We start from the raw sequence: 55,637 nt of genomic DNA, 5'->3' as shown, positions 1-55,637 counted from the left end.
ACACGTACGCGACCGCGGCGGGCCGCAGGTGGTCGAAGCGGGTGTTGTACAGCTGCCGGGCCGCGGGCCAGTCGGCGTCGCCGGGGCGGACGAGGGGGCCGTCGAGGCCGCGGGCCAGGGCGGACCAGTCGGCGGCGGTGGACCTCGAGGTCGTGGTGGTGCGCGAGGCCTTGGTGACCGTGGCCCCGGAGCGGGCGCCCGACGCTGTGCAGGCGGTGGTGAAGGGGGTTGCGGCCGCGGCGAACGCCGCCGTGCCGGCTGTGAGGATCGTGCGCCGTTCCATGGGGCCTCCCGGTGGTTCCGTCCTCGGAGACGAGGGGACGGGGGCGGGGGTTCCATGGTTCGGGTGCGGCCGGGGGCGGCGCCCGCCACGGGGGTCAGCCCGTCGTGTGCCTCTCCGCGTCCGTGCGCGCCTGGCTTCTCGCTCTCCGTGCCGGGCCGCGCCAGCCGCAGACGCAGTGGGCCATGCAGAAGGGGCCCTTCTCCATGGTCGTCGTGCGGTGTTCCGGGATGTTGGGGGGAGGTTCCGGCCCGTCCTGCTGCGCCACGCCGACAACGTTACCCACCCCGGGTAAAGGATTCGTTCGGCGGCCGGCGCGGGCTCGCGTGACGGGGGCACATAGCCGTCGTTAACCGGAACAACGAGGGGGCCCGTGACGGACGTACCGGCTGGGGGTAGGCAGGCGATGACTGGGCGGCAGCGGGAACGGCGGCACAGGCGGACGGGCGCGGCGGTCGTCGCGGCCGGGGTCCTGGCCGGGGCGGGGCTGGGGACCGCGGGGTGCTCCGGGGGCGACGCGGTCGCCGGTGACTCCCGTGCCGGGGAAGCGGTCGCCGTGCTGCGGCAGGCCGCCGGCCGGCTCGTCGAGGCGGGCAGTTCCAAGGCCCGTACGTCGATGGAGATGGCCGCCGGCGGGACCCGGGTGACCATCCGGGGCGGCGGGGTGTACGACTACCGCAAGCGGATGGGGCAGCTGAAGGTGCTGCTGCCGCAGGATCCCGCGGGGGCCGCGGAGCGCCGGCCGATCACCGAACTGCTCGTGCCGGGTGCGCTGTTCATGAAGAACCGGGGCGCCGGTGTGCCTGCGGACAAGTGGGTGCGGGTGGACACGCGGACCCTGTCCGACGGGAACCTCGTCACCGGCGGGGCCACCGATCCGTTCACGGCGGCCGAGGTGCTGCTCGGGACGCGGACCGCGACGTATGTGGGCACGACGGAGGTCGCGGGAACCGGCGTGCGGCACTACCGGGGGACGGCGGACCTCGGTGACGCGGCCCGGCGTGCCTCGGAGGGGAACAAGGGGCCCCTGAAGGCGGCGGCCGAAGGGTTCGCCACCGCCGAGGTGCCCTTCGACGCCTACCTCGACGACGAGGGACGCATCCGCAAGGTCAGGCACCGCTTCAGTTTCCTGAACGGGCAGCAGAAGAGCCCCGTGGCCGTCGCCTCGACGACGCTGCTCTACGATTTCGGGGCTCCGGCGCGCGTACGGTTGCCCCGAGCCGACGACATCTACGCGGGCGAGATCGCCGAGGAGTGACCGGCGTGAACTAGCCCGTCCGTGCCATGCGCGGGGTGTAGGCCGCTCCCTACTCTAGGAAGCCGGTAACGGCAGAGACGAGGTGATGCACGTGGCTCCGGTCGGCGGTACGGCAGTTCAGGACCACGTGGCCCTCGCCGAGATCGAGCTGTGCGGGGAGCTGATCATCGCGGCCTCGGCCGCTCGGGAGCGGCTCAGCCTGGAGAGCATCGACGAGGTGCTGAAAGTGGCCGAGGAGCGGGACTCGGCCAGGCGCTGAATCCGGGCGTGCTCCGAGCCCCGGACCCGGTTCACGTCCGCAGCATGCGGGCGATCGCCTGGGTCGCCTCCTTCACCTTCGCGTCGATCTCGTCACCGCCCTTGAGGGCCGCGTCGGCGACGCAGTGCCGCAGGTGCTCCTCCAGCAGTTGCAGGGCGAAGGACTGCAGGGCCTTGGTGGAGGCGGAGACCTGCGTGAGTATGTCGATGCAGTAGACGTCCTCGTCGACCATGCGCTGCAGGCCGCGGATCTGGCCCTCGATGCGGCGCAGGCGCTTGAGGTGTTCGTCCTTCTGCTTGTGGTACCCGTGCACGCCGTGGTCGTGGTCCGTCGCCACGTCCGCATCCGCGGTGCCGGTGGTGACATGTGCGACATCTGTCGTCTTGGTCACGTCCGTCATCGCGTCCTCCTGGTGGGCGGCGGGCCGACATATACCCCTGGTGGGTATATGGTACCGAACTTCCTGGGTATACGGCCCCTGGAACCGCCCCCGTGCTCAGCACTGTGTCTGATGGGCGACACTGGTGGGCGGCCCGATAGCCGTGGCCGGATGATGCGCCTAGCATCAGCCTGACCGAAACCGAAGCACCCCGAGGACCCCACGTGCGCTTTCGTCTGACCCCCAGGGAGACGAGCTTCTACGACATGTTCGCCGCCTCCGCGGACAACATCGTCACGGGCTCGAAGCTCCTGATGGAACTGCTCGGGGCGGACACACCCGCCCGGGCCGAGATCGCAGAGCGTATGCGGGCAGCGGAACACGCAGGTGACGATGCCACGCACGCGATCTTCCACCAGCTGAACTCCTCCTTCATCACGCCGTTCGACCGCGAGGACATCTATACCCTGGCCTCGTCCCTCGACGACATCATGGACTTCATGGAGGAGGCCGTCGACCTGGTCGTCCTCTACAACGTCGAGGAACTGCCCAAGGGTGTCGACCAGCAGATCGAGGTGCTGGCGCGCGCGGCCGAGCTCACGGCCGAGGCGATGCCGCATCTGCGGACGATGGACAACCTCACCGAGTACTGGATCGAGGTCAACCGGCTGGAGAACCAGGCCGACCAGATCCACCGCAAGCTGCTGGCGCACCTCTTCAACGGCAAGTACGACGCCATGGACGTGCTGAAGCTCAAGCAGATCGTGGACGTGCTGGAGGAAGCGGCGGACGCGTTCGAGCACGTGGCGAACACGGTGGAGACCATCGCCGTCAAGGAGTCCTGAGCCCTTCATGGACACCTTCGCTCTGGTCGCGACCATCGGGGTCGCGCTCTTCTTCACGTACACCAACGGCTTTCACGATTCGGCGAACGCGATCGCCACGTCCGTCTCGACGAGGGCGCTGACGCCGAAGGCCGCGCTGGCCATGGCGGCGGTGATGAACCTCGCCGGTGCCTTCATGGGCTCCGGGGTCGCCAAGACCGTCAGCGAGGGGCTGATCCAGACGCCGACCGGGTCGAAGGGGATGGGCATCCTCTTCGCCGCGCTGGTGGGCGCGATCGTCTGGAACCTGATCACCTGGTACTTCGGGCTGCCCTCCTCCTCCTCGCACGCGCTGTTCGGCGGGATGGTCGGGGCGGCGCTGGCCGGCGGGACGACGGTCTACTGGCACGGAGTGCTGGAGAAGGTCGTCATCCCGATGTTCGTGTCTCCGGTGGTCGGCATTCTGGCCGGCTATCTGGTGATGACCGCGATCCTGTGGATATTCAGGAAGGCGAACCCGCACAAGGCCAAGCGCGGGTTCCGCATCGCGCAGACCGTCTCGGCGGCCGGCATGGCGCTGGGGCACGGTCTGCAGGACGCGCAGAAGACCATGGGCATCGTGGTGATGGCGCTCGTCATCGCCGATGTCGAGGACTACGGCGATCCGATCCCGGTGTGGGTCAAGATCGCCTGCGCGGTGATGCTGTCGCTGGGGACGTACGCCGGTGGGTGGCGGATCATGCGGACGCTGGGGCGGAAGATCATCGAGCTGGACCCGCCGCAGGGCTTCGCGGCGGAGGCGACGGGGGCGACGATCATGTTCACCTCGGCGTTCCTGTTCAAGGCGCCGATCTCCACGACCCACGTCATCACGTCCGCGATCATGGGCGTAGGGGCGACGAAGCGCGTGAACGCCGTGCGGTGGGGTGTCGCCAAGAACATCATCCTCGGCTGGTTCATCACGATGCCGGCCGCGGCGATCGTGGCCGCGGCGTCCTACGGGATTGTGAATCTGGCGTTTCTGTAGGTGCTGCTCGGCGTGGGTGCTGCGCCCACCCGTGCCGCCCTTGGCGGCACGCATGCCCGCAGTTGGTGAAAGGCCCGCCCCCGGGAGCCGGGGGCGGGCCCTTTTCGGCCTCGCGGTGGCACCGCCATGCAGCACCGCGAGGAGACTCGGCAGGCCGGATCAGCCGAAGCGGCCGGAGATGTAGTCCTCCGTGGCCTGGACCGACGGGTTGGAGAAGATGCGCTCCGTGTCGTCGATCTCGATGAGCTTGCCGGGCTGGCCGACCGCCGCGAGGTTGAAGAACGCCGTGCGGTCGGAGACACGGGCCGCCTGCTGCATGTTGTGCGTCACGATGACGATCGTGAAGCGCTCCTTGAGCTCGCCGATCAGATCCTCGATCGCGAGCGTGGAGATCGGGTCGAGCGCCGAGCAGGGCTCGTCCATGAGCAGGACGTTCGGCTCGACCGCGATCGCCCGCGCGATGCACAGACGCTGCTGCTGGCCGCCGGACAGGCCCGAGCCGGGCTTGTTCAGCCGGTCCTTGACCTCGTTCCAGAGGTTCGCGCCCTTGAGCGAGCGCTCGACGATCTCGGCGAGCTCGCTCTTCCTGTAGCTGCCGTTCAGCCGCAGTCCCGCCGCGACGTTGTCGAAGATCGACATCGTCGGGAACGGGTTCGGCCGCTGGAACACCATGCCGACCTCACGGCGCACGGACACCGGGTCGATGCCCGTGCCGTAGAGGTCCTCGTCGTCGAGGAGCACCTTGCCCTCGACCCGGCCGCCCGAGGTCACCTCGTGCATCCGGTTCAGCGTGCGCAGGAACGTCGACTTGCCGCAGCCGGACGGGCCGATGAACGCCGTCACCGAACGCGGCTCGACGGTCATCGAGATGTCCTCGATCGCCTTGTGGGAGCCGTAGTAGGCGGTGAGTCCGCTTACGTCGATTCGCTTGGCCATGTCTCTACTTCACTTCCGAAAGTCTGGGGGTCGCGGTGGGGCCCCGCGCGGCGGTAGCCGCAGATTGACGCTTCAGCGACCGGTCTTCGGGGCCTTCCAGCGGGCGATCCCGCGGGCCACCAGGTTCAGGAGCATCACGAAGGCGATCAGGGTGAGTGACGCCGCCCAGGCACGGTCGTACGCCGCACCGGAGCCCGCGCTGTTCGCGTACTGCTGGTAGATGTACAGCGGCAGCGAGGCCTGCGCCCCCTCGAAGGGGTTGGCGTTGATGAACGCGTTGCCCCACACCAGCAGCAGGACCGGGGCGGTCTCACCGGTGATGCGGGCGATCGAGAGCATGATGCCCGTGGTGATGCCGCCGATGGAGGTCGGCAGGACCACCTTCAGGATGGTGCGCCACTTCGGGACGCCGAGCGCCAGGGAGGCCTCGCGCAGCTCGTTCGGGACGAGCTTGAGCATCTCCTCCGTGGAGCGCACGACGACCGGCATCATCAGGATGGCCAGGGCCAGCGAGCCGGCGAAGCCGAAGGGCTCCATGTCGAACATCAGCATGAGGCTGAGGATGAACAGGCCCGCGACGATCGACGGGATGCCGGTCATGACGTCGACGAAGAACGTGATGGCCCTGGAGAGGTTGCCCCGGCCGTACTCGACGAGGTAGATCGCGGTGAGCACGCCGATCGGCGCGGCGATCACCGTGGCGAGTCCGACCTGCTCCAGGGTGCCGAGGATGGCGTGGTAGATACCGCCGCCGGGCTCGGTGTCGGCTACGACGCCCATGGAGTGCGTCAGGAAGTAGACGTCGAGGACCTTCACACCGCGCACGACGGTCGACCAGACCAGCGAGGCCAGCGGGATGACGGCGAGCAGGAAGGCGACCCAGACGAGGGAGGTCGCGATGCGGTCCTTGGCCTGCCGCTTGCCCTCGACGCCCGCGGCGATGGCGTACGTGCCGACGACGTACAGGATCGCGGCGATCAGGCCCCACTGGACGCGGCTGTGCAGGCCGCCGGCGAGGCCGATGCCGACCGCGAGAGCGATCGAGCCGGCGGCGATGGCGTACGGCGACCACTTGGGCAGACGGGCACCGCGCAGGCTGCTGGGGCCCTTCGGGGTCAGTGTTGCGGTGCTCATGCGTTGGCCCCCGAGTACTCCTTGCGGCGGGCGATGATCGCGCGGGCCGCGCCGTTGACCAGCAGGGTGATGACGAACAGGACCAGACCGGAGGCGATCAGCGCGTCCCGGCCGAACTCGGTGGCCTCACCGAACTTGCTGGCGATGTTCTGGGCGAACGTGCCGCCGCCCGGGTCGAGCAGGCTGGCCTGGATGTCGAAGGTCGGGGAGAGCACCGTGGCGACGGCCATGGTCTCGCCCAGGGCGCGGCCGAGGCCCAGCATCGAGGCGGAGATGACGCCGGAGCGGCCGAAGGGGATGACCGCCATGCGGATCACCTCCCAGCGGGTGGCGCCGAGCGCCAGGGCCGCCTCCTCGTGCATCTGCGGGACCTGGCGGAAGACCTCGCGGCTCACGTTGGTGATGATCGGCAGGATCATGATCGCGAGCAGGATGCCGACGGTCAGCATCGAGCGGGGGGCGCCGCCCTCCCACGAGAAGATGCCGGTCCAGCCGAGGTAGTCGTTCAGCCAGCCGAAGAGGCCGTTCATGTGCGGCACGAGGACGAGGGCGCCCCAGAGGCCGTAGACGATGGACGGCACGGCGGCGAGCAGGTCGATCACGTACGCGATGGGGCCGCGCATCCGGCGCGGGGCGTAGTGCGTGAGGAACAGCGCGATGGCGACGGCGACCGGGACCGCGATGACCATGGCGACGATCGAGGAGACGACCGTGCCGAAGGCCAGGACGGCGATGCCGAAGTCCGGCGGGACGAGGTTGGTGTCCCACTGGAAGGTCGTGAGGAAGTTGCCCTGGTCCTTGCTGATCGCGAGGGAGGCGCGGTAGGTGAGGAAGACCGCGATCGCGGCCATGATCACCAGCAGCAGGATGCCCGAGCCGCGGGAGAAGGCGAGGAAGATCCGGTCTCCGGGCCGGGTGGCCCCGCGCACGGCGCGCTTGTCGACGGTCGGCTGCGGAGCGGGGGGAGGTGTCTCGGTTGTCTGTGTGGGTGTGCCCATCAGGTTCTCCGGTCTGCGGAGCCGTAGGTGAGATACGGCCACTGGCGGCGGTGCACCGGACGGTGCGGTCCGGTCCCGGGGAGGGGACCGGACCGCACTCGGGTCAGCTCAGGCCCTCGATGGTGGTGCGGACCTGGGAGATGATGTCGGCGGGGATCGGCGCGTAGTCGTTCTCGGCGAGGATCTTCTGGCCGTCCTCGGAGGCGATGTAGCGCAGGAACGCCTTGGTGCCGGGCAGGGTGTCGGCCTTGTTGCCCTTGTCGCAGACGATCTCGTACGTGACGAGGACCATCGGGTAGGCGCCCTCGGCCTTGGTGCCGTAGTTCAGCTCCAGGGCGAGGTCCTTGCCCGTGCCGACGACCTTGGCCTCGGAGATCGCCTTGGTGGCGTTCTCGACGGTGGCCTTGACCGGCTGGGCGGCGCCCGTGTCGAGGTCGACCGTCTTCAGGCCGTCCTTGGCGTACGACAGCTCGAAGTAGCCGATGGCGCCGTTGGTCTGCTTCACCTGCTGGGCGACACCGGAGGAGCCGGAGGCGGACTGGCCGCCCTTGGCCTGCCAGGTCTTGCCGCCGTCGTAGGGCCAGTCGCTCTTGGCGGTGGCCATCAGGTACTTGGTGAAGTTGTCCGTGGTGCCGGAGTCGTCCGAGCGGTGGAACGCCTGGATCTTGAGGTTCGGAAGCTTCGCGTCGGGGTTCAGCTTCTGGATCTGCTTGTCGTTCCAGTTGGTGATCTGGTTGTTGAAGATCTTCGCCAGGGTCGGGGCGTCCAGGACGAGGCTGTCCACGCCGTCGACGTTGAAGCCGACCGCGATCGGGCCGCCGACCATCGGCAGGTCGATGCCCTGGCCGCCGGAGCAGACCTTCTTGGAGGCGGTGACCTCGTCGGGCTTCAGTGCGGAGTCGGAGCCGGCGAAGGCGACCTGGCCCTGGGTGAACGCGGTGACACCGGCGCCGGAGCCGCCGCCCTTGTAGTTGATCTGCACGCCCTGGCAGGCGGCGGTGAACTGCTTCACCCAGGCGTCGATCGCGTTCTTCTGCGCGGACGAGCCGTCGGCCAGCAGCTGGCCCTTGGCGTCGTCGCACTTGACGTTGCTCGGCGCGGCGGCGTTGGAGGAACCGCCGCCGCTGTTGCCGCCGGTGTCGTCGGAGCCGCACGCCGTGAGGGCCAGGGCGCCGGAGACGGCGAGAGCACCGAGAGCGAGGGCCCGCCGGTTCATGCGCTGAAGCTTCACTTGAGTTCCTTCCAGGAGCCGCCGTCCTGATCGGCGGCGTGCGAAGTCTGAGTGACACGGACGCGGTCGCACTCGGCAGGCGCGGCTCGCGTCGGTAAGGCTGAAATTAGGCAGATCAGATGAAGGCGCCGATGGCCGCACATGAACGAGGGGTGAACCCCTGCCTAAGGCCTGGTGAGGTCACGGAATGCTTACGGGGAGAGCATGTCGGCATTCCGCTTTTGCGGGCGAAACGGGACCGTCCGGTCAGCCGGCCGTTCGGGGCAGGCGCAGAACGGCGAGCAGTTCGTCGACCAGGGGCCGGTCCTGGGACTGTGTGAGACGGTCGCGGGCGGCGGCGGGCGCCAGCCACAGGACCCGGTCCACCTCGTCCGTGGGGGAGAACGCGCAGGACACGGCCTCGGCCGCCCAGTAGCGGACCTGCTTGGGGCGGCCGTTCGCCGGGTAGCGCAGAGTGGACAGCTCGACACCCGGCACGGCCCGGCAGCCCGTCTCCTCCGCCACCTCGCGCAGTGCGCCCGCGAGTGCCTCCTCGCCGCGCTTCAGTTTCCCCTTGGGCCACGACCAGTCGTCGTATTTCGGCCGGTGGACGAGGCAGAGCTCCGGCTCGCCGGTGGTGGGGGAGCGGCGCCACAGGACGCAGCCCGCCGCTTGAACGGTGGTGTCCTTGGGGGTGCTCACCGGTTTCACCGCCTCCTGGTGCCGGACCTGGTCATGACGCGCCGACGGTCTCCTTCTGCCAGGCCTGCTGGAACGCGAAACGCGCCGCCTCCACCTCGTGCCGCTGGTCGGCGTGGAGCACGCCGAGGGCGTACGCGGTGGCCGGCGCGATGCGGGGGGTACGGGCCGCCTGGGCCGCCGCTGCCGCCGCCTCCGAGGCGTCGCGGTGCCGGTTCAGGGCCTGGCCCGCGGAGAGCAGGCGCAGGTCGACGACGGCGTTGCCCTTGGGGCCGCTGACGGCCTCGCGGGCGTAGCGGTGCAGGCGCAGCAGCAGGCGGACCTGGTGCCACGGGGCGTCCTGCGGATGCGGCACCGTGTCCGGGGACAGGCCGTGGATGAGGGCCGCGGCGTTGTACGGGCTGCCCGCGGTGACCAGGGGAAGGGTGGTGACCGCGTCCCTGAGGCGGTCCTCGGCCGCCGTGGCGAGGGGGCGCAGGTCCGTTCCGGTGGCGGTCCCGGTCAGGGGGACCTCGCTGGCCAGGACGGCGACCTTGTCCGCGATGGCGTGGAAGCGGCTGGAGCCCAGGGCCTGCAGGGCCGTGGAGTGGGCCCGGGTGCGGGCGAGGGTCAGCTGGCGGTCCAGCAGGGCCCCCGCTTTCGCCGCTCCCACCGTCAGGTTTCCGCGTTCCTGGGTGGGGGTGCCGGCCTTGGACGGTGGTGCCCCCGCGCCCACCCCCGCACTCGTCCGGGCCGGGAACGCCGTCGAGCCCGACAGCCGGTGCAGGGCCGTCAGCAGGCGTTCCAGCCGGGCCGTGTACGCGTGTTCCATCGCCAACGTGCCCGACACCCACGCCAGTTCGGGGCGCATGGCCTCACACCAGTCCGTGTCGAGGAGGGACTGGAACGTGTGCAGGCTGGCGCTGACGCGGCGGGCCGAGCGGCGCAGGGCGCGGGCCGCCTCGGCGGACCCCTCCGTGCCGTGCGCACCCGCCCCCGTCTCCCGGTGCAGGCGCAGCGCTCGGAGGAACTCCGTGGCCTGGGTCCGCAGATAGCCCGCGAGGGCGTCACCGGTGGGGCCGGGCCCGACGTGCCCGGGCCGGGGATCCGTCGGGTCAAGGTGTTGCTGTGCCACGCCGGCGCCTCCGGGCGTCTATGAGCATCTCCTGGACGTTGCGCAGGGGCTGTCCGTCCGCGTCGGTCGCATGCCGGGTCCAGTCGCCGTCCGGGCTGAGGTGCCAGGAGGCGGTGGAGTCGGACATGCCGGTCTCCAGCAGCCGGTTCAGGGCTGCCCGGTGGGCCGGGTCGGTGACCCGGACCAGGGCCTCTATCCGGCGGTCGAGGTTGCGGTGCATCATGTCGGCGCTGCCGAACCACACCTCGGGCTCGCCGCCGTTGCCGAAGGCGAACACCCGGGAGTGCTCCAGGAAGCGGCCGAGGATCGAGCGGACCCGGATGTTCTCCGACAGGCCCGCCACGCCCGGGCGCAGCGCGCAGATGCCGCGCACCCAGATGTCCACCGGAACGCCCGCCTGGGCCGCGCGGTAGCAGGCGTCGATGAGGGCCTCGTCGACCATCGAGTTGACCTTGATGCGGACGTAGGCGGGGCGCCCCGCACGGTGGTGCTGGACTTCCTTGGTGATCCGCGAGACCAGGCCGTCGCGCAGTGACTTGGGGGCGACGAGCAGCCGGCGGTAGGTCTCCCGGCGCGAGTAGCCGGACAGGCGGTTGAAGAGGTCCGACAGGTCGGCGCCGACCTGCGGGTCGGCCGTGAGCAGGCCGAGGTCCTCGTAGAGGCGGGCCGTCTTCGGGTGGTAGTTGCCGGTGCCGACGTGGCTGTAACGGCGGAGCGTCTCGCCCTCCTGGCGGACCACCAGCGACAGCTTGCAGTGGGTCTTCAACCCGACCAGGCCGTAGACCACGTGGCAGCCCGCCTCCTCCAGCTTGCGCGCCCACTTGATGTTGGCGTGCTCGTCGAAGCGGGCCTTGATCTCGACCAGGACCAGGACCTGCTTGCCGGACTCGGCGGCCTCGATGAGCGCGTCGACTATCGGGGAGTCGCCGGAGGTCCGGTACAGGGTCTGCTTGATCGCGAGGACGTCCGGGTCGCCGGCCGCCTGCTCCAGGAAGGCCTGGACGGAGGTGGAGAAGGAGTCGTACGGGTGGTGCAGCAGGACGTCCCGCTCGCGCAGCGCGGCGAAGATGTCCGGCGGGGACGCCGACTCGACCTCGGCGAGATCGCGGTGGGTGCCGGCGACGAACTTGCGGTACTTCAGCTCCGGCCGGTCCAGGGAGGCGATCCGGAACAGGCCCGTGAGGTCCAGCGGGCCCGGCAGCGGGTACACCTCGGCCTCGCTGATCTTCAGCTCGCGCACCAGCAGGTCCAGGACCTCCCGGTCGATGGACTCCTCCACCTCCAGGCGCACCGGCGGGCCGAAGCGGCGCCGCATGAGCTCCTTCTCCAGGGCCTGGAGGAGGTTCTCGGCGTCGTCCTCCTCGACCTCCAGGTCCTCGTTGCGGGTGAGGCGGAAGGCGTGGTGCTCCAGGACCTCCATGCCCGGGAACAGCTCCTCCAGGTGGGCGGCGATGACGTCCTCGATGGGGACGTAGCGGCCCGGGGAGCTCTCCAGGAAGCGGGACAGCAGCGGCGGCACCTTCACCCGGGCGAAGTGCTTGTGGCCCGTGACCGGGTTCCGTACGACGACGGCCAGGTTCAGGGACAGGCCGGAGATGTACGGGAAGGGGTGGGCCGGGTCGACCGCCAGCGGGGTCAGCACGGGGAAGATCTGGTGCCGGAACAGGGTGAACAGGCGGGCCTGCTCCTTCTCGTGCAGCTCGTTCCAGCGGACCAGGTGGACGCCCTCCTCCGCGAGTGCGGGGGCGACGTCCTCGTGGTAGCAGGCGGCGTGCCGGGCCATGAGCTCGCGGGAGCGGGCCCAGATCATCTCCAGCACCTCGCGGGGCTGGAGGCCGGAGGCGGAGCGGGTGGCCACGCCGGTGGCGATACGGCGCTTCAGTCCGGCGACCCGGACCATGAAGAACTCGTCCAGGTTGCTGGCGAAGATCGCGAGGAAGTTGGCCCGCTCCAGCAGGGGTGTGTTCGGGTCCTCGGCGAGTTCGAGCACGCGCTCGTTGAACGCGAGCCAGCTGCGCTCCCGGTCGAGGAAGCGGCCCTGCGGCAGCTGGGGCCCGTCGTACGGCGACTCCTCGTACGCGTCGAGGTCGGCGTCGATGTCGGGTTCCAGATCGGAGACCGCCGCCGCCACCGTGTGCGGGCGGTGGGCTGCTATGGAGCCCACGGAGGGCTGCGCGTGCTGGACCTGTGCCTGGGTGTTCGGCTGGCTCATGGCCCCATTCTTCCGCGCCGCGAGCATCACGGGCGCGTCGGACAGCGCGGGCGGGAGCGGAGGTGTCACATGAGTGCTCCCGTTCCCCTCGGGACCCTCGCGGGGCGGGGGAGGCTCGGGCACGGCGGGATTCATTGGCCGAGCTTCGCAAGCTCGTCTGAATCGATGGTTACGGGGACATGACGTGCGGGATAGCGGGGGGCGGCTCGCAGGGGGCCCGCGGCGGGCGGTCCGCGCGTCCATCCCCCCGTGGAAGGACGCGCGGACCGGGTTCAGGGGAGGCGGCGGACCAGCAGGACGAACGCGGCGGCCGTCGCGGCGGCGGCCACGGCCAGGAGCAGGCCGGTCTCCACGTACTGCAGGGGCCAGAAGTGGGACTCGGGGTGGAAGGTCGCGCGGGTGAACGGGACGCCGTTCACGGGGGAGTCGGCGGGTGCTCGCCCCGGACCCCGTCGCCGACATCACGCTGGAGGCCGGGGCGGCCTTCGTGCTGGCGGTGGCCGCCGCGGCGGTCGCGGTGCGCTGCAGCGACGTCGCCAGGCCCGGGCCGCGGTTCGCGGCCGGCCTTCTGACCTCGGCGGTGCTGGTCCAGCTGTTCTGGCCGGGGCGGTGGGCGCTGCTCGTGCCGGTGGAGGACGAGCGGTGGGCGGCGGCGCATGATCGGTGGGCGGTGGTGCTGGCCGGGGCGGTGCTCGTGGGCGTGCTGGGTGCGGTGGAGCCGGTGCGGCGGCGGGTCCGGCGCCAGTGTCCTGCGCCAGAGATCCGTCGGTAGATCTGTCTCGTCTCGGCGGTCGGACCTTCCGCCGCCGATCCGGGTGTCGACCGTCCGCGGCTCAGCCACCACCCAGGAACTTGCGGCGCAGCACACTAGTACGTCGAGTGGTTGTGCAAAGGGGCGCATCCGGCCTCGGGGTTCCCTCTTACCGGCCCCTCCGACAGCCACGAGTTGTGCGGTTACGCTGCGCCTCGTGGACCTCAAAGCCGTACGGGCCTTCGTCGCGATCGCCGACTCCGGGCAGTTCCAGAAGGCCGCCGTGGACCTGGCCCTCACCCAGCAGGCCGTGTCCAAGCGGATCGCCACGCTGGAGAAGGACCTCGGTGTGCGGCTGCTGGTCCGCACACCGCGCGGGGCGGAGCTCACCATCGACGGGCAGGCCCTGCTGCCGCACGCCCGGGTCCTGCTCCAGGCCGAGGAGCGGGCGACGGCCGCCGTGCGGCCCGGGGACCGGGCGCTGCGGGTGGACGTCGTGGGGCGCCGGGCCGCCCCCGGCGGGCTGGTGCAGCACTTCCACCGGGCGCACCCGGAGATCGCGCTGGACGTCGTCACGCTCTTCGACGTGGACACGGCCGTGGCCGCCGTGCGGGACGGGGCCGTCGACGCCACCTTCCGGGCCGTCACCATGCCCGGGCAGCGGCTCCCCGACGGCATCACGGCCACCGCGGTCCTCGACGAGCCGCTGCGGCTGTGCGTCGGCCCCGGCCATCCGTTCGCCCGGGCCGACTCGGTGACGACCGCGCAGCTCGCCGGACACCGGATCTGGATGCCGGGCAACGTGCCCGGGACCGAGTGGCACGCCTACTACGAGGCACTCGCCGCCGAGTTCGGGCCGGTCATCGACACCATCGGGCCCAACTTCGGCCTCGAAGCGCTCCTCGACACGATCGCCGGTTCCCCGACCGTGGCGACCTTCCTCAGCGAACGCACCCCGCACGTCTGGCCGGTCGGCCACGACCTGCGGCTCGTCCCGCTGCGGGACCCGGTCCCGGTCTATCCGCACTCCCTGCTCTGGCGCACGGACAACGCGCATCCCGGCCTGGCCGCCCTGCGCGACCACCTGGTCGCGACCCGCCCCCGGCCGCCGGAGGGTGAGTTCTGGCGGCCGTCGTGGGCACAGCTCCCGCCTACCCGAGCCGCTTCTCCATCAGCGTGAAGGACTTGGGCGGCCCGCCCGGCTGCGGCTTGCCCTCCTTGCGTCCCACGACCCGGTAACCGGCCTCCCGGTAGTAGGCGTTGAGCTGGGTGTTCGTGGCCAGGCAGTCGAGGCGCACGGCGGTCCGCCCGACCTCGGCCACCCGGCGTTCCGCGGCCGCCAGCAGCAGCTGTCCCGTGCCGGGCGCAGCCGTACTGCGGTCCACCATCAGCCGGTGCACGTATCCGGCCACCGGTGGCTGCGCACCCCAGGCGTCCTCGTCCTCCCACCACAGCTCCCAGGCTCCCGCGAGCCGCCGACCGGCCTCCGCCAGCCAGACCTCGCCGTGCGCCATGACCCGGCGGAAGTGGTCCTCGTCCAGCTCACCCGGCCGCCACTGCCCGGTGATGCCACGGGCCAGCATCCAGCGGGCGGCGTCGTCGCGGAGTCGGACGAGGGCGGCCAGATCGGCCTCGGCGGCCGGGCGGACGCGGAGACCGAGCACCGAAGGCACGGCTCAGGTCTCCGTCCGGTACATGAGGTCCACCTCGTGCGTGACGAACCCCAGCCGCTCGTACACCGACACCGCCGCCTTGTTGTCGGCGTCGACGTACAGCATCGCCGTGGGCAGACCCTGCCCCGCCAGGTGCCGCAGCCCGATCGTGGTCAGGGACTTGCCGAGGCCGCCGCCCTGCGCGTCGGGGCCGACGCCGAGCACGTACACCTCGCCGAGGCCCTCATCGGCGTGCACCTTGGTCCAGTGGAAGCCCACGAGGTCGTCGCCGCGGAAGGCGAGGAAGAACCCCGTGGGGTCGAACCACGGCTCGGCCTTGCGGTCGTCGAGGTCGCGCTGGGTGAGGGAGCCCTGCTCGGGGTGGTGGGCGAAGGCTGCGGCGTTGACGGCGAGCCAGGCCGCGTCGTCCCGGCCGGGCTCGAAGGTGCGCACGGTGACGCCCTCGGGCAGCACCGGCTCCGGGGCGTCGAAGCCGGCCAATGGGCGGCGCATCTGGCGCAGTTCGCGGAACAGCGTCAGGCCCAGGACCTGGGCGAGGTGCCGGGCGGCGGAGTGCCCGCCGTGCGCCCACACCCGAAGTCGCTTGCCGGAGGCGGCCAGCAGGGCCGAGCCGAGAGCCCGGCCGTGCCCGTGTCCGCGATGCCCGGGATGCACCACCAGTTCGGCGGCGGGCGGCTCCACCTCGTCGGTGTCCTCCAGCTGGGCATAACCGACGAGTTCCCCACCGGTGGTCAGCAGCAGATGGGACACGCCCTCGCGCTCCCCGCCCCGCACCCGCAACCGGCCCTGTTCGGACACCGCCTGCTGCCCGTCGGTCCGGGCCGCCTCGTCGAGCAGCCCGAGCACGGCCTCGGTCTGCTCCGCGGGGAGCGCGGCAAGGGTCTCGATCGAGCGGGGGCGGCCGGGCCGTACGGTGTCGTCGCTGGTCATACGTACGAGGGTACGGGGCACCACCGGCAAACGGCGGCAAAGAAGCAACCAGGTCGTAACCACGAAAGGCCTGTCGCGCTACGCGCGTTGACTCTAGGCTGCGCCGGACGACATCACTGTCCCAGCAGACCCACAGGGGGGCGTATGCCAGCCACTTCACCGGCGCATCCGGAGCGCCGGAGACGTCGTACGAACCGTTTCGTCGCTCTCGCCGCCGGTGTCGTCACCGTCGGCGCGCTGGCCGCCGCGGCCCTGCCGGGGGCGGCGACCGCCGGGGAGGACCACCGCAAGGGCGGGCACTGGCCCGGCCGCTACCAGGACGTGCAGCTGCTGTCCTTCAACGACCTGCACGGCAACCTGGAGCCGCCGACGGGCTCGTCCGGCCGGGTCACCGAGCACCAGCACGACGGCACGACGAAGACCATCGACGCGGGTGGCGTCGAGTACCTCGCCACGCATCTGCGGCAGGCCCGCAAGGGCGAGAAGTACTCCGTCACCGCGGCCGGCGGCGACATGGTCGGCGCTTCCCCGCTGATCTCCGGACTGTTCCACGACGAGCCCACCATCGAGGCGCTGAACAAGCTCGACCTCGACGTCACCTCCGTCGGCAACCACGAGTTCGACGAGGGTGCCAAGGAACTGGCCCGGCTGCAGAACGGCGGCTGTCACCCGAAGGACGGCTGCTACGCGGACAAGAGGTTCAAGGGCGCCGACTTCCCCTACCTGGCGGCCAACGTCCTCGACGAGAAGACCAAGAAGCCGATCCTCAGGCCCTACTGGGTGTGGAAGAAGAACGGCGTCAAGGTCGGCTTCATCGGCGTGACCCTGGAGGGCACCCCTGACATCGTCTCCGCCGAGGGCGTCAAGGGCCTGTCCTTCAAGGACGAGGTCGAGACGATCGACAAGTACGCCGAGGTGCTCCGGAAGCAGGGCGTGAAGTCGATCGTCGCGCTCATCCACGAGGGCGGCTTCCCGGCGTCGACGTCGTACAACTACGACTGTGACTCCCCGGGCGCGGGCGACGGCATATCCGGCCCGATCGTCGACATCGCCAAGAACGTCACGCCGCAGGTGGACGCGCTGGTCACCGGCCACACCCACAACGCGTACGTGTGCAGCATCGCCGACCCGGCGGGCAAGCCCCGCATGGTCACCTCGGCCGCGTCCTTCGGCCGCCTCTACACCGACACCACGCTGACCTACGACCGCAAGACCGGCGACATCGCCCGGACGGCGGTGAAGTCCGCGAACCGCGTGGTCACCCGGGACGTCCCCAAGGCGCCCGACATGACCGAGCTGATCAGCAAGTGGAACACGCTGGCCGCGCCCATCGGCAACAAGCCGATCGGCTACATCTCCGGCGACATCGGCAACACCGGCACCGAGTCACCGCTCGGCGACCTCATCGCCGACGCCCAGCTCGCCCACGGCAAGCAGCTCGACCCGGAGACCGACCTGGCGCTGATGAACCCGGGCGGTATCCGGTCGCCCCTGACCTACGCGGCCAAGGCCGGTGAGGGCGACGGCGTCGTCACCTACGCCGAGGGCTTCACGGTCCAGCCGTTCGCCAACACCGTGAACCTCCAGGACTTCACGGGCGCGCAGCTGATCCAGGTGCTCAAGGAGCAGGTGTCCGGCCCGAACGCGGCGGCCCCGAAGGTCCTGCAGGTCTCGTCCGGCCTGACCTACACCCTGGACCTCACCAAGTCCGGTGCCGACCGAGTGGTCACGGACAGCATCAGGCTGAACGGCTCGGCCATCGACCCGGCGGCCACCTACCGCGTCGCGACGAACAGCTTCCTCGCGGGCGGCGGCGACGGCTTCCCGACCCTCGGCCAGGGCGGGAACGACGTCGTAGGCGCCGACGACCTGACCGCGCTGGAGCAGTACCTGACGGCCAACTCCTCGGCGTCGAACCCGATCGCCCCGCCGAAGGCGGACCGCATCACGATCGTGAAGTAGATCGCATACCGGGGGTTCGAGTTGCGGGTGGGGGCGGTACGCATGGTCGGATGGCTCGATGCGTACCCCCCACCACCTAGATGCGCATCCCCGTCCGAACCCGTACGAGGAGCTCGCCGCCCTCGATGACGGGCCTCTGGAGGAGACCCCTCTGGAAGAGTTCCTCGAGAAGGAACGCGATGCGGGCGCCGAGGACGCCTGGACCCCGCCGGACCATCGCCGCGGCGGCAGGCGCCGTAGGAAGAATCGTTTCGCTGGCCTGCCGTTCGCGGTGAAGGCGGTGGTCGGCCTGGTCGTCCTCGCCTCGTTCACCGCCCTCGGCGACCGCTGGGCCGTGCTGTACGCCGAGCACCGTGCCGCCGACACCCTCAAGGACCGCCTCGACCTGGCCGCGGCGCCCGAGGTGGAGATCGGCGGCTTCCCCTTCCTCACCCAGCTCGCCGACAAGCACCTGGACTCGGTGAAGGTGACCGTCCCGGACGTCGCCGCCGACCGGGTCTCCCTGGCGAAGGTGTCGGCGACGGCCCACGACGTACGACTGGACGCCGACGGCCTCACCTCCGTGCGCGGCGCCCACGTCCCCCGCTTCGACGGGGACGTCCAGCTGACCTTCGCCGACCTCAACCGCGAACTCGGCGCCTCACAGGTGACGTTCACCGGCGAGGGCCGTGACCGGGTCCGGGCCGACGGCACCCTGCCGGTCGCCGGGCACGACCTGCGGCTGCGCGCCGAGGCCCGGATCCGGCGGCAGGGCGAGCGGGGCATCGCCACCGAGATCGGCAACATGCGCCTGGACATCGGCGACCTGGCCACCTACCGCCCCGGCACCCGCCCCTCGGAGGGCCTGCATCTGACGCCCAAGGGCACCGCCGACCTCGCCCGGGAGACCCGCAAGGCCAAGGCGCTGCTGTCGGTGCCGGCCATCGTGCAGCGGATGGGCGTTCCCGAGACGACCGTGCGCGAGGCCCTGGCCGACGACGGCAAGCTCACCGAGCTGACCGGCTCCCCGCGCTTCGCCCGTCAGGCCGCCCGCCTCAACCTCATCGACCTGGCCCTGGAGAACCCCGGCGTCATGCGCCGGCTGGGCCTCGACCCCAAGCTGCTCGACTCCCTGTCGGGCCTGACCCGCCCGGTGCTGGCGGACCGGCTGTCGCTGGCGTTCGAACTGCCCGAGCCGGAGCAGGGGGACGTGCGGCTGCAGGACGTACGGGTGGAGGAGGACGGCATCCGGGTGCGGGTGTCGGGATCGGGGCTGACCCTGGGCTCCTAGCCTGCGTTCTTGATGAAATTTGGTGTGCAGATGTGTTGACCTCTGTTCGGGTTCTCTTCTAGTTTGCGGGAGCCAACGAGCCGCCGATCTGTACCCGAGGTTCGCTCGAACGTACTGCTCAGAAGGGGACGTCGTGACACGAAAGACTCACCGAGGGACAGCCGGACTGGGGGCGCTGCTCGCCTGCGCCACGGTATTCGGCGGGACCCTGGCTTCCCCAGCGGCCGCCTCTCCCGCCCACCGTCCCGCCACCCCGCCCCCCGTCAGTGACTTCAAGGGCGTCAACTGGGCCGACCCGCGGGACAACTACGCCGACGACGCCGTCGTGCCCTCGGGCCTGTCCACCTCCGACGGCTACGTCACCACCTACGCCAAGTCCAAGGCGATCATCAGCGGATTCTCCAAGCTCGGCGCCAACACCGTCCGCCTCCCGGTCAACCCGACCTCGGTGAACGGACCGTTCTGGAAGTCGTACCGGGGCGCGATCGACGCCGCCACCGCCAAGGGCTTCAAGGTCATCCTGGGCTACTGGGAGGCCGACAACGCCAAGGACGGCAAGATCGACGACCAGGCTTCCTGGAACCGGATGTGGGCGCGGATCACCTCCGCCTACGCCCGCAACCCCAAGGTGTACTTCGAGCCGATGAACGAGCCGTTCGGCTACACCGCGCAGGAGTGGACCGACATCGCCGCGAAGTGGGTGAACACCCACAACGACGTGCCCCGCGACCGGGTCCTGATCGGCGGCTACAAGTACAGCGAGGACGTCAAGCCGGTCTGCGCCGACCCGCGCCTGAAGGGCACGCGCCTGGCCCTGCACAACTACGGCTTCTGGCACACCGACTGGACCAGCGTCGACCAGTGGAAGCAGGACTTCAAGGCACGCATCGGCGACTGCGCCTCGCGCACGATCCTCGACGAGTTCGGCGCCTCGATGACCACCGGCCTGGACTACAACGGCCCGGTGGGCACCTCCAACGAGGTCGCGTACATACAGGCCGCGACCGACACCATCCGCGAGCTGGGTCTCGGCTCGGTCTACTGGCCCGGCCTGCGCAACGGTGACACCTACTCCCTCACCACGCTCCAGGGCACCGGCACGAAACTCAGCCTGACGGTGAACAACCAGAGCGGCCTGGACCGGCTGCACCACGCCTGGAAGCAGTAGCGGTGGTGACCCTTCCGGGTCCGGCGCCGCTCGTCAGCCGGACCCGGAAGGGAGCCGTTCAGGACGCCGAGGGCGCCCAGCCCGCGAGCCAGTCCGCGACCTCCTGGTTCGCGGCCTGCGCGTCGGTCAGATGCGGCCGGTTCGAGTTCGCCGGCCCCGCACCCGCGCCGGAGTTCTTGTACTCGGCGAACCGGTCGTCCTTCCAGGAGAAGCCGCTCATGTCGGTCCACGGCGTGGACTTGACCGCGGAGCTGAGGCTGGTGTTGCGGACCGTGGTCTGCGGGTCGAGGGACGCGTCACCGCCCGCGTGCCAGGGCCGTCCGAGGTAGAAGCTCCCGGCCGACACATCGCCGTTCACCGTGGAGTTGGCGATCAGGATGCCCTTGCGGTTCGCTGCGGTGCTCGGCGCGGTGATGTACCCGGCCGAGGTGCCGTTCCAGCGCTTCTTCAGCGTGATGACGGACCTGTCGACGACGGCCGTGGCCCGGCCGAAGATGAAGTCGACGTTGCCGATGACGTAGGAGTTGCCGACGTAGACCCGGCCCAGCCGGTCCTTCGACGCGGTGTCGAGCAGCAGCGTGTCCTGGTCCCCGCTGACGATGATCCCGTCCAGGAACACCTTGTCGGCGGCGGTCCGCAGGGCGACGGCCTGATGCCCGCTGAGTTGCTGGTTGGCCTTCTCGTCGAAGTCGTTGGAGATGGTCAGGTTCCGGGCCTGGAAGTCGTCGGCCTCGACGGCGACGGTGGCGCTGCCGCCCGTGCCGTACGTGCCGCCGCCGGGCTTCGGCGTACCGGAGGCGTTGTTGTAGACGATCGTCGTGTCCTTGCGGCTGCCGCCCGTGCCCTGGATGGTGACGTGCGGCTTGTTGGAGGGCACCTTCACCAGTTCGCGGTACGTCCCCGGCTTCACGGCGATCACCACGCGCGACGGGTTGTTCGCCGGTACGGCGTTCACGGCGGCCTGCACGGTCGTGTACTGCCCGCTGCCGTCCTTGGCCACGGTGAGGGTCGTCGCGGCGGCGGCCCTGGTGGAGGCGGCGGCGGTCGTACCGATGGAAGCGCGGGGCCCGGCACCGGACTTGAGGATCGACGGAAGGTCGGTGGCCTTGTCGAGGGTGTAGGGGTAGTAGGCCTTCGGATCGAAGGCGGTCCCGCCGCTCTCGTTGCGTCCGCTGGTGCCGGAGAAGGAGTTCCCGCGCTGGACGACGGCGGCGCCGCTGTCCTTGATGACGGGGTTCTTGACGCCCTGGAACAGGGAGTTCTCCAGGACCATCTTCGTCGCGCCGCGCGAGTAGTTGCCGTACGACGACTTGATGCCGGTGCCCGGGGCGTCCTCGAGGAAGTTGTTGTAGAGGTGGGCGTGCGCGGCGTTGTCGGTGGACGGGTTGCGCTGCTCGGTCTCGCGGATCCAGTTGTGGTGGATCGTGATGTCGGTCTTGACGTTCTCGGTCCAGCCGATGCCGAAGGTCTTGTTGTTGTCGCTCAGCCTGTTCCAGGAGACGGTGACGTTCGTGCTGTCCTTGCGGACGTCGATGAGCCCGTCGGCCATGTGCCGCAGATCGTTGTGGTCGATCCACACGTGATGGGCGCCGTCCATCTGGATCGCGTCGAAGTCGTGGTCCTTGTCGTTCCACACGCCCTGGTACGCGTCCCGGATGGTCAGGTTCCGGATGATCACGTTGTGCACGCCCTGGCCGAGGAAGAACCCGCCGCCGACGATGTGCCCGGAGGTCCCGGCCCCCACGATGGTCTTGTCGGACTTGACCTTGATCTCTTTCCCGACCGGGTTCATCGTGATGGTCCCGGCGACGACGATGACGTACGGCTCGGTCGCGGTGGCGTACTTCTCCAGCTCGGCGAGCGTCTTGACCGTGACGGTCTTCCCGTCCCGGCCGCCGTACGTCCCGTTCTGCCCGAGCGCGTTGACGGAGGCGAACCCGTCGGCGGTGTCGGCGGCCCAGGCGGGGGCGGCGGCGGAGGCCTCCTGCGCGGTGGAACCCAGGACACCGAGATCCGTGCCGTAGGCGAGGGTGCCGGCGGCGGTCAGAGCCAGGGGGACCCCGACCGCCAGGGCGGTGCGGCTTCTGCGGTGACGCGGACGGGCCTTGCTACGCGGCTCACTCATACGGCGATCCGATCCGTGTGGGGGAATGACCGCTGATCAGTCGCCGCCCCACACGGAAAGGTTGCCGCCCTGGCCTGGTGGGCCCGGTTATCGGTCAGCTTCGGTTCTTGGTCCGTGTGCGCTCCGCGTCGGTGGGCTGTCGGCCGGCTTCGTCGACGACGGCGTGCTCCAGCTCGGCCACGCTGGACAGCAGGGTCCCGGCCTTTCCGTAGGGGGCGTCCTTGGTCAGGTAGCTGCGGGAGCCCAGGAAGGTGAAGTCCTTCTCGTCGAAGACCCACTCGGTCCGGACGCCGTACCGCGTGTCGTCGCGGGCGATACCGAGGCCCTTGCGACCGATCGCGTCGCGGGCCTGAGGGGCCGGGGTGACACCCGGGATCTTCGCCGCGGCCCGGTAGAGGGCGGCTGCCGTGCGGGGCGGCATCACCCCGCCGAGCAAGGATCCGATCTGCTCGAACACCGCCTGGTCACGTTCCCGCCCATCGGGGTGCGGGGTCTTGGCGTACAGATAGGTCAGCAGCTTGTCGGGGTCGGTGGGCAGCGAGCCGAGCCAGCGGTAGGTGGGCCGGTTGATACCGGCGGGTGTGCCCTCGGTGTCACCGAGATCGGCGTTGATGGGCAACGTCTCACCGTTCTCCCGGACCAGGCCGAGCTTCCGCAGGGGCCCCGGCTCCTCAGCGGCCCACACCTCACGGTCCGTCAGCGGGCCGAGGACGGCCTTCCCGCTGGTCAGGTCGGCCCCGCGGGCCTTCTCCCTGGTGTAGGTGAACTGGTCGTCGCGCACCGTGAGGCCGACGCGCGTCTCCGTGGCGTCGGAGATCCGGTCCAGGAGCGCGGCGGCGGGCTGCATGTCCGTGGCCGCACGGTGCGACGCGGTGCCGGGGGACGCCGGGTCACCGCCGGTCAGCGCGATCCCCGCGGTCACCGCGCAGGCCAGGGCCAGGGCGGTCGCCGGCGCCAGGACCGCGGGCCGCAGCAGTCGGCGGGCCGGCCGGGTACGGGCGACCCGGTCGTGGTCGATGTGGTGCATCAGAAGGTCCCTGTGACGAAGGTGCTGCTCGCGCGGAAGGTCCCAGTCGGCCGGGGCCGGGAGCAGGCGGGCGATCTCCTCGCGGTCGCCGTGCCGCTCCGGGGAAGCGCCGGTGGTGTCGTCGTTCATGTGAGCTCCTCCCGTACGGGCAGAGCCGCGATCGCGGCCGCACTTGTCATCTCTCCGCGGGCGGTCGGTGGTTCCCGGTCTTCTTCCGCGAGGTGAGCGAGCTTCCTGCGGGCACGCGAAAGGCGGGACCGCACGGTTCCGACGGCGATGCCCAGCGCTTCTGCCGTCTGCTGGTAGTCCAGGCCGGACCACACGCACAGGGCCAGCACCTCCCGCTCCTGGCGCCGCAGCCGCCCCAGCGCGGACTGCACGGCACGCAAGTACCGTGCGTCGTCGATGCGCCCGATCGTCCGAGGCGCGAAGTCCTCCTCCACACGTGGCCGCGGTTGACGCGCCAGGAACAACTGCCGTCTGCGGACTCCCCGGCGGGCGTTGTCCGCCTTGTGGGTGGCGATGCCCAGCAGCCAGGGCAGCAGGGAGCCGCCGTCCTCCTGCACCCGCAACCGGGTCCGCCACGCGGTCAGGAACGTTTCGGACATGATCTCTTCGGCTGTCGACCAGTCGCCCGTCAATCGCAGCCCGTGGTTGTAGACGGCGCGGGCGAACTGCTCGTACAGCAGGGCGAATGCCTCTCGGTCCCCCTCGCGCACACGGCGGCGCACGTCGTTTTCTGAGTCCCTCACGACCACTTCTCTCCGCGACACGGGAGGAGTTCCTGTGGCCTGTGTCACGCACGGGTGCGACCCGACGCCGTAGAAGCCAGAGGCACATCGTAGGGAGGGGGCGGGTCAGACCGAGGCCGGAGGGGCCTCCGGTGGGGGAACCGCCGCCCCCGGCAGCCGTACCGTCGCCACCGTGCCTCCGCCCTCGGCCTGGGACAATGACACCTCGCCCCCCGCCTGCTGCACCGTGCGCGCCACGATCGACAGGCCCAGGCCCGAGCCCGGCAGCGCCCGTGCGCTCGGGGAGCGCCAGAAGCGGTCGAAGACGTGGGGGAGTTCGTCGGCGGGGATGCCCGGGCCGTGGTCGCGGACCGTCAGGACGCCCTCGGACAGGCGGACCTCGACCGTGCCGCCGTCCGGGCTGAACTTCACCGCGTTGTCCAGGATGTTCACGACCGCCCGCTCCAGGGCGGAGGGTTCCGCCCGGACGAACCAGGGCTCGATGTCCGCCGTGATCGTCAGCTCCGGCCCCCGCAGCCGGGCCCGCCGCAGCGCCGACTCGACCGTGTCCTGCCAGGCGACGATCTGCGTCCGGCCCGAGTGCTGGCTGGTGTCGGGGCGGGACAATTCCTGGAGGTCGCCGATGAGCGCGGCCAGTTCCGTCATCTGCGCCTTCACCGACGCGAGCAGTGCCTTGCGGTCCGCCTCGGGGATGGGGCGGCCCGTCTCCTCACTGCGGGTGAGGAGTTCGATGTTGGTACGCAGGGAGGTGAGCGGCGTGCGCAGCTCGTGCCCCGCGTCCGCGATCAGTTGCTGCTGGAGGTCACGCGAGCTGGCCAGGGCCGAGGTCATGGCGTTGAAGGAGTGGGACAGCCGGGCGATCTCGTCCTCGCTGTCGTCCTCCACCGGGATGCGGATGTTCAGGTCCTCCGTGCGTGCCACGTGCTCGACGGCGTCCGTCAGTTTGTCGACGGGGCGCAGACCGGCCCGGGCGACGGCCAGACCGGCGGCCCCGGCGCCGAGCACTCCCACGCCGGAGACCAGCAGGAGGATCAACGCCAGTTCGTTGAGCGTGGACTGCGTTCCCTTGAGCGGCAGGGCGATGACGAGGGAGTAGTCGGCGGCGACGACCAGGGGCAGGCGCCCGTCCTTGATGACGACCGCCGTCGTCAGGACGCGCAGCTTGTTGCCGTGCTCGTCCGTGCCGTCACGGATGCGGCCCTGGTTCGGGTCGGGGCCCCTGGCCACGGCCTTGTCGTCACCGGTGACGTGCACCTGGGTCGTGGACGTCGGGAACAGACACACCTCGCCGTCGACGTGGACCAGCTGCCCGTAGGTCTTGGGCCGCGCCCCCATGCCCAGCGAGTCGGAGGGCGTCTGACGGCAACTGCCCGTGAGCTCCTGGAATTCATCCGGGCGCAGCGGCCCGACCGACGACTTCAGGTCGTTGTCGATCTCGTCGTACAACTTCCCCTGCACGATGAACCAGCACGTCACCGACACCGCCGCCACGGCGAACGCCACCGCCGCCGCCACCAGCAGCGCCAGTCGGGAGCGGATCGGCAGGGAGCGGAAACGGCGTACGGCCCGGTGCATCGGGGGACTCACTCGGCGCCGCCCTGCCGCAGCACGTAACCGACACCCCGCACCGTGTGCACGAGCCGCGGCTCGCCGCCCGCCTCGGTCTTGCGGCGCAGGTACATCACGTACACGTCGAGGGAGTTCGACGAGGGCTCGAAGTCGAAGCCCCAGACGGCCTTGAGGATCTGCTCCCGGGTGAGGACCTGGCGCGGGTGCGCCAGGAACATCTCCAGGAGCGTGAACTCCGTACGGGTCAGTTCCACCTGGCGCCCGCCCCGCGTGACCTCGCGTGTGGACAGGTCCATGCGCAGGTCGGCGAAGGTGAGGGCGTCCTCGTCGGCCGGGTCGGCCACGCCGATGCCCGCCGCGTAGGAGCTGCGGCGCAGCAGCGCGCGGATACGGGCGAAGAGTTCGTCGAGTTCGAAGGGCTTGACCAGGTAGTCGTCGGCGCCAGCGTCCAGGCCGGTGACACGGTCGCCGACGGTGTCACGGGCCGTGAGCATCAGGATCGGTGTGGTGTCGCCGGTGGCGCGGATGCGGCGCGCTGCCGTCAGGCCGTCCATGCGCGGCATCTGGATGTCGAGGACGACCAGGTCGGGCCGGTAGGCCGCCGCCTTGTCCAGGGCGTCCGCGCCGTCGACGGCGACCTCGGTCCCGTACCCCTCGAACGCGAGGCTGCGCTGGAGTGCTTCGCGTACGGCCGGCTCGTCGTCGACGATGAGGATGCGCTGGGTGTCACGGTCGCCGTCTGCGGGGCTCATGGTCGGGGGTCCTCGGGGGTGAAGAGGGACGGGGGTGCTCTGACGCTCTCAGCGTCGCACGTCGCGGGGGAGTGCCGGGGGGGAGCGTCAGCCCCGTACCGTGCGGCGTCGGGCCGTCGTGGCCCGGCCCCCACGCCGGGCCTCGGTGGGCCTCAGTCGGTCGAACCCGCCCGCAGCTTCGCGAGGTCGGCCTTGACGGTGTTGATCGGGATGGCGAAGCCCAGGCCGACACTGCCCGCGTCGGAGGACGAGGAGGCCTGGCTGGTCGGCGAGTACATCGCGGAGTTGATCCCGATGATGTTGCCGTTCATGTCGATCAGCGCGCCGCCGGAGTTGCCCGGGTTCAGGGACGCGTCGGTCTGGAGCGCCTTGTACGTCGTCGTGCTGGACCCGGTGTCGCCGTTGAACTGGCGGCCGCCGAACTCGAACGGCCACTGGTCGCCCTGCCCCCACTGCTGCTGGCCCTGGCCCTGGCCCTGATCCTGGCCCTCCTCCGTCGGGACCGTGACGTCACGGTCGAGGGACGAGATGATGCCGCTGGTGACGGTGCCGGACAGCCCCTCGGGGGAGCCGATCGCCACGACCTGGTCGCCGACCTGCAGCCCGGCCGAGTCGCCGAGCGTGGCCGCCTTCAGGCCGGCGGCGTTCTCCAGCTTGATCAGCGCCAGGTCCTTCTTGCTGTCGGTGCCGACGATCTTCGCGGTGTAGGACTTGCCGTCGCTGGTCGTCGCCTTGATCTGCGAGGCGCCGGCGACGACGTGGTTGTTGGTGACGATCTCGCCGCCGCTCGTGATGATCACGCCGGAGCCGGTGGAGGACCCGGCGCTGGAGTCGGCGCTGATCTCGACGATGCTCGGGCTGACCGCCTTGGCGACCCCGGCGACGGTGCCCTTCTGGCTGGAGGGGATCACGTTGGTGCTGGTGGAGCTGGAGGCGACGGTGTCGTTGCCGGTCAGTTCCTGGATGCCGTAGGCGGTGCCGCCGCCTATCGCCGCCGCGACGATCGCAACGGCGGCGATCAGGGCGAGCGGGCCACGGCCGCGCTTCTTCGGATGCGGAGCATGCGCCGGGGCGTACGCCGGCGGGGGCGGCCACTCGGGGTTCACCGGGGCCTGCTGCTGACCCTCGTAAGGGTTCTCGTACTCGCCACTGCGGTGGAAGCTCTCGGTCATGCCATCGAGCTTGTCGCCCGACCATGAGAGCTTCCTGAGTGCTCCCTGAGAAGCCCGACAGAACCTCGTATGCCCGATATGAAGAGGCCCGTCGCCGGGGCGACGCCGCCCGATGAAGGGGCCCCTGCCCGACCGCCGGAGGCTACTCGCAGCCGCAGGACTGCCGGGTCACCAGCCGCGACGGGAACACCTTCAGCCGCTCCCGCCGGGCCCCCGCGACCCGCAGCCCGTCGTCGAGGACGAGGTCGACCGCCGCCCGGGCCATCGCCGGACGGTCGGACGCGATCGTCGTCAGGGGCGGGTCCGTGAGCGCCGCCTCCTTGATGTCGTCGAAGCCGGCCACCGCCAGCTCGCCCGGGACGTCGATGCGCAGCTCGCGCGCCGCCCGCAGCAGGCCGATCGCCTGGTCGTCGGTGGAGCAGAAGATCGCCGGCGGGCGGTCGGGGCCGGAGAGGATCTTCAGGGCGGCCTGGTAGGCGTCGTAGCGGTTGTAGAGGGCCTCGAAGAGGCGGCCCTCCGTGGAGATCCCGGCCTCGGCCATCGCGCGGCGCCAGCCCTCGACGTGGTCGGAGACGGGGTCGCCGACGGCGGGGGTCTCCGCTATGCCGCCCATACAGGCGACGTACTCGTAGCCGTGCTCCAGCAGGTGGCGGACGGCGAGCTCGGCGCCGCCCAGGTCGTCCGTGGTGACGGCGACGTCGTCGATGGCCTCGGGGCGTTCGTGCAGCAGCACCACCCGGGCGTCCCAGGCCTCGATCTCGGCGGCCGCCAGGTCGTTGAGCGCGTGGCTGACGAGGATCAGCCCGGAGACGCGCATGCCCAGGAAGGCGCGCAGGTAGTGGACCTCGCGCTCGCCCACGTAGTCCGTGTTGCCGACGAGGACCATCTTTCCGCGCTCGGAGGCGGCCTGCTCGACGGCGTGCGCCATCTCCCCGAAGAAGGGCTGGCGGGCGTCCGGGATGATCAGGCCTATGAGGTCCGTGCGCCGGGATGCCATCGCCTGGGCCACTCGGTCGGGCCGGTACCCCAGTTCCTTGATCGCGGCGAGGACACGCTCGCGCGTGGCCGGGGCGACCGGCCGGGGTCCGTTGTTGATGACATAGCTGACCACGGCAGTGGAAGTCCCTGCCAGCCGCGCCACATCATCCCGAGTCACCTTGGCCACGCGCGGAGTCTACGCGGATATAACCGCTCCGGGCAGGGCGTAAAGGAGGTTCTGTACGATATCCCGACCGCCGTCCGGGGCACCCTGTGCGGGAAGCGATGCCCAGGTCGGCGACGCAATACGCCTCTTTACGCCTTCGCGCGAGTCTCGGTCGCGTCCAGAGCGGGCGACTTGTCCGCAGTGTCCGGCTTTGCCTGGGCCGCCTTGGCCTTCGCCTCCTCGGCGGCGCGCTCCACCTTCTCCGGCGTAACGAATCGATAACCGACGTTCCGGACGGTGCCGATCAGCGACTCGTGCTCGGGGCCGAGCTTGGCGCGCAGCCGCCGTACGTGCACGTCGACCGTGCGCGTACCGCCGAAGTAGTCGTAGCCCCAGACCTCCTGGAGCAGCTGGGCGCGGGTGAAGACGCGGCCGGGGTGCTGCGCGAGGTACTTCAGGAGCTCGAACTCCTTGAAGGTGAGGTCGAGGACGCGGCCCTTGAGCTTGGCCGAGTACGTCGCCTCGTCGACCGACAGGTCGCCGTTGCGGATCTCCATCGGGGAGTCGTCGCTGACGATCTGCTGGCGGCCCATGGCCAGGCGCAGCCGCGCCTCGACCTCCGCCGGGCCGGCCGTGTCGAGCAGGACGTCGTCGATGCCCCAGTCCGCGGTGACGGCGGCCAGGCCGCCCTCGGTGACGACGAGGACGAGCGGGCAGCCGGGCCCGGTGGAGCGCAGCAGCTGGCAGAGGCTGCGGACCTGCGGCAGATCGCGCCGGCCGTCGACGAGGATGACGTCGGCGCCGGGGGTGTCGACGAGGGCGGGGCCCTCCGCGGGGGCCACACGCACGTTGTGCAGGAGCAGGCCGAGGGCGGGGAGCACCTCCGTCGACGGCTGGAGGGCGTTGGTCAGGAGCAGCAGAGAACTCATACGTCTGGTTCCTCCTCGGTCCCTGCGAGGACGCTTGTTGGCACAGCACGGGCTCTGCGATCCCGAAGGCCCCGTACACCTGCGGTTTCCCGCGTCGTATACAACGCTTCCGAAAGCACAAAAGGACCCGGGGGCTACGCTGCCCGAGTCCTCTGCCCAGCAGAATAGCCCACATGAGCTCTGGTCCGGCAGGTCATGTGGCGCGTTCCACCGATCGTCCGCATCCCGAGACGGCCACGGGGACGCCCGTGCGGAGGCCGTCGAGGACGTTTCTGCGCACCTCCGACGGTGTGACGATCGATGCCGTATACGACCCGGGTGCCGCTGTATACGACGCCTCCGGGACGCCTTCCGCTCATCCCGTGTTCGTCGTCGCCCACGGCTTCACCGGGGCCGTGGACCGGCCGCACGTTCGACGGGTGGCGCAGGCCTTCGCCCCTTACGGCGCCGTGGTCACGTTCTCCTTCCGGGGCCACGGGGCGTCCGGCGGGCGGTCCACGGTCGGGGACCGGGAAGTGCTCGACCTGGCGGCGGCGGTGCGGTGGGCGCGGGAGCTCGGGCACGCGCGCGTGGGGACGGTCGGGTTCTCGATGGGCGGCTCGGTGGTGCTGCGGCACGCGGCGCTGCACCCGCGCGAGACCGACGCGGTGGTGTCGGTCAGCGCACCGGCCCGCTGGTACTACCGGGGAACCGCCCCCATGCGGCGGCTGCACTGGCTGGTGACGCGGCCCGAGGGGCGGATCGTCGGCCGGTACGGCTTCGGTACGCGCATCCACCACCGGGACTGGAACCCGGTCCCGCTCTCTCCGGTGGAGGCGGTACCGAGAATCGCCCCCACCCCGCTGCTCATCGTGCACGGCGAGGCCGACGGCTACTTCCCCGTCGACCACCCGAGGATGCTGGCCGCGGCCGCCGGTGACCAGGGCGAACTGTGGCTGGAGCCCGGGATGGGACATGCCGAGCACGCCGCCGGCGACGACCTGCTGGCCCGGATCGGGGAGTGGGTCAAGGGCCGGGCGGGCTAGCCTGACGGGGTTCACCGTCGGGTGAGCCCGTTGTGAGTCTGATGAGTCCGCTGCGACTGTGCGATTGAGGAAGCAGATGCCAAAGGTCACGGTGCGCTACTGGGCCGCCGCCAAGGCCGCGGCCGGGGTGGCCGAGGAGCCGTACGAGGCGGCCACGCTCGCCGAGGCGCTCGACGGGGTGCGTGAGCGGCACCCCGGTGAACTCGAGCGCGTCCTGCTGCGGTGCTCGTTCCTGGTGGACGGCGACCCCGTGGGCACCCGCGGACATGAGACGGTACGGCTGGCCGACGGCGGCACGGTCGAGGTGCTCCCGCCGTTCGCAGGAGGATGAGCGATGACCAACCAGCCGAACGACGGTTACGACCCCTACGACCCCTACCGGTCCTACGGGCAGCAGTCCCAGCAGTCCCAGCAGCCGCAGCCGCAGCAGCCGCAGGCATGGCCCGGGCAGGGTTACCAGGGTTACGACGACCCCCACGCCGCTCAGCAGTACACGCAGCAGTGGCAGGGGCAGACCTGGGAGACGCAGACGCACCAGGCCGTGACGGCGGAGGAGACGGCGTACCTGCCGCCCCAGCCCCCCCAGAGCCCGCAGGCCCCCCAGCCCCCCCAGGGACACGCGGCTCCGGCTGACGCCGAGGCCGCCGATGCCTCCGCTTCCGGTTACGGCCCGGCCACCGTCGGCGGGAACACGCGTGTCACGGACGCGCAGCGGGCCCGGGCGGAAGGGCGGTCCCCGGTCATCGAGCCCGGGTTGCAGCCGGCCGCGCTGACGGCGCTGCTCGGCCTGCTGCTGGCCGGTGCGGCGGCGGTCGGGACGTACGCGCTGCTCGTGCCGCTGGTGATCCTCCAGGCCGTCACCGCCGCGGGCTGGTTCCGGCTGAACGGGATGTGGCCGGCCCGGCAGGGCATCGCGCTGGGCTTCGCGGGTGCGCTGGCCGCGGACGCGGCGCTGCTGGTCTCGGGCCGCTCGCCGTCGGCGATCCTGGGCACGCTCGGAGTGTGGGTGCTGCTCGCGCTGGTCCTGCAACTGCGGTCGCACGCCGACCCGGACGAGCGGATGTACGGCCTGATGGCGACGGTCGCGGCCTCGGCGCTGGCGATCGTGGCCGGCGGGTACCTCGCGGCCGCCGCGGACGCGGTGACGGTGGGCGCGGTGGCCGTGGCGGTGGCCGTCCTGGTCCGCGCGCTGCCGCTGCCGACCCCGGCCTCGGTGGTGGTGTCCCTCCTCGCGGCGGCGGGCGCGGGCGTCGCGGCCGGTTCGGTCACGGATCTCGGCACCTCCGGTGCCCTCCTCGGTGCGGGCGCCGGCGCCTGCGCTCTGATCGGTCACCGGGTCGCGAGCTACGACTACCCGTCGCGCTTCGTCCACTTCACGGCGGGCGTGGCCCTGCCGCTGGCCGCGGCGGCCCCGGCGGTGTACGTCCTGGGCAGGGCGCTGGCGTAGATCCGGCGCGGGCGCCGGGCACCCGCCCTGTCACAGATGATCAACAATCCGCCGGTTCCTCTTCCCCGCAGGGTTACTCTCACGCCAGGGACGGCCACCCGGTCGTCAGAGACCGCCGTCTAACCGACTGGGTGGGGGAACACACCGCATGCGCGCACTGCGAATACTGCTGATCTTCGTCGTGATCCTGGGCGGGCTCTTCGTGATCGCCGACCGTGTCGCGGTCGGCTTCGCCGAGGACGAGGCCGCCGACCGGCTGAAGACGACGGAGAACCTGTCGGCGACCCCCGATGTGTCGATCAAGGGCTTCCCGTTCCTCACCCAGGTCGTCGGCGGTTCCCTGGACGACATCGAGGTCGGCATCAAGGACTACGAGGCCGCCGCGGGCAACGGCGGCCAGAAGATCCGTATCGACGACCTCCAGGCCGACATGAAGGGCGTCGAGTTCTCCGGGGACTACAGCTCCGCCACCGCCTCCAGCGCCACCGGCACCGCGACCATCGCCTATGACGAGCTGCTGAAGACGGCGAAGTCGGAGCCCACCCAGGTCGCCCCGGGCGTCACCGCCAGTGTCATCGGCCTCTCCGACGGCGGCAACGGCAAGATCAAGGTCACCGTCGAGGCCACCGTCCTCGGCACCGAGCTCCCGGAGCCGGTCTCCGTGCTCAGCTCGGTGAAGGTGGACAACGGCACCGTCCGCGTGCACGCCGACGGCCTGCCCAAGTTCGGCGGCGTCGACATCGCCGAGGACCGCGTCCGGGCGATCACCGACTTCCAGCAGAAGATCGACGGCCTGCCCGGCGGCATCAAGCTGGACACGGTCCAGGCCGCCCCGAACGGCGTCGAGATCACGGTGAAGGGTTCCGACGTCCGGCTGGCCGGGTAGGAAGGCGCACGGCGGATCCGACCTGCGCTGTCCGGTGGGCGAGACGGCGATGTCCGCAGCGTAGATGTGGCGGGGAGCACGGTCGGCCGGATGCCGTGCGGTGAGGGGCCGGGCGGCCTCCCGATCCCATATGGCGGATTGTTGCGTCTCAACATGCGACACGCCGGTGACACGCCCGCCCTGCCGTCCCTACGATCGACGCTATGAAGCGACAGGCGGACCTCACGAAGCGGCGGGCAGTAGACCTGTGCCGCGTCGCCGCCATGCTCTGTCGCACCTTCTGAGCGATCGCGCCGGCAGTCGCGCCGGCGCGCGCATCCCCGCCGCCCCGCATCAAGGGCACCCGTGCGCCGCCCTGCCTCAAGGGCGCGCCCTGCAGACCTCGCACGCCCCGCCGTAACTGCCCCGGAGGAGATCAACCATGAGCCGCAGCGACGTCCTGGTCGACGCCGATTGGCTCCAGGAGCACCTGGACGACCCGACCATCGCGATCGTCGAGGTGGACGAGGACACGTCCGCCTACGAGAAGAACCACATCCGCAACGCCATCCGGATCGACTGGACCCAGGACCTTCAGGACCCGGTCCGCCGTGACTTCGTCGACCAGGAGGGCTTCGAGAAGCTCCTGTCCGACAAGGGCATCGGCAACGACCACACCGTGGTCCTCTACGGCGGCAACAACAACTGGTTCGCCTCCTACGCCTACTGGTACTTCAAGCTGTACGGCCACGAGAGCGTCAAGCTCCTCGACGGCGGCCGCAAGAAGTGGGAGCTCGACGCCCGCGAGCTGGTCGCCGGCGACGAGGTGCCGGAGCGTCCGAAGACGGACTACAAGGCCAAGGCCCAGGACACGTCCATCCGCGCCTTCCGCGACGACGTCGTGGCCGCCATCGGTTCGCAGAACCTCGTCGACGTGCGCTCGCCCGACGAGTTCTCCGGCAAGCTGCTCGCCCCGGCCCACCTGCCGCAGGAGCAGTCGCAGCGCCCCGGCCACGTGCCGAGCGCCCGCAACATCCCGTGGTCCAAGAACGCCAACGACGACGGCACCTTCAAGTCGGACGAGGAGCTCAAGGAGCTCTACGCCGAGGAGAGCGTCGACCTGGCCAAGGACACCATCGCCTACTGCCGCATCGGTGAGCGCTCCGCGCTGACCTGGTTCGTGCTGCACGAGCTCCTCGGTGTGGAGAACGTCAAGAACTACGACGGCTCCTGGACCGAGTACGGCTCCCTCGTGGGCGTGCCGATCGAGCTCGGCGCCAACAAGTAACCAACCCCCACCGACCTTTCCAGACTTCAGGAGTACGACATGTGCGGTGCGAAGGCCGGCGGCCCCGACGCCTCGACGATCAAGCCCGGTGAGACCACCATCCAGGGTCAGGTGACCAAGGACGGCGAGCCCGTGGTGGGTTACGTCCGTCTGCTGGACTCGACCGGCGAGTTCACGGCCGAGGTGCCGACCTCGGCGACCGGACAGTTCCGCTTCTACGCGGCCGAGGGCACCTGGACCGTCCGCGCCCTCGTGCCCGGCGCCACCGCCGACCGCACGGTCGTCGCCCAGCAGGGCGGCCTGGCGGAGGTCGCGATCGCCGTCTGACGGCGATCGGTCCCGGAAGGGCCGTACCCCTCGGGTTGGACGCCTGGGGTGCGGCCCTTCGGCCTGCCCGGACCTACGCTGGACGTATGTACGCACGGCGGCGTCACACGTACTTCGCGATGATGGGTCTCTGCATCGGCCTCTTCGTCCTGGCCTGGGGTGTCGTACGCCTCTGGTCCATTCCCGTGGCTGTCGGAATGTGCGTGGTGGCCATGGTCATCCCACCCGTGGCAGCGATGGTCGCGAACCGCCGGGGCCCCGAGGACCGCTGGTGGGACGACCCGTCCGGGGATCCCAAGTCCGACGAGTGGTGGGACGAACTGGACGGCAAGAAGCGCCGGTACTGAATCGACGACGAGGGGGCGGAACCGTGCGCCTGACGGCGGCGACTCTGGATGCGCCGAACGCCCGTGAGCTGGCCGCCTTCTATCTGCGGCTGCTGCCCGGGTGGCGGGTGTGGCGCGGGGAGGACTGGCAGGACTGGGTGCACATCCGGCCGCCGGACGGGGGTACCGGGCTGTCCTTCCAGACCGAGCCCGCCTACCGGCGCCCCGTCTGGCCGAGCACGCCGGACCGGCAGCAGATCATGATCCACCTCGACATCGAGGTCGACGACGTGGAACGCGAGACCGCGCGGGCCGTCGCCGCCGGGGCGCGGCTCGCCGGGTTCCAGCCGCAGGACGACGTCCGGGTGCTCCTCGACCCGGCGGGCCACCCCTTCTGCCTCCACACGGAGACCGCGGAGGCGTCTCAGTAGACGAGCGCCTGCGTCTCCTCCGCCATCGCCTCCTGGACGAAGACCTGCGCGCCGGCGATACGGACCCCCTTGATGACGTCCTGCTCCGTGATCTCGCGACGGGCCGCGCACTGCGTGCACAGGGTGACGCGGCCGGCCGTGAGGAGGGAGTCCAGCAGGTCGGGCAGGGGAGCCGCGTGCGGCAGCTCGAACTCGGCGGCCCGTCCGGGCAGGGCGAACCAGGCGGACTCGCCGGTCAGCCACAGGGAGACGTCGACGCCGCTGGCAACGGCCACCGCCGCCACCGTGAACGCCTGAGAGCACCGCTCGGGGGCGTCGGCCCCCGCCGTCACCTTGATCACCAGCTTCTTCGCCATAGCCGCGATCGTAGTGCCGAAGAGGCCCGCGTAAGCTGGGCTCGGCCCTGTGCACCCATTCGCACCCCGCTCAAGGAGCACCCCGTGGAGATCTTCTTCGAAATCCTGTTGGTCCTGGTCGCCGTCGGCGTCCTCGCCTTCGCCGGACTGACCGTGAAGAAGCTGTACCAGGGCCAGCGCTGACCCCCGTCTAGGAAGTTTCCATGATCGAGATCCCGTCCGACCTTCACAAGGACCTCGTCCCGCTCGCCTTCCTGCTCGGCGACTGGGCGGGCGCCGGCGTGCACGACTTCCCCGGCTCCGAGAAGTGCAACTTCGGGCAGGAGGTCGCCTTCACCCACGACGGCCGGGACTTCCTGGAGTACCGGTCCCACAGCTGGGTGCTGGACCAGGACGGCAACAAGGTCCGGCCGCTGGAGTCCGAGCACGGCTTCTGGCGGATCGACGCCGGCCGCAAGGTCGAGGTGACGATGACCCGCGACGACGGCGTCATCGAGATCTGGTACGGCGAGCTGGCCGACAAGAAGCCGCAGATCGACCTCGTGACGGACGCGGTGGCCCGCACCGCCGCCTCCCAGCCCTACACCGGCGGCAAGCGGCTGTACGGCTACGTCAAGAGCGACCTGATGTGGGTCGGCGAGAAGCAGACCCCCGAGGTCGAGCTGCGCCCCTACATGTCCGCCCACCTGAAGAAGGTCGTCACGCCGGAGGAGGTCGAGCGCTGGGCGAAGGCCCTGCCCGACGACATGCCGGACGACGGCATCGCTTTCTTCAAGTAGTCCTAGACTCAGGGGTGTGGTGAGCACCGACTGGAAGAGCGATCTGCGGCAGCGCGGTTACCGGCTGACCCCGCAGCGGCAACTCGTGCTCGAAGCCGTGGACACCCTTGAACACGCGACCCCCGACGACATCCTCGTGGAAGTGAGGAAGACGGCGTCGGGGGTCAACATTTCGACGGTGTACCGGACTCTGGAGCTCCTGGAGGAGCTCGGCCTGGTCAGTCACGCGCATCTGGGGCACGGGGCGCCGACGTACCACCTCGCGGACCGGCACCACCACATCCACCTGGTCTGCCGCGACTGCCAGAACGTGATCGAGGCGGACGTGTCGGTGGCCGCCGAGTTCACCGACAAGCTGCGGGAGACGTTCGGGTTCGACACCGACATGAAGCACTTCGCGATCTTCGGCCGGTGTGAGGACTGCACGCTCAAGGCTTCACATACCGAGTCGTAGGCTTACGGATATGAAGAGCCCCCTGCTGACCCTGCCCGGCGCCGTCCCCGCCGAGGGCGTGGACGAAGGTGTCGCCGCCCACTACGGCGATCTGTTCCGTGAGCAGCGCGCCCTCGCCGACGGCACCGGATTCGTGGACCTCTCGCACCGGGGGGTCGTCACCGTCACCGGCGAGGACCGGCTCGCCTGGCTGCACCTGCTGCTGACCCAGCACGTCAGCGACCTCCCGGTGGGCCGGGCCACCGAGGCCCTGATCCTCTCCGCGAACGGCCACATCGAGCACGCGCTGTACCTCGTCGACGACGGTGAGACGGTCTGGGTCCATGTGGAGCCGGGCACCCAGGAGGCGCTGATCGCGTACCTGGAGTCGATGAAGTTCTTCTACCGGGTCGAGGTCGCCGACCGGACGGCCGACATCGCGGTCGTGTACCTCCCGGCCGGCTCCATCGCCGAGGTCCCCGAGGGCGTCGTCGTGCGGGAGACGCCGCACGGGCGGGACCTGTTCCTGCCGCGCGCCGACCTGGAGGCCTACGCGGCGCAGGCCGGGCCGCCCGCCGGGATCCTCGCCCACGAGGCGCTGCGCGTGGAGCAGTACCGGCCCCGGCTCGGTTTCGAGACCGACCACCGCACCATCCCGCACGAGCTGGGCTGGATCGGCTCGGCGGTGCACCTGCAGAAGGGCTGCTACCGGGGGCAGGAGACGGTCGCCCGGGTGCAGAACCTGGGCAAGCCGCCGCGCCGGCTGGTCTTCCTGCACCTCGACGGCAGCGAGGTCCATCTGCCCACGGCCGGGACGGAGCTCCGGCTCGCGGACGACGGCCCCGACGGCCGCAAGGTCGGCTTCATCACGACGTCCGCCCGCCACCACGAACTCGGCCCGGTCGCTCTCGCCCTGGTGAAGCGGAACGTGGCGGTGGACGCCCCGCTGATGGCCGGGGACACGGCCGCGGCCCAGGAAGCCGTCGTCGAGCCGTAGACCCTCCTGGTGAATCTTCGGCCTTGAGGCTTGTAGACCTTTCGGGTCAGATTTCGATCTGCACGGTGAACGGGCCGTCGTTCGTCAGTGATACGCGCATCGCCGCACCGAAGCGGCCCGTGGCCACGGTCGCGCCCAGCGAGCGCAGCCGGGCGACGACCTCGTCGACGAGGGGTTCGGCCACGTCGCCGGGGGCGGCGGCGTTCCAGGTGGGGCGGCGGCCCTTGCGGGCGTCGCCGTAGAGGGTGAACTGGCTGATCACCAGGAGCGGGGCGTCGATGTCGCTGCACGACTTCTCGTCGCGCAGCATGCGGATCGACCAGAGCTTGCGGGCCAGCTGGGCCGCCTTCTCCTTGGTGTCCTCGTGGGTGACGCCGACGAGGACGCACAGTCCCTCGCCCTCGATCGCGCCCACGGTCTCGCCGTCCACGACGACGCTCGCGCCGTCCACCCTCTGCACCACTGCTCGCATACGTCCATCATGCAGGGCGGTGACATCGGCGCCTCGGCCGGTCGGCGGATGGCTCGAAAGAGTGGTTTGCGCGGAGCGCCAACTGCCCGCGCTGGACCGTATTTTGCTGCTTAACCGCCCATCTGGGGTCTATCGGGGGCACTCGTTCCCATAGCGGCCACTTGGGGTGGCACGATGCATGCACACACCGGTCGAGGGGACGGTTGAGGCACATGAGCACATCAAGCACCGGACAGCAGCAGGCGGCTGTCTGGTCGACGTACACGGGGATCGGCGCGTCGGAGTACCACCGGCCGCCCACACAGCGCACGGACAGCCCACGGCTGCCCTCGGACGCCTCCGGGCCCGAACTGCCCGCACTGAGCCTGCCGGAGCTGCGGGCACTGCGCCGCGAGGCCCAGCGCGACGAGACCGACCTCAGCTATCTGCGGCGGCTCCTCCAGGGGCGGATCGACATCCTGCGCGCGGAGGTCGCCCGGCGGGCCCCGGCGGACGTGGCCTCCGCCGCCGCACCCCGGGAGACGTCGGTGGTGGAGCGGCTGGCGGAGATCCTGCGGGACGCCCCGGCCCGGCACCGCTCCTCGGCCCGCCATCTGACCCTGGGCGTTCCGCAGGGCGAGGAGTTCCGTCGGCTGGCCGCGGAGATGCTCGCCGAGGTCGAGCTGTCCGACCTGGACGCGCGCACGGACCTGGAGCTGAGAACGGCGATGGGGCGGCTCGAGCGCCACGAGCAGCAGGTCTCCCGGCGCCGCCAGCGGCTCCAGCGCACGGCCGACGAGTGCAGCGCGGAGATGGCGCGCCGGTACCGCGAAGGGGAGGCGCAGGTCGACGACCTGCTGGTGTGAGCCGTCCCGGGGCCCGGGGAGGGCCGGTCGCCGGATATTTACGCGACAGCGACCGGCCCTCCGCCTAGCGTGACGTCATGACCCCCATGCCCCGTGCCGGCGACATCGACGTACGCCCGGTCACCGAAGCCGAGTTCGCCGACTGGCTGCGTGCCGTGAACACCGGCTTCCTGCGGCTGCCCGTCCTCACCGAGGAGGAGATCGAGGGCCGGCGCGGGAAGTTCGTCGAGGGCCGCTACCTCGGAGCCTTCGACCGGGGAAGGTGTGTGGCGACCTTCCGGTCCTTCGACCAGGAGCTCACGGCCGTGGGCGGGGCGAGTGTTCCGGCCGACGCGATCTCGGGCGTCACCGTCACCGCCACGCACCGGCGCCGCGGACTGCTCAGCCGCATGATGGCGCGGGACCTGGCGGCCGCGAAGGAGCGCGGGGACGTCGTCGCGACGCTGATCGCCGCCGAGTACCCGATCTACGGCCGCTACGGCTTCGGGCCGGCGACCTGGATGTCGGAGTGGACGGTCGACGTGGCGCGCGCCGGCCTCGACGCCCGCTGGGCGGGCCCGGCGGACGGCGGGCGGATCGACCTGGTGGAGGGCGAGGACATCCGCAAGCTCGGGCCCGAGCTGCACGAGCGGCTGCGCCGTGGCCTGCCCGGTGCCATCGACCGCGACGACACCTGGTGGAAGGTGAACACCGGAGCCCTGCGGTTCGACCCGTCGTGGAAGCCGCCCTTCTTCGCCGTGTACCGCTCGGCGTCCGGCGAGGTCGAGGGCATGGCCGCGTACGACGTGGACGACAACTGGGGTGATGGCAAGCAGCCGTTGAACACGGCGACCGTGCGGTGGCTGTACGGCGTGACACCGGCCGCGGAACGCGCGCTGTGGGAGTACGTCTGCTCCATCGACTGGGTCGTGAAGGTGAAGAGCGGCTGGCGGGCCCCTGACGACCTGCTCCCGCACCTCCTGCCCGACCCGCGGGCGGCCGCGATCACGTCGCTGGCGGACTGGCTGTGGGTGCGGATCCTGGACGTTGTACGGGCGCTGGAGGCGCGGACGTACGAGGGGTCGGGGGCGCTGGTGCTGGAGGTCGCCGGCGTGGACGGGCTGACCGGCGGGCGTTACCGGCTGGAGGTCTCGCCCGAGGGGGCGTCCTGCACGGCGACCACCGAGAGCGCGGAACTGGAGCTGGGGCTGGGCGAGTTGGCGGCGCTGTGGCTCGGCGACGAGTCGGCGGTGCGGCTGGCGGCGCTGGGGCGGGTGCGCGAGGAACGAGCGGGCGCCGCCGGGAAGGCCGACGCCCTGCTGCGTACGTCCAGGCGGCCGTGGTGCCCGGACATGTTCTGAGCCGCTCCCTTCTGCCGGCGTGCGTGCTGGGACCCGCATCCGTAGCGAGCTGTTCGGTTGTGGTTGTCGTGCGGCCGTGCCGGCCGGACGGGACTCCCGGCTCCCCTCCGGAGGGGAGTCCCTGAACGGGTGGCCAACCCCCTGAGGGCCTGACCATGTTTCCCAAGTTGGTGACCAACTTCACCTTACTTATCTCCGCTTGGAAGCGGCTCATAACCACCATTCCCTGAACTGCCACAAGATGGCGGGAAGTTGTACTGTTCAGTTGTGGACCCGGAACACGACTCCGTCACTGGACGGAAGAGGTCGCAACGGCCACAGACGACACATCACGAGGTGGCCGACGAGCTGCGCGCCCGGATCAGGTCAGGGGCGCTGCGGCCGGGTGAGCGCATGCCCACCCAGGCCCAGCTGGCCCACGAGTTCGGTGTCGAGCGCGGTGCGGTGCGGCAGGCGCTGCGCGTCCTGCAGTCCGAGCGGTTGCTCACCAACGTGTCCAAGGGCAGTCCGGCGACCGTCGCCCCCGACCCCGTCGGCGCGCTGACCGGCCCTCAGGCCCCGCCGCTGCCCACGACGGTGGCCCTCGCGCCCCGGATAGCGACGGCGTTCGGGGCGGAGCACGTCGAGATCGACGCCGTGTGCCTGACGTCCATCTCCCTCACGCTCGCCATCGGTGAGCCGCTGCGGCAGATCCACGCCGGACGGCTGAAACCGGCCAAGGTCGACGTCCGGGTGCTGCTGCCGAGCCGGGACATCGACCTGGCCTTCCCGGTACCGGTCGAGGGGGGCGCCGACGGCTGGGTGCACGAGCGGTGGCTGGCGATGCGCAACGCCCAGGGGCAGGTCCTCCAGCACAACCTGCTGGCCCTGCGCGCCACGCACGGCATCGACGTCCGTGTCACGTTCCGGGCGCTGCCCTTCACCCCGCCGGTGAAGCTGTACCTGCTCAACGGCGCGGAGGCGCTGTTCGCGTACTACACGCTGACGCGCCGGGAGGCCGAGATCGATCACGAGCGGCCGGCGATGTACGACGCCCAGGGCACCCAGTCCATGCTGTTCGCCTTCCGGCAGGGTGCCGGGCTGCGCGACACGACGTTCGTGGAGCAGTCGCACCTGTGGTTCAACGCGCTGTGGGAGACGATCAGTTCGGAGCTGGTGCTCACGAGCTGACGTCTCCCACGGGTCGTTCCGGGGTGGCGCGGTGACTCATCGGGCGGGCCCCGTCATCAGCAGCGCGAGCACGACGGCTCCCGCGGAGCTGACGGCCGGGCTCTTGGCCTTGACGCCGACGGTGAGAAGGATCAGGCCGACGATGCCGGCCGGACCGTACTTCCACTGGACGAGCTGTTCGAAGGCGACGACGAAGGCGGCGGAGAGGAGAGCGAGGGCGGGCATCGGTGTTCCCCCTTCGGAAGTCCGGAAGCAAAACTTCCGCCAACTCCGAGAAGTTGGCAACCAACTCTGCTTAAGTTGTCCCCACTTGGCCCCTAGTTATAAACAACTTTCAAACAACTCCCGTCAGATGGATCAGAGTTGTAGCGTTTGGTCGTGGCCCAGGAGAGCGTGGCGGAGAACGTGGCAGTGAACGGCAGCAGAAGATCCTCGCCCCAGGAGATCGCCGGCATCCTGCGGGAACGCATCCGTGCCGGTGAGCTCAAGCCGGGGGACCGGCTGCCCACCCAGGCCGATCTCGCCGAGGAGTTCGGCGTGGAGCGCGGCGCCGTCCGCCAGGCCCTGCGCGTCCTCCAGGAGGACGGTCTCCTCACCGACGTCAGCAAGGGCAGCCCGCCGCGGATCGCCGCCCCGGCCCCCGCCCGCGGCGAACCCCAGCCGACCATGGTGGGCCTGGCCCCGCGCCTGACGGAGGCGTTCTCGGCACCACACGTCCGCGTCGACGTGGTCTGCCACACCGCGGAGACCCTGATGGTCGCCATCGGCGAGCCGCTGCGCCTGATCCACGAGGGCCGTATCCACCCCGAGTCGATCGACGTCCGCATCCTCGTCCCCTCCCGGGACATCGAGCTGGCCTTCCCGGTCCCGGTCGAGGCCCACAGCGGCGACAACCCCGTCCACGAGCGCTGGCTGGCCATGCGCAACGCCCAGGGGCAGGTCCTCCAGCACAACCTGCTGGCGCTGCGCTCCACGCACGGCATCGACGTGCACGTCACCTTCCGCGCGCTGCCCTTCACCCCGCCGGTGAAGCTGTACCTCCTCAACGAGGAGGAAGCCCTGATCGGCTACTACATGCTGACCAGGCGCGCGGAGGAGTGGGGCAGCCAGACCCTGGACATGTACGACGTCCTCGGCTCCCGGTCCCTGCTCTTCTCCTTCGTGAAACAGGTGGGCCGGCGGGACGCGGCGTTCGTCGAGGAATCCCAGAAGTGGTTCAACGCCCTCTGGGAAACCATCACGACGGACCTGACACTCTCCTAGTGACTCCTGATACGACGCAGACCGGTGCGGTGCCCTTCGAGACCGAGAACGATCCGAATCGACTCCGCAATCTGATCAGACACGCCCGTGTCGTGCTGTGGGACTTCGACGGGCCCATCTGCCGCCTGTTCGCCGGGCACTCCGCGGAGCGGGTGGCGAGCGACCTGGTGGCCTGGCTGGAGAGCCGCGGCCTGCACGGCCTGCTCACGGACACCGAGCGCGAGTCCCTCGACCCCCAGGTGGTCCTGCGCGCCGTGGACCGCCGGCACCCCGGCAGCGACCTCGTCGCCGAGCTGGAGGAACGTCTCACCCAGGACGAACTCCGGGCCGCGTCGTCGGCGTGGCCGACCGCGTACGCGGACCCGCTGATCCGCACCTGGACGGCGGTGGGCTCCCGCCTGGCGATCACGACGAACAACTCCCCGCGCGTGGCCCGCAAGTACCTCGAGAGCCGCGGCCTCGTCGCCTGCTTCGCGCCCCACGTCTACGGACGGACCCAGGAACTGCACCACCTGAAGCCGGATCCGCACTGCCTGAACCGGGCGCTGAGCGCGATGGGGGCGGCGCCGGGGGACGCGCTGATGATCGGCGACACGCCCTCCGACCTCGAGGCGGCGGAGCGGGCCGGAGTGCCGTTCCTGGGCTATGCCCGCAACGAACGCAAGGCCAAGATCCTGCGGGACGCGGGGGCCGGCACGGTCCTCGTGTCGCTGGAGCCGCTCCTGGAGCTGCTGCGCACGTAGGCGGGCCGGCGGGAGCAACGGATCATCAGGGCGGGTGTAGCATTCCCGCACCGCGCGTACCGATTGAGTCAAACGCTCGTCCTCGTTCGTAAGGGAAGGGGCCAACCGGCCGCCACCGAACGGGTTCGCGCCGTCTCATGCAGAGGGGTGGCAGACCACCCTCAACGGCTCATTCCGCAGGCGCGATGCCGGCCGTGTATCTACCGTTTGCCATACCGTTCTCCCCTTCTCGCACCTCCGGAGCGGCCAGTGGGCGCATCCCCCCGTCCCCGTCCTCTTCTCGGGGAGCGCGCCGCACACGACGCCACCTGCCGGGCCTTCGTGAAACTCGCCGCCGAACGGGGGAAGGAGACCGGGGGCCGCCACCACCGCAACTACGTCCTTCCGCTGACGGAGGGCATGGCCCGGATGGTCGGCGGTGAGGCGGGCACGTCCGTGACCGTCCGGATCCGGCGCCCGGACGCGCTGCCCGTGGTCGTCCGGACCTGGCAGAACGAGGCCGGCATCCTCGCCGCCGTCCGGGGCATCCTGCCGCACGCCCCGCGATGCCTGGTCGAGCGGGACGACTTCGCCATCCACAGCTTCGTGGACGGCGTGCCGCTCGCCCGCGTCTGCGACTACGGCAAGCCCGTCGACACCCTGCACGTCAGGGCACTGACCGGGCTGCTCGCCCGGACAGCCCAGGTGCGCCGGGGTGCGCTGCCCGCCCTGCCGGCCGTATGGCCCCGCAACGACACGGACAGCCAGGGCTTCCTGCGGACCATGGTCCACCTGGCCGACCAGCAGATCAGACGGCCCAACCGCGACGGCTTCGGCGGGCTGTTCGCGGCGCTGGGCATCCCCGAGGACGCGCTCACCGGGCTGGCCGGGCGGGTGCCCGCCATGGCCCGGCGGCCGTACAGCCTGCTCCACGCCGACCTGCACCGCGACAACGTGATCGTGCCGTACACGGGCGACCCGCCCCTCGTCTGCGTCGACTGGGAGCTGGCGACCTACGGCGACCCGCTGCACGACCTCGCGACCCACCTCGTCCGCATGCGGTACCCGGCGCACCAGTGGGCCGAAGTGGTCGACGCCTGGGCCGAGGCCATGCAGGAGGTCCGTCCGGCCGCCGTCAACGGCCTGGCCAAGGACTTGCGGCACTACCTGGCGTTCGAGCGGGCGCAGTCCGTCTTCCCGGACGTGATGCGGGCCGCCCGGTCCCTCGAGGAATCGTTCACGCAGACGAGTCTGGACGAGGCGACGGCCGAGGTGCGGCGGGCACTGGAGGCGGCGGCGGAACCCCTGCGGCTCGTCGGCGTACCGAAGGAGGGCGAGATCCGGCGGGCCCTGTTCCGGTGGCTGGTGTCGCGGATGAACGGGGACCTCGGCGGCCGGGCGTGGATCGCGGAGGCGTTCGAGTGGCGGCCCGACCGGCGGATGCCGGAGCGACCCGGCTTCCCGGCCGCCGCAGTCCGGCAGGCCCTGCTGGCGGAGGGGGCCGCGCCGGCGGGCCGGGTGTTCAAGGGCACCGCGCACCTGAACACCGTGGTGTCGGTGACGGGCTTCTGCTCTCCCGTGGTCGTACGGCGGAAGCTGCCCGAGGTGTGCCGGCGGGAGCGTGGCTTCCTCAGTGAGCACGCCGTGCTGCGCGCGATCGAGGAGTCGTCCGTCGGGGTGGCGGCGCCACAGGTGCTCGCCCTGGGCGAGACCTACCAGGGCGACACCATCGCCCTCCACACGTACGTAGGGCCCGGGGACGTCGACCGGCCCCCCCATCACCCCGTCCACGGCCTGCTGCCGCACGAGGCGGACGGCCTGGTGGACCAGCTGTGCGCCCTGACGCACGTCCGGTACAAGCAGGTCGACCCGACCGCCGGCGAGGGCGCCTTCCACGGCTGGCTGCGGGACCAGCTGATCTCCCTGGTGCGGGACCTGCCGAAGGAGTCCCAGCAGCTGGCCCGGCACCTGGGGCTGCCCGACGCGGACCGGTTGCGGCTGCTTCTCTCCCGGCAGGAGGTGAGCCACCGCGAGCCCGCGCTGCTGCACGGCGACCTGAATCCCTGGAACCTCGTACGCCGTGACGACCGTCTGGCGCTGACCATCATCGACTGGGAGATGGCCGTCGTCGGCGACCCTCTCTACGACCTCGTACGGCACATGCACCTCACTCCGACCCGGCCGGAGATCAGGGACCGGATGTTCCGCCGCTGGGAGCGCCTGCTGCCCCCCGAGCACACCCGTGACTGGCGCAAGGACTGGCGGGTGTACCGGGAGCTGGAGATAGTGCGGTCGGCCTACGTCGACCTGGACCGCATCGTGACCGGGGCCGGCCTGGACGCCCCGAACGTCCGGCGGGCGGTGGACTCCTACGCGGTGACGCTGGCCGTCGCCACCGGCTCGCTCGGCCTCCCGGTGCCCTCCACGGCGAGCCCGTATCTCGCCCGCGCCCTGGCCTGACGCCGCCCGTGCGTAGGCTCGCCCCATGAGCGAGCCCGGCCTGCGTGAGCGCAAGAAGCAGCGGATGTACGAGACCGTGTCGGACATCGCCGTGCGCCTCTTCATGGAGAAGGGGTTCGACGCGGTGTCCGTCGCCGAGGTGGCGGCGGCGGCCGAGATCTCGAAGCCGACGCTGTTCCGGTACTTCCCGGCCAAGGAGGATCTGGTGCTGTACCGGATCGCCGACCACGAGGGCGAGGCCGCCCGGGTGGTGGCGGGGGCGCAGGAGCCGCCCGTGGAGGCGCTGCGGCGGCACTTCCTGGAGGGGCTGGAGCGGGAGGACCCCGTGACCGGGCTCAACGACCATCCCGGCGTGCTCGCCTTTCACGCCCTGCTCTACGGGACTCCCTCCCTGGTGGCCCGGGCGCACACGCACCAGGAGCGGTCGGAGGCCGCGCTGGCCGAGGTGCTCGGGGGTGATCTGGACGCGCGGCTGGCGGCCGGGCAGATCATGGCCGTGCTGCGGGTGCTCGCGCTGGAGAACTGGCGGCGGATCGCGGCGGGGGAGCGGGTGGCGGACGTGCGGCCGGACGCGGTGGCGGCGGCGGAGCGGGCGTTCGGGTGGCTCGCGGCCGGGCTGCCGCCGCACCTCGCGAGCGAGACTCGGTAATTTATTTAACTCGGTTACGTCTTCGCGTACGCTCGGTGGAATGACCTCGACCGAGCCTGCCCTCCACCACGTCCTCGACAAGGAACGCGCCCACCACCAGCGCTGCCGGACCGCCCTCGCCGCGATGGTCGAGGGCGCCGGTGAACAGGTCGTCACCGGGGAGGACGTGTCCGCGTCCGGGGCCGATGCCGAGGTCCTCGGTTACCGGCTGCGCAGCCGGGCGAAGGCCCTGCGGGACCTGCCCGAGGGGCCGTTGTTCTTCGGAGCCCTTCAGGGCGTGGACGGACAGCTGCACATCGGGCGGCTGCGGATCTCCGAGCGCCCGGCCGAACCACCCCTCGTCGTCGACTGGCGCGCACCCGTCTCGCGCGCCTTCTACCAGGCCTCGGCCCGGGACCCGCAGGGCGTCGCCGTACGGCGACGGTTCGGATGGGCGCCCGGGAGCCGGGGCGACTCCGGGGATCTCACCGGCCTGGAGGACGAGCGCCTGGAGCAGGGGGAGACACGCGGCAGCGAGATCGTCGCCCGGGAGATCGAGCGGCCCCGGGTCGGGCCCATGCGGGACATCGCGGCGACGATCCAGCCCGAGCAGGACGACCTCGTCCGGGGGGACCTGGCGATGTCGGTGTGCGTGCAGGGTGCGCCGGGCACCGGCAAGACCGCCGTAGGGCTGCACCGGGCCGCGTATCTGCTCTACACGTATCCCCAGCGCATCCGGCGCGGCGGTCTGCTGATCCTCGGGCCCAACCGGACATTCCTGTCGTACATCGCCGAGGTGCTGCCGGCCCTCGGCGAGACCGGGGTGCGGCAGTCGACCCTGGCGGAGGAGATCGCGGGGCGGCCGTCCCGGGGCGTGGACGACGAGCCGGCCGCCGTCGTGAAGCACGACGCCCGGATGGCCGGGGTGCTGCGGCGGGCGCTGTACGCGAGGGTGCGTGCCGAGGGGGCGGGCGCGCTCGCCGTGCCGGACGGCTCGTACCAATGGCGGGTGCCGGAGGGGGAACTGGCGCGGATCGTGGCCCGGGTACGGGAGGAGGAACCGCCGTACGGGGTCGGTCGCGAGCGGGTGCGGGCGCGGATCGTGCGGTGCCTGCGCGAGCAGGCCGAGCGGCGGGCCGGGCCGCCCCCCGGCGCCTGGGTGCGGCGCATCGAGCGGGCACGGCCGGTGTCGGCGTACGTCGACGCCGTCTGGCCACGGGTGCGGCCCGAGGAGGTCGTGGCCGAACTGCTCACGGACGAGGGGGCGCTGGCGGCTGCCGCGGACGGGCTGCTCGACGCCGGTGAGCAGCGGGCGCTGCTGTGGGAGCGGCCGCCACGGTCGTGGAAGTCGGCGCGCTGGTCGCCCGCCGACCTGGTGCTGCTCGACGAGGTGGCCGGGCTCATCGCTCACCCGGAGGGACATGGCCATGTCGTCGTCGACGAGGCGCAGGATCTGTCCCCGATGGAGTGCCGGGCCATCGCCCGCCGGGCCCGCTTCGGTTCGCTGACGGTGCTGGGTGATCTGGCGCAGGGGACGACGCCGTGGGCGGCGCGGTCCTGGCGTACGGTCCTGGCTCACCTGGGGAAACCGGACGCCGCCGTGGTCGCCCTGACCACCGGGTTCCGGGTGCCGCAGGCCGTCGTCGGGCTCGCCAACCGGCTGCTGGAACAGCTGGACGTGGACGTGCCCGCGGCCCGTTCGCTGCGCGGGGACGGGGAGTTGCGGATGCGGGAGACGACCGAGGACGGCGTGCCCGGGGCGGTCGTGGCGGCCGTACGGGACGCGCTGGAGCGGGAGGGCTCGGTCGGGATCGTCGCGGCGGACGCGGACGTTCCCCGGGTGCGGGCGGCGCTGGACGCGGCCGGCATCGAGGCGGCCGGCCCGGACGAACTCGGCGCGCGGGTCGCCCTGGTGCCGGCGAGCGTGGTCAAGGGCCTCGAGTACGACCACGTCGTGGCCGTCGAACCGGCGGCGATCGCCGAGGCGGAGGAGCGGGGGCTGCACCGGCTGTACGTGGTGCTGACACGGGCCGTGTCGCGGCTGGAGGTGGTGGGCGGGAGGCCACTGCCCTTCTAGGGAACGGCGGTTACAGTCCACGCCATGACTGACGTCGACGCGTTCACGGACATACCCACGACCACCCTGGCCGATCTGCTGGGCCGCGGACAGGTCATGGACATCGGGATCAGGCCGCTGTGGGGGCCGGTGCCCCGGGTGGCCGGACCGGCCTTCACCGTACGGTGCCCTCCCGGCGACAACCTGATGCTGCACGCCGCGATCCACCGGGCCGGGCCCGGCTCGGTCGTCGTCGTGGAGTCGGGCGACCTGGACTACGCCCTGGCCGGCGGCAACGTCTGCGCCGTCGCCCGGCGCCGCGGCATCACCGCGTTCGTCGCCGACGGGCTGATCCGCGACCTCGCCGAGGTCCGGGGCATGCGCTTCCCGGTGTTCGCACGCGGCGTCATCCCCATCCCGGGCACCAAGTCGGCCGTACGGCCGCTGAACGAGCAGGTGCGCTGCGGCGGGGTCACGGTCGGCGCGGGCGACACGGTCGTCGCCGACGAGGAGGGTGTCGTGGTCGTCCCCGGGGCCCGCCGCGCGGAGGTACTGGCCGCGGCCCGGGCCAAGCTGACCAAGGAGGCGGCGGAGTCCCCGGACATGTGGGAGGCGGCCCATCGCACCCGCATCGACAAGATCCTGGCGGAGCAGGGCTTCGAGGAGTGACCGACCGGCCCCGGCCGGTCGGTCGCCGTGGCGCGGCGGGGCACCGCTCATCCCCCGTCCGCGAAGGCCCCTGTCTGCGTGAACGCCAGCTCGTGGAAGCGGTCGCCGATGTGGCGGTGGGTGGTCGCGTCCGGGTGGACGTGGTCGGGCAGGGGGAGGGCGGCGGCGTCCTTCGCGCCGTAGAGGGCGAGGCCGTCGAGGTAGTGGAGGTTCGGGTCGTCGGCGGCGCGCTGCCTCACGATGCGGGACAGTTCCTCGCGGATGACGGTGAGGGTGAGTTTGCCGGTGGACGTCTCCGCCGGGTCGCCCATGGCGGAGAAGACCAGGCGGCCGTTGCCGAGCTCGTCGTGGTCCGGGGCGGTGGGGCCGGGTGTGTCCTCGTGGATGGCGCAGTGGATCGGGGAGACGAGCAGCAGCGGGGTGTCCGGGTGGCCGTCGCGGATCGTGTCGAGGAAGCCGTGCACGGCGGGACCGAAGGTGCGCAGCCGCATCGCGTCCTGGTTGACGATGTTGATGCCGATCTTGACGCTGATCAGGTCCGCCGGGCTGTCCCGCATGGCGCGCGCGGTGAACGGGTCGAGCATCGCGCTGCCGCCCAGGCCGAGGTTGGTCAGCTCCACACCGCCGCGCAACGCGGCGATCGCGGGCCAGATGGCCGTGGGGCTCGCGGCGTCCGAGCCGTGGCTGATCGAGCTGCCGTGGTGCAGCCACACCCGGCGGCCCCGGTCCGGCGCGGGCGCGACGGGCGCGTCCGTGCGCAGGGCGACCAGCTCGGTGGTCTCGTTGTGCGGCAGCCAGATCTCCACGTCCTTGTCCCGCGCGGGCAGGCCCGTGAAGCGGATGGTGCCGACCGGGCCCGTCGTGACCTCGCCCTCCCAGGTGGCCAGGTCGACGGTGAGGACGTTGCCGCCCGTCCCGGCGGCCTGGCCGGCCGGGACACCGTCGACGAGCAGGTCGTACAGCCCGTCGGGGCGCGGCGGGAAGCCGGTGTAGTCGCGCTTGGTGCGCAGGGTGTCCAGCTCGACGGCGGTCGCGGCGGTACGGAACGCCACGCGTATGCCGGAGGGCTGGGCCTCGGCCATCGCCAGCTGCGCGTCGGTGTTCTGCGTGCGGGCCCGGGCGGGGAGCCGGTGGGGGAGCAGGCCGTGCTCGGTGCGCTCCACGTCGAGGGCGCCGCGCAGCAGGTCCGCCGTGAGGGGCGTGGTGATCCAGTCGTGCTCGGTGTGCATGGGTGTCAGCCTCGGGGATCGGTAGGGGCCGCGGGCCAGTTCCGCAGCAGCGTGTCGAGGGCGTCGAGGATCCGGGCCCAGGTCTCCTCGGTGTCCGGGGCGCTGTGGCTGAAACCGCCGCCGAGCTCCAGGCTGACGTAGCCGTGGAAGACGCTGCCGAGCAGCCGGACCGCGTGAGTCTGGTCCGGCTCCGTCAGGTCGTAGCCGCGCAGCAGCGCCCGGGTCATCTGCGCGTGCCGGACACCGGCGCTCGCGGCCGCCGTCCGCGGGTCGAGCCGCAACTGGGCCGCTGCGTAGCGGCCGGGGTGTTCCCGGGCGTAGTCGCGGTACACGTTCGCGAGGGCTGCCAGGGCGTCCTTGCCGGCCCGTCCGGCCAGGGCGTCGGCGGCCCGGTCGGCGAGTTCCGTGAGGGCGAGCAGGGCGATCCTGGTCTTCAGGTCGTGGGAGTTCCGCACGTGTGAGTACAGGCTCGCGACCTTGACGTCGAACCGCCGGGCGAGTTCCGAGACGGTGACCTGCTCGAAGCCGACCTCGTCGGCCAGCTCCGCGCCGGCCTCGGTCAGACGCTCCGGCGTCAGTCCTACGCGTGCCATGAGGCCTCTCCCTTCTGCCTGAAATGAGTGTGCACTTGCCTAAAGCCTTTAGGCAAGTGGCGCTTCAGACGGATGCCCTCAGCCTCGTGCCCCGGCGGGTCCTCCCCCAAGGCTTCAGGACGGAGATCACCGTCATGAACACGTAGGCGGACAGCGACACGACCGGCCCGAACAGCACGTCACCGGCGTCCGGCAGCCGCCCGCCCGCGGCGACGGCGGTGACCGCGGAGTCCACCCCGGGACGCAGTGCGAACACCGTGGCGGTGGTCGTGGCGAGGGTCAGCCAGAACTTCGTGTACACCCACCGGTACCGGGCCAGGCCCCACACCGTGCCCAGCGACAGCAGCAGGCCGCTGAGCAGCGTGAGGAACGCGACGGGGAGCAGGAGCCAGTCGGCGAAGAGCTTCATGGCCCGGACGGAGGCCTCCACGGTCGCGGTGGACCCGGTGGTGGCCGCCGTGATCCCGAGCGTGAGCAGCCCGAGCGTGAGCCCGAGCCAGCCGGCGGCGGAGACGACGTGCACGACGAGAGCGGTCCGGCGGGCCGAGCGGCCCAGTCTCGGCGACGGGCTCGGGCGCGGCCTCGGGCGCTGCCTCGGGTCCGCTCCCGGCTTCTGCTGGTACTTCGTACTCGCATCCGTATGCGTGTCCACACCGGCCACCGTGCCGGGCGGGGGTCGTGGCGTCGTCTCACCGCGGGAGTAATCCGGCGTACTGGCGTCGGAGTACGGGGCGTGCCACAGCTGTCGTCCAGGGCTGATCCGGACGACAGGACCTAAGGTCGCGGCATGACCGAGCCCTCCCACCTGACCGCCGTCCGCGAGTCCTACGACACCGTCGCCGCCGACTACGCCCGACGCGTCAAGGAACCGGCCGACCTGGACCCGGTGTCCCGCGCGATGCTGGCCGCGTTCGCCGACCTCGTACGGACCCCGCACGCCGGGCCGGTCGCCGACCTGGGCTGCGGCCCCGGCAAGGTGACGGCACACCTGGCCGCCCTCGGAGTACCGGCGTTCGGCGTGGACGTGTCTCCGAGAATGATCGAGCTGGCCCGGTCGGCGTACCCGGAACTCCGCTTCACCGTCGGCTCGATGACCGCCCTGGACATCGCCGACGGCGAACTCGGCGGCATCCTCGCGTACTACGCCACCCACCACACCCCGCCGCAGTGGCTGCCGACCGTCTACTCCGAGTTCCACCGCACCCTCGCCCCCGGCGGCCGGCTGATGCTGGCCGGTCATGTCGGCAACGACGAGCACCTCCGCCCGACCCACGCCTACGGCGACCACCCGGTGTCCTACGAGTCGTACCTGCTCCCGGCGGAACGCATCGCCGCACTCCTCCAGCGGGCCGGCCTCGTGGTCACCACGCGGGTGGTGCAGGAACCGGAGGGAGCGACGAAGAGGCAGGTGGGCACGTTCCTGGCGTACAAGCCGGGGTGAGGCCGGCGAGGGCCGGGCCGGCCGCGTGGCAGGTCTCGTGACGACGTGCTGCGGCTCGACCAGGATGATTCACATGAACTCACAGAACTCACAGAACTCACAGAACTCACAGAACTCACAGAACTCACAGAACTCACCGAAGACGCCGAACCCGCCGAACCCCGTGGGGACGTCACCCACCCTGTCCGCCACGGAGATCACCTCGTCCCGGCTCTGGCTGCGCGAGGCGCGCGACGCCGACCGCGACGGACTCGTCGAGCTTCAGACCGATCCCCGGGTCCGCTTACACCTCGGCGGCCCGAGGCCGCGGAGCGCGGTCGAGCAGTACCTCGACACGCTGGGCGTCCCGCACGTCACCGACACACCCGGCACGTTCGTCATCGCCGACAGGACGACCGACCACCTCATCGGGACACTCCTGCTCCACCGGCGCCCCGCCGACCTCCCCGGGCATGTCACCGAGGGGGGCGGGGAACTGGAACTGACCTACGTCCTGCGCCGCGACGCCTGGGGCGCCGGGCTGGCCTTCGAAGCAGCCACCGCCGTATTGCGCGCCGCCGCCCGCGAACTGCCCGACCAGCCGGTCCTGATCGTCACCCAGACGGCCAACATCCGCTCCCTCGGCCTCGCCACCCGCCTCGGTTTCCGGCCCGTGAGCACCTTCGAGGCCTACGCCGCGGAACAGACCCTCGCGGTGGCCGACCTGCACGCGTTCCTGGACTGAGCGGCTACGACCGAGCGCGCCATCCGCGTAGTGCAGGGCGTTGACCTGGAGTGCCCGGAGATCGGTGAGACGGGTTGAAGCGGCCCGTCTCGGAGAAGTCCGGGCGGGTGTCCTTGCGGCATATGTCGTCAGTTCCCTGCTCTGCTCGGGAGTTGCAGGGACCGGGTTGCCTGCAGCGACCCCAGGCTGGCTCAACCAGTGACATCGTCTGAAGCGTGACTCTCACGTATGACGACATCGCGGAGCAGCAGGCGGACATCGTCCGCCTGCTGCTCCACCACATCCATACCCCGCTGCCCGACGGCTGGTTCATCCGTGGTGTCCTGCCCTCGCCGCCACCCGCCGCGGAGGTCCGGGTCGTCACGGGCCCTCAACGCACAAGCGTTCCAAATGACTTGATGGTCTGGGAGATCCCTCTGCGCACCATCGACGCCCCCGAGGAGCTACTGGGCCCGAACGACGTCCTCGGCATCGTGCGTGCCTTGAACACCGGCACCCAGATCTTCTCCAGCAGCCGTGTCGACACGGTGATGGGCATGACCCTCATCCATGTGAATCCGGAGCAGGTCGCTCCCGTCGGCCCGGGGGAGTGCGACAACGCCTTCACCATCCTGCGCACCCTTACCTACCCCTGGACTGAGGAACAGCCCGACCCGCGGCTGCGAGGCTTCCTCCTTCAGGGCCCCGACCGGATGCGCCTGTATGTCGACCACGAAGAAGACACCGAGGTGGTCGGCGCCGACGTACGACCGTCCGGCGCTCTGACCGCCCTGCTCGCGGCACTGTCCTCCCTGATCGAAGAAAGGGAACGGATGGTTCGGGGCGAGATCGACGACCCGCACTGCTCCCGGCTGATCGACCTTGTGGATTGGTGACTTTCGACTTGTCCCGCCTCGCTGAAAGTGAGGCAGGGCGGCGCTCTGGCCTGGGGTGCTTCAGGCAGAGCGAGACGTTGAATGTTCGTCGGTCACGCTCAACCTGAGGCATTCCGTCACGATCCCCTGGGCTTGTGAGCCAGGAAGAAACCTTGCTGGCCCGGCCAAGGTTCCTCGCTCTCGTCGGATGTGGGGACCATCTGAGCCCAAGGCGAGGCCGGCTTGCTCATCAGGTGTTGACGTGTTCAGGGGACACGGACTGTTGGCTGAGCTAGGGCTGACGGTGTGCGAAGAGGACCGCCCCTGGAACGCTCTCGTCGAGGTCGAGGAGCATGTGGGCCTCGACCGTGAAGCCAGCATCGCTAAGCCAGGTCGTCACTTGGTCAGGCTGGCGGCGGTGGACGTAAACGTTCATCGGGTGACCGCCGTAGCCCTGCGTCTTCAGCCTCGACTCGTCGCCGACGTGAAAGCCGAGCAGCAGTGGCCCGCCGGGGCGTAGTACCCGGTGGAAGTGGCTGAAGACCGTGGGGACGGCATCGTCGGGGACGTGTATCAACGACCAGAAGGCGACCAGGCCGGCGAGCAAAGCGTCGGCGAGCTGGAGATCCGTCATCGAGCCGACTTCGAACCGCAGGCTGGGGTGGTCGCGCCGAGCGAGGTCGATCATCGCGGGTGAAAGATCGATGCCGAACGCGTCCACGCCCAGCTCGTGCAGGTGAGCGGTGACGTGTCCAGGCCCGCAGCCCACGTCCGCCACCGGCCCGCCGCCGGTGGCGTGCACCAACTCGGCGAACAATGCCAGAGCTGCTCGAAGGTAGGGCTCCCCGGCCAGAGCCTCGCGCAGTTGGTCGGCATAGCTGACCGCGACCGTGTCGTAGGACGTGCGGGTGTCTGCTAACCACTGGTCCGTGTTCATGCCTCGACACGGTAGCGCCAGTGATCAGGATGTCCTGCAGAGTCGGTGTGACGGATGATCAACGCTGACGAACCTGATCAACTCGGTGAGGTCCTTTCGTCCCTGACGCCGGACAGGTAGCGCCTCGACCTCAACCGCGTGGTGTTTTTTGTCCGTTCCCAAAGGATCTGAATCGCTAAGGTGCCTTTGATCTGGTCTTTGTCAGATTCGATGGGACACCTCCGAAGCCGGGCGGCCCAGTGGATCTGAACAGTGGCGCGCCTACTGTGCGACATCCCGTGAGTTCTCCCGAGCCCCGCTAAGACCCCGTTTCTGATGGCGTGATCGCTCGTTGTGCCGTGCATGACGGATCTGCTGGAGCGGTTGGTGCCGGACGAGTTGTGGACACTGTTCCGGCGGGTGGTCC

Annotated in this window: 60 protein-coding genes (1 of these 60 running past the window's edge); 33 read left to right on the top strand and 27 right to left on the bottom strand. The window is 70.8% G+C overall.

From position 1 onward, the window contains the following. Window positions 1-283 carry the 5' end (the start) of an FAD-binding oxidoreductase gene (locus IO24_RS0136135; protein ID WP_031143440.1) on the bottom strand. Its footprint begins 1,271 nt before the window's first position, so only the first 283 of its 1,554 coding nucleotides appear in the window; its start codon is at window positions 281-283; the stop codon falls past the left edge of the window. A 403-nt stretch (window positions 284-686) separates the two neighbouring features. On the opposite strand from IO24_RS0136135, the gene IO24_RS0136130 reads away from it, so the two are divergent. Then, window positions 687-1,538, top strand: a complete 852-nt coding sequence (locus tag IO24_RS0136130) for an SCO4651 family lipoprotein (protein WP_031143438.1) — start codon at window positions 687-689, stop codon at window positions 1,536-1,538. Between the two features lie 91 nt (window positions 1,539-1,629). Further along, window positions 1,630-1,797 (top strand): hypothetical protein, encoded by a 168-nt coding sequence (locus tag IO24_RS45830; protein ID WP_167551652.1) that lies wholly within the window; start codon window positions 1,630-1,632, stop codon window positions 1,795-1,797. Window positions 1,798-1,828: 31 nt separating this feature from the next. On the opposite strand, the gene IO24_RS0136120 is transcribed toward IO24_RS45830, so the two are convergent. Further along, window positions 1,829-2,197 (bottom strand): metal-sensitive transcriptional regulator, encoded by a 369-nt coding sequence (locus IO24_RS0136120; protein ID WP_031143436.1) that lies wholly within the window; start codon window positions 2,195-2,197, stop codon window positions 1,829-1,831. Between the two features lie 203 nt (window positions 2,198-2,400). Between IO24_RS0136120 and IO24_RS0136115 the strand changes: the two genes are divergently transcribed. Continuing rightward, entirely contained in the window at window positions 2,401-3,021 is a 621-nt protein-coding gene (locus IO24_RS0136115) for a DUF47 domain-containing protein (protein WP_031143434.1), read from the top strand. 7 nt (window positions 3,022-3,028) lie between these two features. Then, window positions 3,029-4,027 (top strand): inorganic phosphate transporter, encoded by a 999-nt coding sequence (locus IO24_RS0136110; protein ID WP_031143432.1) that lies wholly within the window; start codon window positions 3,029-3,031, stop codon window positions 4,025-4,027. A 159-nt stretch (window positions 4,028-4,186) separates the two neighbouring features. Here IO24_RS0136110 and pstB read toward each other — a convergent pair whose 3' ends face one another. The 8 genes from pstB to IO24_RS45355 all read right to left on the bottom strand — a co-directional run bounded on the left by pstB (window position 4,187) and on the right by IO24_RS45355 (window position 12,749). Continuing rightward, window positions 4,187-4,963, bottom strand: coding sequence for a phosphate ABC transporter ATP-binding protein PstB (gene pstB / locus IO24_RS0136105; RefSeq protein ID WP_031143430.1), 777 nt, complete (start codon window positions 4,961-4,963; stop codon window positions 4,187-4,189). A gap of 72 nt (window positions 4,964-5,035) precedes the next feature. Further along, on the bottom strand, window positions 5,036-6,097 hold the full coding sequence (gene pstA, locus IO24_RS0136100; protein ID WP_031143428.1) for a phosphate ABC transporter permease PstA: 1,062 nt from the start codon (window positions 6,095-6,097) through the stop codon (window positions 5,036-5,038). Then, complete coding sequence (gene pstC / locus IO24_RS0136095) at window positions 6,094-7,095, bottom strand: phosphate ABC transporter permease subunit PstC (protein ID WP_031143426.1); 1,002 nt, start codon at window positions 7,093-7,095, stop codon at window positions 6,094-6,096. The genes pstA and pstC overlap by 4 nt, the downstream gene beginning before the upstream one ends. 103 nt (window positions 7,096-7,198) lie before the next feature. Further along, window positions 7,199-8,326, bottom strand: coding sequence for a phosphate ABC transporter substrate-binding protein PstS (pstS, locus tag IO24_RS0136090; protein ID WP_031143424.1), 1,128 nt, complete (start codon window positions 8,324-8,326; stop codon window positions 7,199-7,201). Between the two features lie 246 nt (window positions 8,327-8,572). Continuing rightward, window positions 8,573-9,007 carry an NUDIX hydrolase gene (locus tag IO24_RS0136085; RefSeq protein ID WP_031143422.1) on the bottom strand — a complete coding sequence of 145 codons (435 nt, stop codon included), beginning with the start codon at window positions 9,005-9,007 and terminating at the stop codon, window positions 8,573-8,575. Between the two features lie 31 nt (window positions 9,008-9,038). Continuing rightward, entirely contained in the window at window positions 9,039-10,118 is a 1,080-nt protein-coding gene (locus IO24_RS0136080) for a CHAD domain-containing protein (protein WP_031143420.1), read from the bottom strand. After that, complete coding sequence (locus IO24_RS0136075; protein ID WP_031143418.1) at window positions 10,099-12,330, bottom strand: RNA degradosome polyphosphate kinase; 2,232 nt, start codon at window positions 12,328-12,330, stop codon at window positions 10,099-10,101. Before IO24_RS0136075 ends, IO24_RS0136080 begins: the two co-directional genes overlap by 20 nt. Before the next feature lie 272 nt (window positions 12,331-12,602). After that, on the bottom strand, window positions 12,603-12,749 hold the full coding sequence (locus IO24_RS45355; RefSeq protein WP_157851317.1) for a hypothetical protein: 147 nt from the start codon (window positions 12,747-12,749) through the stop codon (window positions 12,603-12,605). Window positions 12,750-12,763: 14 nt separating this feature from the next. Here IO24_RS45355 and IO24_RS0136065 point away from each other — a divergent pair, with 14 nt between their 5' ends. Together IO24_RS0136065 and IO24_RS0136060 are read left to right on the top strand one after the other, a co-directional pair. Further along, window positions 12,764-13,102: a hypothetical protein gene (locus IO24_RS0136065; RefSeq protein ID WP_157851316.1), complete on the top strand. Its 339-nt coding sequence runs from the start codon at window positions 12,764-12,766 to the stop codon at window positions 13,100-13,102. 196 nt (window positions 13,103-13,298) lie between these two features. After that, window positions 13,299-14,261 (top strand): LysR family transcriptional regulator, encoded by a 963-nt coding sequence (locus IO24_RS0136060; RefSeq protein ID WP_031143414.1) that lies wholly within the window; start codon window positions 13,299-13,301, stop codon window positions 14,259-14,261. Here the strand turns inward: IO24_RS0136060 and IO24_RS0136055 are convergent. Further along, window positions 14,233-14,745 (bottom strand): GNAT family N-acetyltransferase, encoded by a 513-nt coding sequence (locus IO24_RS0136055; protein ID WP_107063096.1) that lies wholly within the window; start codon window positions 14,743-14,745, stop codon window positions 14,233-14,235. The two genes, IO24_RS0136060 and IO24_RS0136055, sit on opposite strands and share 29 nt — an antisense overlap. Window positions 14,746-14,757: 12 nt before the next feature. Beyond that, a complete protein-coding gene (mshD, locus tag IO24_RS0136050; RefSeq protein WP_031143410.1) occupies window positions 14,758-15,684 on the bottom strand; it encodes a mycothiol synthase in 927 nt (308 codons plus the stop codon). A 144-nt stretch (window positions 15,685-15,828) separates the two neighbouring features. On the opposite strand from mshD, the gene IO24_RS0136045 reads away from it, so the two are divergent. The 3 genes from IO24_RS0136045 to IO24_RS0136035 all read left to right on the top strand — a co-directional run bounded on the left by IO24_RS0136045 (window position 15,829) and on the right by IO24_RS0136035 (window position 20,084). Continuing rightward, entirely contained in the window at window positions 15,829-17,646 is a 1,818-nt protein-coding gene (locus IO24_RS0136045) for a bifunctional metallophosphatase/5'-nucleotidase (RefSeq protein WP_031143409.1), read from the top strand. Between the two features lie 58 nt (window positions 17,647-17,704). After that, window positions 17,705-18,916: an LmeA family phospholipid-binding protein gene (locus IO24_RS0136040; RefSeq protein WP_031143408.1), complete on the top strand. Its 1,212-nt coding sequence runs from the start codon at window positions 17,705-17,707 to the stop codon at window positions 18,914-18,916. Between the two features lie 133 nt (window positions 18,917-19,049). After that, on the top strand, window positions 19,050-20,084 hold the full coding sequence (locus IO24_RS0136035) for a glycoside hydrolase family 5 protein (protein ID WP_031143407.1): 1,035 nt from the start codon (window positions 19,050-19,052) through the stop codon (window positions 20,082-20,084). A 58-nt stretch (window positions 20,085-20,142) separates the two neighbouring features. Here IO24_RS0136035 and IO24_RS0136030 read toward each other — a convergent pair whose 3' ends face one another. From IO24_RS0136030 to IO24_RS0135995, 8 genes are all read right to left on the bottom strand, one after another. Continuing rightward, entirely contained in the window at window positions 20,143-22,209 is a 2,067-nt protein-coding gene (locus IO24_RS0136030) for a pectinesterase family protein (protein ID WP_031143406.1), read from the bottom strand. A 94-nt stretch (window positions 22,210-22,303) separates the two neighbouring features. Further along, window positions 22,304-23,365: a CU044_5270 family protein gene (locus IO24_RS0136025; protein WP_031143405.1), complete on the bottom strand. Its 1,062-nt coding sequence runs from the start codon at window positions 23,363-23,365 to the stop codon at window positions 22,304-22,306. Next, window positions 23,362-23,967, bottom strand: a complete 606-nt coding sequence (locus tag IO24_RS0136020) for an RNA polymerase sigma factor (protein WP_031143404.1) — start codon at window positions 23,965-23,967, stop codon at window positions 23,362-23,364. Before IO24_RS0136020 ends, IO24_RS0136025 begins: the two co-directional genes overlap by 4 nt. A 126-nt stretch (window positions 23,968-24,093) precedes the next feature. Then, window positions 24,094-25,563, bottom strand: a complete 1,470-nt coding sequence (locus IO24_RS0136015; protein WP_031143403.1) for a sensor histidine kinase — start codon at window positions 25,561-25,563, stop codon at window positions 24,094-24,096. Window positions 25,564-25,571: 8 nt separating this feature from the next. Next, window positions 25,572-26,309 carry a response regulator transcription factor gene (locus IO24_RS0136010; protein ID WP_031143401.1) on the bottom strand — a complete coding sequence of 246 codons (738 nt, stop codon included), beginning with the start codon at window positions 26,307-26,309 and terminating at the stop codon, window positions 25,572-25,574. 152 nt (window positions 26,310-26,461) lie between these two features. Then, window positions 26,462-27,481 (bottom strand): S1C family serine protease, encoded by a 1,020-nt coding sequence (locus IO24_RS0136005; protein ID WP_031143399.1) that lies wholly within the window; start codon window positions 27,479-27,481, stop codon window positions 26,462-26,464. Between the two features lie 142 nt (window positions 27,482-27,623). Next, on the bottom strand, window positions 27,624-28,646 hold the full coding sequence (locus IO24_RS0136000; protein ID WP_031143397.1) for a LacI family DNA-binding transcriptional regulator: 1,023 nt from the start codon (window positions 28,644-28,646) through the stop codon (window positions 27,624-27,626). Window positions 28,647-28,774: 128 nt separating this feature from the next. Further along, on the bottom strand, window positions 28,775-29,554 hold the full coding sequence (locus tag IO24_RS0135995; RefSeq protein ID WP_031143395.1) for a response regulator transcription factor: 780 nt from the start codon (window positions 29,552-29,554) through the stop codon (window positions 28,775-28,777). Between the two features lie 173 nt (window positions 29,555-29,727). Here IO24_RS0135995 and IO24_RS41295 point away from each other — a divergent pair, with 173 nt between their 5' ends. From IO24_RS41295 to IO24_RS0135955, 9 genes are all read left to right on the top strand, one after another. After that, window positions 29,728-30,579, top strand: coding sequence for an alpha/beta hydrolase (locus IO24_RS41295; RefSeq protein ID WP_031143393.1), 852 nt, complete (start codon window positions 29,728-29,730; stop codon window positions 30,577-30,579). Between the two features lie 76 nt (window positions 30,580-30,655). Then, window positions 30,656-30,910, top strand: coding sequence for a MoaD/ThiS family protein (locus tag IO24_RS0135985; RefSeq protein ID WP_031143391.1), 255 nt, complete (start codon window positions 30,656-30,658; stop codon window positions 30,908-30,910). 3 nt (window positions 30,911-30,913) lie between these two features. Continuing rightward, window positions 30,914-32,026, top strand: a complete 1,113-nt coding sequence (locus IO24_RS0135980; RefSeq protein ID WP_031143389.1) for a hypothetical protein — start codon at window positions 30,914-30,916, stop codon at window positions 32,024-32,026. Window positions 32,027-32,174: 148 nt separating this feature from the next. After that, the gene (locus tag IO24_RS0135975) at window positions 32,175-32,912 is read left to right on the top strand and encodes an LmeA family phospholipid-binding protein (protein ID WP_031143387.1); all 738 of its coding nucleotides are present in this window, start codon (window positions 32,175-32,177) and stop codon (window positions 32,910-32,912) included. A 203-nt stretch (window positions 32,913-33,115) separates the two neighbouring features. Continuing rightward, window positions 33,116-33,196 carry a putative leader peptide gene (locus IO24_RS47725; protein ID WP_350310325.1) on the top strand — a complete coding sequence of 27 codons (81 nt, stop codon included), beginning with the start codon at window positions 33,116-33,118 and terminating at the stop codon, window positions 33,194-33,196. Window positions 33,197-33,333: 137 nt separating this feature from the next. Next, entirely contained in the window at window positions 33,334-34,179 is an 846-nt protein-coding gene (locus tag IO24_RS0135970; protein WP_031143385.1) for a sulfurtransferase, read from the top strand. Between the two features lie 39 nt (window positions 34,180-34,218). Then, window positions 34,219-34,506: a DUF1416 domain-containing protein gene (locus IO24_RS0135965; RefSeq protein ID WP_003991226.1), complete on the top strand. Its 288-nt coding sequence runs from the start codon at window positions 34,219-34,221 to the stop codon at window positions 34,504-34,506. Between the two features lie 86 nt (window positions 34,507-34,592). Next, window positions 34,593-34,853, top strand: a complete 261-nt coding sequence (locus IO24_RS0135960; RefSeq protein WP_031143382.1) for a DUF3099 domain-containing protein — start codon at window positions 34,593-34,595, stop codon at window positions 34,851-34,853. Window positions 34,854-34,876: 23 nt separating this feature from the next. Further along, a complete protein-coding gene (locus tag IO24_RS0135955) occupies window positions 34,877-35,263 on the top strand; it encodes a VOC family protein (protein ID WP_031143380.1) in 387 nt (128 codons plus the stop codon). Here IO24_RS0135955 and IO24_RS0135950 read toward each other — a convergent pair. Continuing rightward, window positions 35,257-35,619, bottom strand: a complete 363-nt coding sequence (locus IO24_RS0135950) for a DsrE family protein (protein WP_031143378.1) — start codon at window positions 35,617-35,619, stop codon at window positions 35,257-35,259. The two genes, IO24_RS0135955 and IO24_RS0135950, sit on opposite strands and share 7 nt — an antisense overlap. Before the next feature lie 203 nt (window positions 35,620-35,822). On the opposite strand from IO24_RS0135950, the gene IO24_RS0135940 reads away from it, so the two are divergent. From IO24_RS0135940 to ygfZ, 3 genes are read left to right on the top strand one after another with little or no spacing between them, the layout of a single operon-like run. After that, a complete protein-coding gene (locus IO24_RS0135940) occupies window positions 35,823-36,398 on the top strand; it encodes a heme-binding beta-barrel domain-containing protein (protein WP_031143376.1) in 576 nt (191 codons plus the stop codon). Window positions 36,399-36,414: 16 nt separating this feature from the next. Continuing rightward, window positions 36,415-36,852: a Fur family transcriptional regulator gene (locus IO24_RS0135935; RefSeq protein ID WP_031143374.1), complete on the top strand. Its 438-nt coding sequence runs from the start codon at window positions 36,415-36,417 to the stop codon at window positions 36,850-36,852. Window positions 36,853-36,862: 10 nt separating this feature from the next. Further along, the gene (gene ygfZ, locus IO24_RS0135930) at window positions 36,863-37,828 is read left to right on the top strand and encodes a CAF17-like 4Fe-4S cluster assembly/insertion protein YgfZ (RefSeq protein ID WP_031143372.1); all 966 of its coding nucleotides are present in this window, start codon (window positions 36,863-36,865) and stop codon (window positions 37,826-37,828) included. Between the two features lie 46 nt (window positions 37,829-37,874). On the opposite strand, the gene dtd is transcribed toward ygfZ, so the two are convergent. Beyond that, entirely contained in the window at window positions 37,875-38,300 is a 426-nt protein-coding gene (gene dtd, locus IO24_RS0135925; RefSeq protein WP_031143371.1) for a D-aminoacyl-tRNA deacylase, read from the bottom strand. A gap of 212 nt (window positions 38,301-38,512) precedes the next feature. On the opposite strand from dtd, the gene IO24_RS0135920 reads away from it, so the two are divergent. The 3 genes from IO24_RS0135920 (at window position 38,513) to IO24_RS0135910 (ending at window position 41,655) form a co-directional block, all read left to right on the top strand. After that, window positions 38,513-39,145, top strand: a complete 633-nt coding sequence (locus IO24_RS0135920) for an RsiG family protein (RefSeq protein WP_031143369.1) — start codon at window positions 38,513-38,515, stop codon at window positions 39,143-39,145. Window positions 39,146-39,231: 86 nt separating this feature from the next. Further along, a complete protein-coding gene (locus IO24_RS0135915) occupies window positions 39,232-40,485 on the top strand; it encodes a GNAT family N-acetyltransferase (protein WP_031143367.1) in 1,254 nt (417 codons plus the stop codon). Between the two features lie 252 nt (window positions 40,486-40,737). After that, entirely contained in the window at window positions 40,738-41,655 is a 918-nt protein-coding gene (locus tag IO24_RS0135910) for a FadR/GntR family transcriptional regulator (RefSeq protein WP_078899511.1), read from the top strand. Between the two features lie 36 nt (window positions 41,656-41,691). Here the strand turns inward: IO24_RS0135910 and IO24_RS0135905 are convergent, their stop codons facing one another. After that, window positions 41,692-41,880 carry a hypothetical protein gene (locus tag IO24_RS0135905; protein WP_031143363.1) on the bottom strand — a complete coding sequence of 63 codons (189 nt, stop codon included), beginning with the start codon at window positions 41,878-41,880 and terminating at the stop codon, window positions 41,692-41,694. A gap of 147 nt (window positions 41,881-42,027) precedes the next feature. Here IO24_RS0135905 and IO24_RS0135900 point away from each other — a divergent pair, with 147 nt between their 5' ends. The 6 genes from IO24_RS0135900 (at window position 42,028) to IO24_RS0135875 (ending at window position 49,453) form a co-directional block, all read left to right on the top strand. After that, window positions 42,028-42,918, top strand: coding sequence for a winged helix-turn-helix domain-containing protein (locus tag IO24_RS0135900; protein WP_031143361.1), 891 nt, complete (start codon window positions 42,028-42,030; stop codon window positions 42,916-42,918). Then, window positions 42,918-43,661, top strand: coding sequence for an HAD family hydrolase (locus IO24_RS0135895; protein WP_420823245.1), 744 nt, complete (start codon window positions 42,918-42,920; stop codon window positions 43,659-43,661). The genes IO24_RS0135900 and IO24_RS0135895 overlap by 1 nt, the downstream gene beginning before the upstream one ends. Window positions 43,662-43,910: 249 nt before the next feature. Beyond that, entirely contained in the window at window positions 43,911-46,100 is a 2,190-nt protein-coding gene (locus tag IO24_RS0135890; RefSeq protein WP_031143357.1) for a phosphotransferase family protein, read from the top strand. Between the two features lie 25 nt (window positions 46,101-46,125). Then, window positions 46,126-46,749, top strand: a complete 624-nt coding sequence (locus IO24_RS0135885) for a TetR family transcriptional regulator (RefSeq protein ID WP_031143355.1) — start codon at window positions 46,126-46,128, stop codon at window positions 46,747-46,749. A gap of 40 nt (window positions 46,750-46,789) precedes the next feature. Beyond that, on the top strand, window positions 46,790-48,805 hold the full coding sequence (locus tag IO24_RS0135880) for a HelD family protein (protein ID WP_031143353.1): 2,016 nt from the start codon (window positions 46,790-46,792) through the stop codon (window positions 48,803-48,805). A gap of 24 nt (window positions 48,806-48,829) precedes the next feature. Continuing rightward, complete coding sequence (locus IO24_RS0135875) at window positions 48,830-49,453, top strand: RraA family protein (protein ID WP_031143351.1); 624 nt, start codon at window positions 48,830-48,832, stop codon at window positions 49,451-49,453. Between the two features lie 47 nt (window positions 49,454-49,500). Here IO24_RS0135875 and IO24_RS0135870 read toward each other — a convergent pair whose 3' ends face one another. The 3 genes from IO24_RS0135870 to IO24_RS0135860 form a co-directional block, all read right to left on the bottom strand. Then, the gene (locus tag IO24_RS0135870; RefSeq protein WP_031143349.1) at window positions 49,501-50,682 is read right to left on the bottom strand and encodes a GDSL-type esterase/lipase family protein; all 1,182 of its coding nucleotides are present in this window, start codon (window positions 50,680-50,682) and stop codon (window positions 49,501-49,503) included. 5 nt (window positions 50,683-50,687) lie between these two features. After that, window positions 50,688-51,275, bottom strand: a complete 588-nt coding sequence (locus IO24_RS0135865; protein WP_031143347.1) for a TetR/AcrR family transcriptional regulator — start codon at window positions 51,273-51,275, stop codon at window positions 50,688-50,690. 64 nt (window positions 51,276-51,339) lie between these two features. After that, window positions 51,340-51,798 carry a DUF2269 domain-containing protein gene (locus tag IO24_RS0135860; RefSeq protein WP_234335361.1) on the bottom strand — a complete coding sequence of 153 codons (459 nt, stop codon included), beginning with the start codon at window positions 51,796-51,798 and terminating at the stop codon, window positions 51,340-51,342. 264 nt (window positions 51,799-52,062) lie between these two features. Here IO24_RS0135860 and IO24_RS0135855 point away from each other — a divergent pair, with 264 nt between their 5' ends. The 3 genes from IO24_RS0135855 to IO24_RS0135840 all read left to right on the top strand — a co-directional run bounded on the left by IO24_RS0135855 (window position 52,063) and on the right by IO24_RS0135840 (window position 54,315). Continuing rightward, entirely contained in the window at window positions 52,063-52,716 is a 654-nt protein-coding gene (locus IO24_RS0135855; protein ID WP_031143343.1) for a class I SAM-dependent methyltransferase, read from the top strand. A 163-nt stretch (window positions 52,717-52,879) separates the two neighbouring features. Continuing rightward, the gene (locus IO24_RS0135845; protein WP_045297071.1) at window positions 52,880-53,440 is read left to right on the top strand and encodes a GNAT family N-acetyltransferase; all 561 of its coding nucleotides are present in this window, start codon (window positions 52,880-52,882) and stop codon (window positions 53,438-53,440) included. 215 nt (window positions 53,441-53,655) lie between these two features. Then, the gene (locus IO24_RS0135840; RefSeq protein WP_037669380.1) at window positions 53,656-54,315 is read left to right on the top strand and encodes a hypothetical protein; all 660 of its coding nucleotides are present in this window, start codon (window positions 53,656-53,658) and stop codon (window positions 54,313-54,315) included. A gap of 271 nt (window positions 54,316-54,586) precedes the next feature. Here IO24_RS0135840 and IO24_RS0135835 read toward each other — a convergent pair whose 3' ends face one another. Further along, entirely contained in the window at window positions 54,587-55,231 is a 645-nt protein-coding gene (locus tag IO24_RS0135835; protein WP_031143337.1) for a class I SAM-dependent DNA methyltransferase, read from the bottom strand. Window positions 55,232-55,637 lie beyond the last annotated feature (406 nt).

The sequence above is a fragment of the Streptomyces flavovariabilis genome (genome assembly GCF_000725785.1).
Lineage (GTDB): Bacteria > Actinomycetota > Actinomycetes > Streptomycetales > Streptomycetaceae > Streptomyces > Streptomyces hawaiiensis.
The sequence above is the reverse complement of the archived record's forward strand: the minus strand, read 5'-3'. Positions and strand labels throughout refer to the sequence as shown.

Coding starts and splice junctions, on each gene's coding strand:
- IO24_RS41295 (WP_031143393.1), top strand. CDS start 29,728: ATGAGCTCTGGTCCGGCAGGTCATGTGGCGCGTTCCACCGATCGTCCG.
- IO24_RS0135880 (WP_031143353.1), top strand. CDS start 46,790: ATGACCTCGACCGAGCCTGCCCTCCACCACGTCCTCGACAAGGAACGC.
- IO24_RS0136030 (WP_031143406.1), bottom strand. CDS start 22,209: ATGAGTGAGCCGCGTAGCAAGGCCCGTCCGCGTCACCGCAGAAGCCGC.
- IO24_RS0135980 (WP_031143389.1), top strand. CDS start 30,914: ATGACCAACCAGCCGAACGACGGTTACGACCCCTACGACCCCTACCGG.
- IO24_RS0135875 (WP_031143351.1), top strand. CDS start 48,830: ATGACTGACGTCGACGCGTTCACGGACATACCCACGACCACCCTGGCC.
- IO24_RS0136005 (WP_031143399.1), bottom strand. CDS start 27,481: ATGACCGAGAGCTTCCACCGCAGTGGCGAGTACGAGAACCCTTACGAG.
- IO24_RS0135915 (WP_031143367.1), top strand. CDS start 39,232: ATGCCCCGTGCCGGCGACATCGACGTACGCCCGGTCACCGAAGCCGAG.
- IO24_RS0135970 (WP_031143385.1), top strand. CDS start 33,334: ATGAGCCGCAGCGACGTCCTGGTCGACGCCGATTGGCTCCAGGAGCAC.
- IO24_RS0136040 (WP_031143408.1), top strand. CDS start 17,705: ATGCGTACCCCCCACCACCTAGATGCGCATCCCCGTCCGAACCCGTAC.
- IO24_RS47725 (WP_350310325.1), top strand. CDS start 33,116: ATGAAGCGACAGGCGGACCTCACGAAGCGGCGGGCAGTAGACCTGTGC.
- IO24_RS0136075 (WP_031143418.1), bottom strand. CDS start 12,330: ATGAGCCAGCCGAACACCCAGGCACAGGTCCAGCACGCGCAGCCCTCC.
- IO24_RS0135960 (WP_031143382.1), top strand. CDS start 34,593: ATGTACGCACGGCGGCGTCACACGTACTTCGCGATGATGGGTCTCTGC.
- pstB (WP_031143430.1), bottom strand. CDS start 4,963: ATGGCCAAGCGAATCGACGTAAGCGGACTCACCGCCTACTACGGCTCC.
- IO24_RS0135885 (WP_031143355.1), top strand. CDS start 46,126: ATGAGCGAGCCCGGCCTGCGTGAGCGCAAGAAGCAGCGGATGTACGAG.
- IO24_RS0135950 (WP_031143378.1), bottom strand. CDS start 35,619: ATGGCGAAGAAGCTGGTGATCAAGGTGACGGCGGGGGCCGACGCCCCC.
- IO24_RS0136130 (WP_031143438.1), top strand. CDS start 687: ATGACTGGGCGGCAGCGGGAACGGCGGCACAGGCGGACGGGCGCGGCG.
- pstA (WP_031143428.1), bottom strand. CDS start 6,097: ATGAGCACCGCAACACTGACCCCGAAGGGCCCCAGCAGCCTGCGCGGT.
- ygfZ (WP_031143372.1), top strand. CDS start 36,863: ATGAAGAGCCCCCTGCTGACCCTGCCCGGCGCCGTCCCCGCCGAGGGC.
- mshD (WP_031143410.1), bottom strand. CDS start 15,684: ATGACCAGCGACGACACCGTACGGCCCGGCCGCCCCCGCTCGATCGAG.
- IO24_RS0135870 (WP_031143349.1), bottom strand. CDS start 50,682: ATGCACACCGAGCACGACTGGATCACCACGCCCCTCACGGCGGACCTG.
- IO24_RS0135905 (WP_031143363.1), bottom strand. CDS start 41,880: ATGCCCGCCCTCGCTCTCCTCTCCGCCGCCTTCGTCGTCGCCTTCGAA.
- IO24_RS0135995 (WP_031143395.1), bottom strand. CDS start 29,554: ATGAGTTCTCTGCTGCTCCTGACCAACGCCCTCCAGCCGTCGACGGAG.
- IO24_RS0135965 (WP_003991226.1), top strand. CDS start 34,219: ATGTGCGGTGCGAAGGCCGGCGGCCCCGACGCCTCGACGATCAAGCCC.
- IO24_RS0136015 (WP_031143403.1), bottom strand. CDS start 25,563: ATGCACCGGGCCGTACGCCGTTTCCGCTCCCTGCCGATCCGCTCCCGA.
- IO24_RS0135920 (WP_031143369.1), top strand. CDS start 38,513: ATGAGCACATCAAGCACCGGACAGCAGCAGGCGGCTGTCTGGTCGACG.
- IO24_RS0136120 (WP_031143436.1), bottom strand. CDS start 2,197: ATGACGGACGTGACCAAGACGACAGATGTCGCACATGTCACCACCGGC.
- IO24_RS0136010 (WP_031143401.1), bottom strand. CDS start 26,309: ATGAGCCCCGCAGACGGCGACCGTGACACCCAGCGCATCCTCATCGTC.
- IO24_RS0135855 (WP_031143343.1), top strand. CDS start 52,063: ATGACCGAGCCCTCCCACCTGACCGCCGTCCGCGAGTCCTACGACACC.
- IO24_RS0136025 (WP_031143405.1), bottom strand. CDS start 23,365: ATGAACGACGACACCACCGGCGCTTCCCCGGAGCGGCACGGCGACCGC.
- IO24_RS0135835 (WP_031143337.1), bottom strand. CDS start 55,231: ATGAACACGGACCAGTGGTTAGCAGACACCCGCACGTCCTACGACACG.
- IO24_RS0136110 (WP_031143432.1), top strand. CDS start 3,029: ATGGACACCTTCGCTCTGGTCGCGACCATCGGGGTCGCGCTCTTCTTC.
- IO24_RS0135865 (WP_031143347.1), bottom strand. CDS start 51,275: ATGGCACGCGTAGGACTGACGCCGGAGCGTCTGACCGAGGCCGGCGCG.
- IO24_RS0135940 (WP_031143376.1), top strand. CDS start 35,823: ATGATCGAGATCCCGTCCGACCTTCACAAGGACCTCGTCCCGCTCGCC.
- IO24_RS0136045 (WP_031143409.1), top strand. CDS start 15,829: ATGCCAGCCACTTCACCGGCGCATCCGGAGCGCCGGAGACGTCGTACG.
- IO24_RS0135985 (WP_031143391.1), top strand. CDS start 30,656: ATGCCAAAGGTCACGGTGCGCTACTGGGCCGCCGCCAAGGCCGCGGCC.
- dtd (WP_031143371.1), bottom strand. CDS start 38,300: ATGCGAGCAGTGGTGCAGAGGGTGGACGGCGCGAGCGTCGTCGTGGAC.
- IO24_RS0135975 (WP_031143387.1), top strand. CDS start 32,175: ATGCGCGCACTGCGAATACTGCTGATCTTCGTCGTGATCCTGGGCGGG.
- pstC (WP_031143426.1), bottom strand. CDS start 7,095: ATGGGCACACCCACACAGACAACCGAGACACCTCCCCCCGCTCCGCAG.